Below are 53,182 nucleotides of genomic sequence, written 5' to 3' on the forward strand. Positions count from 1 at the left end.
CGACGACGGGGATGTTCGAAGCGGGGTTCATCTGAATCTCTTTCGTGGATACCCCCGGCTTCGGCCGGGGGGCCCAGCCGCAGCCCGAGGGCGAACCGGGCCTCCCAGCGGTCGCCCGTGACCTCCCACGGCCGCAGCACGGTTTCGGACTCTTCTGGAACGTGTTCGTCCCGAACGACGTCGCGGAAGATCCGCAGATCCTGCCGGTGGTTGCGCATCAGCATGAATGCGGAGTGCGGGCTGAAGCGGCCCTGGGCCCGGTCACGCTCGACGGTGAGCTTGAGCAGCCCCCAGCAGAGCATGGGGTTGTCCCAGGGGGTGAGGACGATGCCGCCGGGCCGGGTCTGCTCGATCCAGGCCCAGGGCACGCGGCGGACCGAACAGGTGGAGATGATCCGGTCGTACGGCTGACGGCGGGACCAGCCCAGGGAGCCGTCTCCGCAGATCAGGTCCACGTCCATGCCTGCCGCGTTCAGGGAGGCCCACGCCTGCTCGGAGACGTCGGAGTCGATCTCGACCGAGGCGACGTGTCCGGAGCCGAGGCGGTGAGCGAGGAGGGCCGCGTTCCAACCGGTGCCGGTGCCGATCTCCAGGACGTTCATTCCGGGCCTGACGTCAAGTTCGCGGAGCATGCGGACGACGATCGAGGGCGCCGAAGCCGAGGAGGACGGCCAGGCATCGGCCGGGGCGGCCGATGCCTGGCCGTCGTTGACCTGGGTGACGATGGGCACATCCGCGTACGCCGCCTCGAACCACCGCTGGTGGTTGGTCGAGAGGTCGCAGGGCTCGTAGCCGCCCCGGTCGTCCTCCAACCAGATCCGCTCAGGGAGGAAGCAATGGCGCGGAATCGCCTTGATCGCCTCCTTCCACTCCGGAGGAACGGGGCCGCCGAGCGCTTCGCCGACGGCCCGGAGCAGGCCGCGCACGGCGGCCTGCTCCGGTCGATGCACGGGGTCCGTCACTTGTCGCCCTCGTCCTTCTTGTGCTTCGGCTCGGGCGCCGGCCGAGCTCCGTCGGGGGACGGCTTGCTCGTGCCGGGGTCCTTCTTGCCGCCATGCTTGCCGCCGCTGGGCTTGTCGGTTCCCCAACCCATGGGTCCTCCTTGAGTGTTGGTTTTCGGGTCGTGATGCGGTTCCGTGGTTGCTATCGGTCCGTCGGCCGGGGCGTGGGCGGGCTTTCCGGCTTCGGCGGGGGCGGTTTCGGCTCGGGCCAGGACATGGCGGTGCTCCTTTCAGGACGAGCGGGATGAGGGTTGGTGATCCGCCCGCGCCACCGGCCCGGCGGCGCGGGCTGAAGTTCAGTGGGAACGGTTGATCAGCACCAGGGCCGCGACGACGACGTGCAGCCCGGCAGCGGCGGACACCCCGTAGGCAGCCCAGACCCGCACGGGATCAGGGATGGATGGCGGCGGCGCATCGTCGGAGTCGTAACCGTCCTCTGGCGGTTGCCAGTTCACCGGGAGATCGGCGCGGGCGTCGCGAGCTCGGCGTGGACGACCTTCCCGAACGGGAGGAGCGTGACGCCCCAGCGGCCGTGAGTGAGCCGGTGGACCATCGTCAGACCACGGCCCGACGTGGCGTCGGGCCCGGCCTGGATCATCACGGGCATCGAGCGGGAACCGTCACCGACGAGGATGCGGACGATCCGGTTGCTCGGGCGGCGCACGGCAACGACCATGCGGGTCTGACAGCCGGTCTTGATGGAGTTGGTTGCCAGCTCGCTGACGATCACGGCGGCGTCGTCCACCAAGTCGTCCAACCCCCACTCTCGCAGCTGCGCGCCGACGAACCGGCGCGCAGCGGCCACCGATTCCGGCAGGTAGGGCAACAGCAGCTCCGCTGCCGTCAACACCGACATCGAGTCGGTGTCGGGAGTCGCATGAGTCTCCATCGAAGCGTGCTGCATGGGAACTTCCAGGACGTCGGCCTTGAACACGACTAGCTCCTCTAAATGAGGTGTTGCCATGCACTCATGTACATGAGTTGCGAATAGAAGAGTGCCTGACTCCTGTACATGAGTCAACCCGTCGCGAGAAGAATCTCGCGACGGGTTGGAGAAGTTGATTGTCAGTCAGTCATGTGCGGGGAAGCGATAGTCGAGAACGAACTGATCGGCGGCCATGACGGTGTCGCACACCTCCACCACGCGGCCATCCGTAGTGATGGCATCACGAACGAGATGGATCACTGGCGCACCGGGGCTCAGGGTGAGCGCTTTGGCCTCGGGCTTGGTCGCGAGCCGGGCCTGCACGGACTCGGCGAACTCGGCGAGGGTGTGGCCGTGCTCTTCGATGCGGGCGTAGATGCCGCCGCCACCAGGGTTCTCGGCGAAGACTTCAGGGATGTCCTTGACCACATCCCACGGCAGGTATGACGTGGCCTCCTCGGTGGGCACCCCATCTCGGAAGTAGCGGCGCTTGCGGGCCAGTACCTGGGTGCCGGCGGGAAGACTCAAGCGATCGGCGATCTCAGGAGGTGCTGCTGTGGGGCCCACGAACAGCACGGTCACGGACGGGACGCCGCCAGAGGTCTCCGCCTCTGCGAGGTACGCGGCCTTGCCGGCTTTGCGATGGGTGCGGCGGAATCGGTCCGCAGACTTCCGCTGTACCGGCGGGCGGGAGCGGACGAATGAGCCTCGACCGTGGTGCGTCTCGATGAGCTGAGCCGTTCGGAGTTCGGCGATGGCCTTGCGAACTGTCCCGGATGCGACTCCGTACCGCTGCATGAGCTCGGCCTCGCTGGGCACGGTCGCACCGGGAGCGAGAGCACCCGACTTGATCTGTGCGGCGAGGTCAGCCGCGATCTGTAGGTACTTCGCTGTGGCCGACGAGGCCACCTCATCACTCGCCATAGTCCTTCAGGGCTCCTATCCTCCTGCACATGAGTAACAGCGCTGGGAAGTCCCAGTCAACGCCGCTCCACTCGGTGTCCGTCGCGGGGGTGGTGGTGCGCGAAGACGGCCGGGTGCTGGCGATTCGCCGGGCTGACAACGGGACTTGGGAACCTCCGGGCGGCGTGCTGGAACTGGACGAGGCCGTCGAGGACGGCGTGCGCCGCGAGGTCTACGAGGAGACCGGGATCAAGGTCGGCGTGGAGCGGCTGACCGGCGTCTACAAGAACGTGAGCCGAGGGATCGTCGCCCTCGTTTTCCGCTGCCGACCGGAGAGCGGGGCAGAGCGGCTCTCGGACGAGTCGGTTGAAGTCGACTGGCTCACACCGGCCGGGGTCTTCGACCGCATGGCCGAGGTCTATGCCGTGCGCGTCCTGGACGCGCTTCGGGACGACGCGGCACCAAGTATCCGAACCCACGACGGCCGACACCTGCTGTGACAATGTCGAATCGCCCGCTGAGCGGCTGAGTGCGCCCGGTCGAACGCCGACGGCCCGGCTCCCCACGGGGGGCGGGCCGGCCGTCGTGCGTGCCTGGCGGGGTCAGACCGAGGCGGTCTGTTGGGGTCCGGTCGGGCAGCTGCTCGGGGGCTTCTTCGACAGCCGCCTGATGGTGCCGTTGATCATGCTCAGCGTCGGCGAGCAGACGATGCCACTGGAGTGGGTCGCCCGGATCCTGCATCGCGCCGTCACCCACTACAGCGTCCGTGAGCTGAACGTCGCCGTCTCCTCCCTCGCCGACCCGGCCAGCCGCGAGCACCGCATCTACGACCTGATCGACGCCTAGGAGAAGCAGTACGGGGCCTTCGGTGCAACGGCCCGGACACACCACCGTGAAGCGGTGGATGGACGCCTGCTTTGACTGCTTCGCCCCGACGGTGGGCACCTACATCCTGCCCAGCTCGCTGCTCAAGCAGGACGGCCGCCTCTACGCCTGCGCCAGCTTCGACGTCCCCGAGTCCCTCGGCTTCGGGAACGTCTTCACCGAGCCGCTGCGCGCGATCATCGAGCGCGCCAACAACTCCGAGTACCTGCGGACGATCGCCAACGGAGGCGGCCTCAAGGGCCTGCACGGCAAGGTGTCGGCGGAGTTCACCCAGAACACCACCTGCGGCGGGTTCTGCGACTCCTGCGGTCTGCTGTCCGACCGCTGGCGCACCGAGCGCGGCCTGCTGCCGGTTGTCCCGCTGCCGATCATCCCCACCCAGGACCTGCTCCGGCGCCTCCCGGGGGCCGGGTAGCCGACGAAGGACACCCATCGCAATGACGACCTCTACAACCGCAGCGCACATCCTCCGTCACGCTCTGGCACAAGCGGCGGTCACCGACGCCGATACGATCCCGAACAACGCACACCTGCAGCACGATCTCGGGATCGACAGCCTCGCCCTCCACGAGCTCGTCGTCACCCTGGAGACGCGCCTGAAAGTGGTCATCCCGGACGAGGAGGTCGGCCGCCTGCACACCATCGGCGACCTGAACGACCTGCTCGCCCGACACGGCCACCCCACCGGAGAAGGCACCACCGCGTGAGCATGCAGCAGATCACCCCCAAGCAGCGGGGCTACCTGATCGTCAACTCTCACCCCACCGGCAGCCAAGCCACTGTCCACCGGCTGTGGGAGTCCATCACCCCCGCCGCCCCCAACGGGCGGGCCCCGGTCGCCCTGGTGCTGGGCTCCAGCGCGGGGTACGGCCTGGCGACCCTGCTGGCCGGGCTGCGCCGCCACGGCATCTGCGGCGTCGGCGTCGCCTACGAGACGCCGGCCAGCGAGCGGCGCACCGCCACCGCAGGCTGGTACCGCACCGCCGCAACCGCCGACCTGGTCGAGCAGACAGGCGGAGACTTCACCTTCGTCAATGCCGACGCCTACGCGGACGCCACCCGCGCCGAGGTGCTCAAGCTCCTGGCCGACCGGTACGGCCCCATCGACTACCTCATCTACTCCCTCGCCTCGCCCCGGCGTACCGACCCGACCACCGGCGAGGTCCACCACTCGGTGATCAAGCCGATCGGCCGCCCCTACACCTCACCCTCCCTCGTCTTCGAGGACGGCGTCCCGCAGATCGGCAGCATCGACCTCACCCCCGCCGACGAGGCCGAGCAAGCCGCAACCCTGAAGGTCATGGGCGGTGAGGACTGGCGGCTGTGGGTGCAGGCTCTGGCCGACAACGACCTCCTGGGCACCGACTTCACCACTGTCGCGTTGTCCTACGTCGGCTCCGAGATCACCGCACCGGTCTACCGGCAGGGCACCATCGGCGCCGCCAAGGAGCACCTGGAGGCGACCGCCGAGCAGCTGCAGACCACCGTGCTGGCCGACCGGGGCCGAGCGTTCACCGTCGTCGCCGGTGCCGCCGTCACCCAGGCCTCCACCGCCATCCCCTCCATCGCGCTCTACACCTCACTGCTGCGCAACGTGCTCGGCGAGGACGGCTGGCGTACCACCGCCGACCAGGCCGTGGACCTGTGGGAGCAGCTGAGCGGCGCGAAGCCGCTCGTGCTGGACGGGCAGGGCCGCATCCGCCTGGACGGCTGGGAACTCGAGTCCGCAGTGCAGCAGCGGGTGCGGGAACTGTGGGCCGACCCTGCGGGGGCGCTCGCCGCCGACCCGGCCGGTGCCGACTGGTTCTACAGCCAGTTCCGTCAGCTGTACGGCTGGGACGTCCCCGGCGTCGACTACACCACCGAGGCTGAGACGTCGGTCCCCTGGCCCGCCCAACAGCGATAGCAAGGAACACCGGTGGCCTTGGTCCGCTCGGGATCGTGAGCGGACCAAGGCCACCAGCATGGCGAGCTCATTGTGATGGGGGCCTTCTACGCACCTTGGAGGGTGACGGTCTCAGGTGTCCGTGGGGCCGGCGTGTCGGTGGGAGCCTCTTCGACCTCGCGTACGCGCAGGGCGAGCGGGATGCGCAGGGCGGCGATCCAGGTCAGCGTGGCGAGGAGCATGTGCAGGCCGACCATCAGCTCGGGGGCGTCCGTGAAGTACTGGATGTAGCCCAGTACGCCCTGGAGCAGCAGGACGGCGAGCAGCTCCTTGGCCCGGGCCTTGGCCGGCTGCGGAGCCTTCACGGCGGCGAAGACGAAGAGCACCGCGATCGCCAGGCCGACCGAGACCATCGCGAAGTCGGCGTGGAACTGGGCCAGACGGTCGTAGTCGATCGGGATGCGCGGGACGATCTTGTTGTCCTGGGGGGTGCCGGGGTGGTGGCCGGCGCCGGTGACCAGGGTGCCCGCCGCGACCAGCAGGCCGATCACGGTGACCAGGACGTACGAGAGCTGGTGGATGGGGCGGGCCACCGCGAGCTTCGCCGGGCCGTCGCCCTCCTTGGACCGCTCCCACATCAGCAGGGCGACCCAGACCAGGGCCACCGCGGCGATCATGTGCAGCGCGACGGTGTACGGGTTGAGGCCGGTCAGCACGGTGATGCCGCCGAGCACGGCGTTGCTCATCACCAGCCAGAACTGCGCCCAGCCGAGCTTGGTCATGCTGTGGCGCCACGGCCGGTGGCAGCGGGCGGCCAGGATCGCCCAGCCGACGGCGGCGCTCAGCACGTAGGTGAGCATCCGGTTGGTGAACTCGACGATGCCGTGGAAGCCCATCTCGGGGGTGGGCGTGAGGCTGTCGCCGGTGCAGCGGGGCCAGGTGGTACAGCCGAGGCCGGAGGCGGTGAGCCGGACGGCGCCGCCGGTGACGACGATGACCACGCTCATCACCAGCGCGGCGAACGCGGCGCGCCGGACCATCGCGGCGGAGGGCTGCCAGCGGTCGGCGAGCAGGGAGAAGGGGTTCAGCACGCGGTCAATCGTAGGCGGCCTTACAGGCGATCTTGGGGCGGGGCGCGAGTGTGGCGGCCAGGGCGCAAAGCGGACTGTTCGGGCAAGGCGGTCAGGCCTCATCGGCCGAATCGGCCCGAAAGGCCCGAATGTTCGTCGGCTGATCGAAGTGGCGCCTCCGGTGATTGAACCCGATCACCGGGGGGCGCCGTTCCGTCTGAAAGGTGACGAAGTTCATTCAAGTTTGCCGAATCCGCGTTCTACGAGGTGGCGGCTGTGATGGGCTGGTCAAGCGCATCCGGGAACGGGCCGACAGACGAAATCCGGTCGTGCGGCGGGGTGTGGCGAGGTGCGGGCGTGCCGGTAGAGTCCCCCGGACAGTCGTAGCGGGCCACCGCGAACCACTTCAACCCGCCTGCTGCGCAAGACCGTTCGGAGGGGAACAGCGTAATGGCGCGACAGCAGCGGCACATTCGGATCGGTGCGACGGCACTCGCCGGCACGGCGGCGGCCGGTTTTCTCCTGCCCCTGGCGCTGGCCACCAATGCCTCGGCCCACGTGCCGACATGGTCGGTGACCTGCGACAAGGTCGTGATCGATCTGATCAACTACAGCGACAAGGAAGGCGTGAACAACACCGTCAGCCTCACCGTCGACGGCGAGAAGGTCCTGGACGCCAAGGCCTTCCCCAAGGAGTTCCACGGCACCTTTCCGGTGAAGGACCACGACGCTCCGATCAAGGCGCAGCTGGTCGTCCACACCACGGAGACCCCGGCCGAGCACGGCTGGAACATCGACGAGACCAAGACCATCGCGCCGTGCCACACGCCGACTCCGACCCCGACCCCGACCCCCACCAAGACCCCCACCCCCACGCCGACGCCCACCCAGACGTCGACCCCGACCCCGACCCCGACCCCGAGCACCACCCCCTCGGCCACCCCGACCCCGTCGGTCACCCCCACCCCGAGCAAGACCCCGGCGGCCCCGGCGCCCGCCACCAGCGCCCCGGCGCTCGCCCAGACCGGTAGCAGCGATGCCACCCCGATGATCGCGGCGGTCGGCGGCGGCGTGCTGCTGGTCGGCGGCGCGCTCGTGCTGCACGCCCGCAAGCGCCGCGGCGGCAGCCAGGGCTGACGAACCGTCGGCTGAACGCACCGACGCCCCCGGCCTCAAGCGGCCGGGGGCGTCGCGCTGTTCGTGCGAGGGGGCTACTCCCAGCGGAAGAACTTGGCGGCCGCGGCCAGGCCGAGGACGGACCAGCCGGCCAGGATGCCGAGGTCCGACCAGGGCACCCCGGCGCCGTGCTGGAGCACCGACCGCAGGCCGTCGGAGAGCGCCGAGATCGGCAGCAGCTCCAGCGCCGACCGCACGGCCGAGGGGAACTTGCCGAGCGGCACGATCACCCCGCCCGCGAGCAGCAGCAGGATGAACACCAGGTTGGCGCCGGCCAGCGTGGCCTCGGCCTTCAGGGTGCCGGCCATCAGCAGGCCGAGCCCGGAGAAGGCGGCGGTGCCGAGGACCAGCAGCGCGGCGACGGCCAGCGGGTTGCCCTGCGGGGACCAGCCGAGTGCCAGCGCGATCACCGACAGCAGGGCGACCTGCAGCGCCTCGGTGACCAGCACGCAACCGGTCTTGGCGGTCAGCAGCGCCCAGCGGGGCAGCGGGCTGGCGCCGAGCCGCTTGAGCACGCCGTAGCGGCGCTCGAAGCCGGTGGCGATGGCCTGCCCGGTGAAGGCGGTGGACATCACGGCCAGCGCGAGCAGGCCGGGCGCCAGGAAGTCGACCCGCTTGCCGGGGCCCTCCACCGCGACGATGTCGACGGCCGAGAAGAGCACCAGCAGCACGGTCGGGATGACCACGGTGAGCAGCAGCTGCTCGCCGTTGCGCAGCAGCATCCTGGTCTCGAAGGCGGTCTGGGCGAGCAGCATCCGGCCGACCGGGGCCGCGCCCGGCTTGGGGGCGTAGTCGGTGGTACTCACGAGCGGAGCTCCCGTCCGGTCAGGTCGAGGAAGACGTCTTCGAGGCTGCGGCGCTGCACGGACAGCCGCTCGGGCAGGATGCCGGAGGCAGCGCACCAGCCGGTGACGGTGGCCACCAGCTGCGGGTCCACCGGCGCCTCGACGCGGTAGCTGCCGGGGGTGGTCTCGACGGCGGTGGCGCCCGCGGGCAGCTCCTTGAGCAGCGGGCCGAGGTCGAGCCCGGGTGGGCCGTCGAAGCGCAGGGCGTTCTCGGCGCCGCCGCGGCACAGCTCCTCGGTGGTGCCGTCGGCGATCACCTTGCCGCGGTCGACGACGGCGACGCGGTCGGCGAGCTGCTCGGCCTCGTCCATGTGGTGGGTGGTGACCACCACGGTGACGCCGTCCCGGCGCAGGTCGCGGACCAGCTCCCAGGTGGCACGGCGGGCCTGCGGGTCGAGGCCGGCGGTGGGCTCGTCCAGGAAGACCAGCTCGGGGCGGCCGACCACGGCCATCGCCAGGGCGAGCCGCTGCTGCTGGCCGCCGGAGAGCCGGCGGTAGGTGGTGCGGCCGCAGGAGCCGAGGCCGAGGCGCTCGACCAGGGCGTCCACGTCCAGCGGGTGGGCGTGCAGCTTGGCGGTGTGGCGCAGCATCTCGACGGCGCGCGCGCCCGCGTACACGCCGCCGGACTGCAGCATGACGCCGATCCGGGGGCGCAGCTGCGCGCTCTGGGTGACCGGGTCGAGGCCGAGGACGCGGACGGTGCCGGCGTCGGGGCGGCGGTAGCCCTCGCAGGTCTCGATGGTGGTGGTCTTGCCGGCGCCGTTGGGGCCGAGGACGGCGGTGATCGCGCCGGTCGCGATGGTGAGGTCGAGACCGTCCACGGCCGACTTGTCGCCGTAGCGCTTGACCAGCCCGGCGATCTGGACCGCGGGTTCGGAGTGCATACCGGCGAGTGTAAGAGGACTGAACGGACCCGCCGGACGGCGGCCCGGATGATCGTTCACGCAGGTCAGGTAAGCCTTGCCTGCGTGACAGATGACACCAGTGAGGCCTGGATCACGGCTTGTCCAGACGGAAGTAATTACGCAACACTGGTGTTGTGAAAAACATGCGCGAGCACGCCCCGCAGCGGGAGGCCGAGTCGGCCCCCGACTGCGACGTGCCCGTGACGGCGGCCGAGGTGCTGCTGGAGGGCCACCGCGCCACCCGTGACCGGGTCGCCCGCTCGATCCTGGACCACGGCCCCTCCTCCGCCGCCGACCTGGCGAACCGGCTCGGCCTCACCGCCGCCGCCGTCCGCCGCCACCTCGACGGACTGGCCGCCGCCGGGCTGGTCGAGTCCCGCGAGCAGCGGGTCTACGGCAGCCGGGGCCGCGGCCGTCCGGCCAAGGTCTTCGCCCTCACCGACGGCGGCCGGGACGCTTTCTACCAGGCCTACGACCAGCTCGCGGCCGACGCGCTGCGCTGGATCTCGGACGCGGTGGGCGGCGGCAAGGCGGGCGAGGAGGCGGTCGCCGCCTTCGCTCGCGCCCGGTTCGGCAGGCAGGGCGAGAAGTACCAGGAGACCCTGGCCCGGGCCGAGGCGCAGGAGCGCCCGGAGGCCCTGGCCCAGGCGCTGAGCGCGGACGGGTACGCTGCCACGGTGCGGCGTGTCCCGTCGGCCGCGGCCAAGGCCCCGGCGGGCGCCCAGCTCTGCCAGCACCACTGCCCGGTCGCGCACATCGCCGAGCAGTTCCCGCAGCTCTGCGAGGCGGAGACCGAGGTCTTCTCCCGGCTCCTGGGCACCCATGTGCAACGGCTGGCCACCATCGCCCACGGCGACGGGGTCTGCACCACCTATGTGCCGGCACCCGGTGCCGCATCGTCGCCTGCCCAGCCCCCGGCGGGCCGCGGCTCCGATGCAGTGCCGACTGCCGGTACGTCCACCGAAGATTCAGCGTCCGCGCGTTAGGAAGCTCGCATGACTGACACCGTTTCGCACCCCGAGCTCGAGGGCCTGGGCAATTACGAGTACGGCTGGGCCGACCCGGACACCGCCGGTGCCGAGGCCAAGCGCGGGCTCAGCGAGGACGTCGTCCGCGACATCTCGGCCAAGAAGAACGAGTCCGAGTGGATGCTGAACCTGCGTCTCAAGGGCCTGAAGCTGTTCGGCAAGAAGCCCATGCCGACCTGGGGTTCCGACCTCTCCGGCATCGACTTCGACAACATCAAGTACTTCGTCCGGTCCACCGAGAAGCAGGCCGAGTCCTGGGAAGACCTGCCGGCGGACATCAAGGCCACCTACGACAAGCTCGGCATCCCGGAGGCGGAGAAGCAGCGCCTGGTCGCCGGTGTCGCCGCCCAGTACGAGTCCGAGGTCGTCTACCACCAGATCCGCGAGGACCTGGAGGAGCAGGGCGTCATCTTCCTGGACACCGACACCGCGCTGCGCGAGCACCCGGAGCTGTTCAAGGAGTACTTCGGCACCGTCATCCCGGCCGGCGACAACAAGTTCGCCGCGCTGAACACGGCCGTGTGGTCCGGCGGCTCGTTCATCTACGTGCCGAAGGGCGTGCACGTCGACATCCCGCTGCAGGCCTACTTCCGGATCAACACCGAGAACATGGGCCAGTTCGAGCGGACGCTGATCATCGTCGACGAGGACGCCTACGTCCACTACGTCGAGGGCTGCACCGCGCCGATCTACTCCTCCGACTCGCTGCACTCGGCGGTCGTGGAGATCATCGTCAAGAAGGGCGGCCGCTGCCGCTACACGACCATCCAGAACTGGTCGAACAACGTCTACAACCTGGTCACCAAGCGCGCCGTGGCGTACGAGGGCGCGACCATGGAGTGGATCGACGGCAACATCGGTTCCAAGGTCACCATGAAGTACCCGGCCGTCTACCTGATGGGCGAGCACGCCAAGGGCGAGACCCTGTCGATCGCCTTCGCGGGCGAGGGCCAGCACCAGGACGCCGGCGCCAAGATGGTGCACATGGCGCCGAACACCTCCTCGCACATCGTCTCCAAGTCGGTGGCGCGCGGCGGCGGCCGGACCTCCTACCGCGGTCTGATCGAGATCGGCGAGGGCTCGCACGGCGCCAAGTCCAACGTGCTGTGCGACGCGCTGCTGGTCGACACGATCTCCCGCTCGGACACCTACCCGTACGTGGACGTCCGCGAGGACGACGTGTCCATGGGCCACGAGGCGACCGTCTCCAAGGTCAGCGAGGACCAGCTGTTCTACCTGATGAGCCGCGGTCTGACCGAGACCGAGGCGATGGCGATGATCGTCCGCGGCTTCGTCGAGCCGATCGCGCGTGAGCTGCCGATGGAGTACGCGCTGGAGCTCAACCGGCTGATCGAGCTGCAGATGGAGGGCGCGGTCGGCTGACGACCAGCCGCCGACCGCCCACCACTTTTCGAGGAAGAGAGCACTACGACAGCCATGGCTGACGTTCAGAACACCACCGGCTCCACCACCGCCGGTTCGATCGAGGTCGGCACCGCCGGTGCGGGCGCGCAGCTCGCCGGCCCCGGCACCGGCCGGACCGCGGTCCAGCAGCCGATCGACGCGCGCGTCGCGGTCAAGCCCTCCTACGACGTGAACGACTTCCCGGTGCCGCACGGCCGCGAGGAGGACTGGCGGTTCACCCCGCTGCACCGCCTCGGCGGGCTGCACGACGGGACCGCCGCTGCTGCCGAGCGCGGTGAGGACAAGGTCGAGTTCACGCTGCCGGACGGCGTCACCGCCGAGACCGTCGGCCGGGACGACGCCCGTCTGGGCAAGGCCGGCAAGCCGGTCGACCGGGTCGCCGCGCAGGCCTTCAGCGCCTTCGAGCAGGCGCTCGTGGTCACCGTCCCCAAGGACGCGGTGCTGACCGAGCCGGTCAGGATCGACGTGCGCGCCGAGGGCGGGGTCCGCTTCGCCCACGTGGTGATCGACGTCAAGCCGTTCGCCGAGGCCGTCGTGGTGCTCAACCACGCGGGCACCGGCACCCGGGCCGCCAACGTCGAGCTGCTGGTCGGCGACGGTGCCAAGCTCACCTTCGTCTCCGTCCAGGACTGGGACCGGGACGCCGTGCACGCCGCACAGCACAACGCGCTGGTCGGCCGGGACGCCTCGTTCAAGTCCGTGGTCGTCACCTTCGGCGGCGATCTGGTCCGTCTGCACCCGCGGGTCAACTACGCCGGCCCCGGCGGCGAGGCCGAGCTGTTCGGCCTGTACTTCGCCGACGCCGGCCAGCACCTGGAGCACCGCCTGATCATCGACCACGACAAGCCGCACTGCCGGTCGAACGTGGCGTACAAGGGCGCGCTGCAGGGCCAGGACGCCCACGCGGTCTGGGTCGGCGACGTGCTGATCCGCGCCGCCGCGCTCGGCACCGACACCTACGAGCTCAACCGCAACCTGGTGCTCACCGACGGCGCCCGGGTCGACTCGATCCCGAACCTGGAGATCGAGACCGGCGAGATCGTCGGCGCCGGCCACGCCTCCGCGACCGGTCGCTTCGACGACGAGCAGCTGTTCTACCTGATGGCCCGCGGCATCCCGGCCGACGAGGCCCGCCGCCTGGTGGTCCGCGGCTTCTTCGCCGAGCTGCTGCAGCAGATCGGCGTGGCCGAGGTGCAGGAGCAGCTCATGGAGAAGATCGAGGCCGAGCTGGAAGCGGCGGTCTGACCACGATGACCTTCCTCCGTGCCTGCGCGCTGAGCGACCTCCAGGAGGACGTTCCCAAGCGCGTGGACCTCAACGGCGTGCCGGTCTCCGTCGTCCGCACCGACGAGGGGGTGTTCGCGATCAACGACATCTGCTCGCACGCGAACGTCTCGCTCTCCGAGGGTGAGGTCGAGGACTGCATGATCGAGTGCTGGCTGCACGGCTCCAGCTTCGACCTGCGCACCGGCAAGCCCTCCGGCCTGCCCGCCACCAAGCCGGTCGCTGTCTACCCCGTAAAGATCGAAGGGGACGATGTGCTCGTCTCCGTCAACCAGGAGTCCTGAGTACACATGGCAACCCTTGAAATCCGCGACCTGCACGTCTCCGTCGAGGCCGAGGCCGGCCCGCGCGAGATCCTGAAGGGCGTCGACCTGACCGTGAAGCAGGGCGAGACCCACGCCATCATGGGTCCGAACGGCTCCGGCAAGTCCACCCTGGCCTACTCGCTGGCCGGCCACCCCAAGTACACCGTCACCGGCGGCTCGGTGCTGCTGGACGGCGAGGACGTCCTGGAGATGTCCGTCGACGAGCGCGCCAAGGCCGGTGTGTTCCTGGCCATGCAGTACCCGGTCGAGGTCCCGGGTGTCTCGGTCAGCAACTTCCTGCGCACCGCCGCCACCGCCGTCCGCGGCGAGGCCCCGAAGCTGCGGCTGTGGGTGAAGGAGGTCAAGGAGGCGATGGCCGCCCTCCAGATGGACCCGGCCTTCGCCGAGCGCAACGTCAACGAGGGCTTCTCCGGCGGTGAGAAGAAGCGCCACGAGATCCTCCAGCTGGAGCTGCTCAAGCCGAAGATCGCGATCCTCGACGAGACCGACTCCGGCCTGGACGTCGACGCGCTGCGGATCGTCTCCGAGGGCATCAACCGGGTCCGCTCGACCGGCGAGGTCGGCACCCTGCTGGTGACCCACTACACCCGCATCCTGCGGTACATCAAGCCCGACTACGTCCACGTCTTCGCGGGCGGCCGCATCGTCGAGTCCGGCGGTGCCGAGCTGGCCGACAAGCTGGAGAACGAGGGCTACGAGGCGTATGTGAAGGGCGGCGCTTCCGAGTGACCCATACCCCGCTGTCCGGTCTGCTCGACACCGACGCGATCCGCAAGGACTTCCCGGTCCTGCAGCGCGTGCTGCACGAGGGGAAGCCGTTGGTCTACCTGGACAACGCGGCCACCTCGCAGAAGCCGCGCCAGGTGCTGGAGGCCCTGACCGCCTACTACGAGCGGCACAACGCCAACGTCCACCGCGGCGTGCACGTGCTCGCCGAGGAGGCCACGGCGATGTACGAGGGCGCCCGCGACAAGGTCGCGGCGTTCATCAACGCGCCGAGCCGCAACGAGGTGATCTTCACCAAGAACGCCTCGGAGTCGCTCAACCTCGTGGCCAACATGCTCGGTTGGGCCGACGAGCCGTACCGGGTGGACGCCGACTCCGAGATCGTGATCACGGAGATGGAGCACCACTCCAACATCGTCCCGTGGCAGCTGCTGTCGCAGCGCACCGGTGCGAAGCTCAAGTGGTTCGGGCTGACCGACGAGGGCCGGCTCGACCTGTCGAACATCGACGAGCTGATCACCGAGAAGACCAAGGTGGTCTCCTTCACCCTGGTCTCCAACCTGCTGGGCACGGTCAACCCGGTCGAGACGATCGTCCGCAAGGCCCAGTCGGTCGGCGCGCTGGTCGTCATCGACGCCTCGCAGGCCGCGCCGCACATGGTGCTGGACGTGCAGGCGCTGGAGGCCGACTTCGTCGCCTTCACCGGCCACAAGATGCTGGCCCCGACCGGCATCGGCGTGCTGTGGGGCCGCCAGGAGCTGCTGGAGGACCTCCCGCCGTTCCTCGGCGGCGGCGAGATGATCGAGACCGTCACCATGGGCTCGTCCACCTACGCCCCGGCGCCGCACAAGTTCGAGGCCGGTACCCCGCCGATCGCCCAGGCGGTCGGGCTGGGCGCGGCGATCGACTACCTCCAGGGCATCGGCATGGAGAAGATCGCGGCGCACGAGCACGCGATCACCGAGTACGCGGTGGAGCGCCTGCTGGAGGTGCCGGACCTGCGGATCATCGGCCCGCGCACGGCCGTGGACCGCGGCGCCGCGATCTCCTTCACCCTCGGCGACATCCACCCGCACGACGTGGGCCAGGTGCTGGACGAGCAGGGCATCGCCGTGCGCGTCGGGCACCACTGCGCGCGGCCGGTCTGCCTGCGGTACGGAATTCCGGCGACCACGCGGGCGTCGTTCTACCTGTACTCGACGCCGGGCGAGGTCGACGCGCTGATCGACGGCCTGCACCACGTCCGGAACTTCTTCGGCTGACGGGACCCGCAGGACATGAAGCTCGACTCGATGTACCAGGACATCATCCTGGACCACTACCGCAATCCCCACGGCAAGGGGCTGCGGGACGGCGACGCCGAAGTGCACCACGTCAACCCGACGTGCGGCGACGAGATCACCCTGCGGGTGAAGCTCGACGGCGCGACGGTCGCCGACGTCTCGTACGAGTCCCAGGGCTGTTCGATCAGCCAGGCCAGCGCCTCGGTGCTGAACGACCTGGTGGTCGGCAAGACCGTCGGTGAGGCACAGGCGGTCCAGGAGGCCTTCCTGGAGCTGATGCAGAGCAAGGGCCAGGGCGAGGGCGACGAGGAGGTACTGGAGGACGCGGTCGCGTTCGCCGGCGTCTCCAAGTACCCGGCCCGGGTCAAGTGCGCCCTGCTCAGCTGGATGGCCTGGAAGGACGCCACCGCCCAGGCCCTCGCCCACCCCGCCAACGACTGACCCCGCGAAGGAGGACAGACCATGAGTGACGAGAACACCACCACCGACGCCCAGGCCTCCACTGCGGAGGAGCAGCCGAACGGCGTCATCGTCGGCACCACCGCTGGCACCGTGTCGGTCGAGGACCTGACCGAGGCCCTGATGGACGTCGTCGACCCCGAACTGGGCATCGACGTCGTCAACCTGGGCCTGATCTACGGCATCCACATCGACGAGTCCGACGTGGCCACCATCGACATGACGCTCACCTCGGCGGCCTGCCCGCTGACCGACGTCATCGAGGACCAGGCCAAGACCGCCACCGACGGTCTGGTGAAGGACCTGCGGATCAACTGGGTCTGGATGCCGCCGTGGGGCCCGGACAAGATCACCGACGACGGCCGCGAGCAGCTCCGCGCGCTCGGCTTCAACGTCTGAGATCAGTCGATCGTCAACCCGCTGCCGCGCGATTCCTTCCTTCCGGGGAAGGGGTCGCGCGGCAGTGGTACATCTGCGGAATCGGCCTTCCCATGGCGCGCTTCAGGGGATCAATCTGGACCTGGTGGAGATCGGGGACGGCTGCATTCCAGATCTGGTCATCGTGGATGCCGTGAAACGCCGCTGCCCGGGACTCCTAACGAGTCCCGGGCAGCGGCGTTCTGGTACCGGTCAGGCCCGCTTCGGGGAGCGGGCGACGGCGAGGGCCAGGGCCGTGCAGAGGATGGCCGCCAGGGCGGCGAAGCCGCTGACGGCGGGGAGGAGGCCGTAGGCCTGGACCAGGGCGCCCACGCCGATGATGGGGAGGGAGCTGCCGAGGTAGACGATGATCCAGAGGGCGCTCAGTTCGGAGCCCCGGCGTTCCGGGTTCATCGCGGCGACCGCCGCGGTGAAGAGCGAGCGGAAGGCCACGCCCTGGCAGATGCCGCCGAGGACGCTGCCGATGAAGAGCAGCGCCGGGGTGCCGGTGTACCCGGCGGCGACGACCAGCGCGAGGCCGGTGGCCAGGCCGGTCATGCCGAGGGCGATGACGAGACGGTCGGCGGTCGGCGGGACGATCAGCTGGGCGGCGGCGGAGGAGCCGAGCAGCAGGGCGGCCACGATCGCGCCGGTCAGGTGCGAGGAGGTGTGCAGCAGCTTGGCGGAGAAGGCCGGGGCGAGGGCCAGGTAGACGCCGAAGACCCCGTAGGAGATGAACCCGGCGCCTGCGGCGAGCAGGAACTCGCGGCGGCCGGTGACCGGCAGGGCGAGCCGCTGCGGGCGCAGGTGGGCCGGGGTGGTGATGCGGGGTGGGGAGGCCGGCGGACGGTTGCGCCCGGGCATCCGGGGGTGGACCACGGCCAGTGGCGCGCAGAGCGCCAGGAGTGCGATGGCGTGCAGCAGGAAGGGCGTCAGCAGCGGGTCGGAGCCGCCGGACAGCAGGGCGCCGACGATCGGGCCGAGTGCGACGCCACCCGCCGAGCAGGCCAGGGTGAGCTTGGCGGCGAGCGTCGGGTGGTCCGGCAGCAGGTCGCCCAGGGCGGCTCCGGCGGCGCCGGTGGACAGGCCGACGGCGATGCCCTGGATCGCCCGGCCGAGGGCGAGCTGCCAGAAGCTGCCGGAGGTGGCGAACACGACATCGCCTGCGGCGGCCAGCGCGACGGCGGGCAGGATCAGGGCCCGTCGGCCGAGGTGGTCGGACCAGTGGCCGACGATGGCCAGCACCGGGACCAGCGCGAACACGTAGATCGTGAACAGGATCGTGGTGTCGAGCGGTCCGAGCCCGAGGCGCTGCTGGAGGAGCGGGTAGATCGGCGTCGCCAGGTTGGCACCGATCAGCATGAACAGCAGGGCGGCGGCCACCAGGCCGACGCGGACTCCGCGCATCGCGTTCCAGCGGCTGATCGCGGCGAGCTGGAGCTGGGCGCGCGGCGCGAGCTCCAGGGGGAGCAGGGCCTCCGACAGTCGGCGTCCGTCGAGCTGCGCGGTGGGCAGCACGGAGCCGGCGGGGGAGAGGTCCGCCATGTGAGGGGTCTCCTGTGGCAGGGCACCACCGGGTCGGCGGGATGTGCCGGCGCGCCCGTCCGGAGGCGCTGTGGTGGTGGCCGCGGTGCGGGGCTCCCTGGTGGAGCGGATGAGCTGAGGATTCGGGCTTCGTTGCCCGGTGGACCGCGCGGGGTGTGCGTGGGTACCAGTTCGAAGGATAAAGGGTAGGCGCAAACTGGCGGCGCGCGCCCCTGTGCGCGCCCCTTGAGGCCGGGCATCGGCGGTGCCCGACCTATACGCTGAGGTGGTAGACGGGTACGCGGAGCTGTTTGGGCTGACCGCTGGCTGAGGGAGAGCGCACAACGATGGCCGGACGACGTCGGAAGAACGCGGGAGCGTCTGCGGGAGAGGGTGCGGCCGAGGCCGTCCTGCCGGCCGACATGGAGCTGCAGGACCTCTACGGGGCGTTCGCCGCGCACGGTCTGGACGACGAGGACCTGGACGACGCCGCCGTCCTGGTGCCGCCGGTGAAGCTGCCGGGCGAACAGGAGCTGGCCCAGCAGGCGAAGGCCGTGCCGATGTTCGGCTACGCGCTGGCGCTGGCCCGCTGGGCGGCTCCGCACCGGGTGGTGGACGAGCTCGGCGACCTGGTCGAGGAGGACCAGGCGTCCGCGGCGCGGCTGCTGGGGCTGGCCCCGGCCGAGGGCGAGGTGCCCGAGGAGGCCGAGGTCGAGGCGCTGCGGGCCTGGTCGCTGGCCTGCGACCTGGACCTGGTGGAGCTGGGGACGACCGCGGCCGGGGAGCACGTCGCGGTGCCGGGGCCGGATCTGGAGCCCGTCGAGCAGGGGGACCCGGAGACCGTCCTGGAGCTGTGGCTGACCGCCGCCGGGATCGTCCGGGAGCTGGCGGTGGAGGCGGACTCGCTGCCGGAGGAGGAGGGCGAGGCTGCGGAAGTCACGGCGGAGGAGGACGAGGACGGCCTGAACGAGGTCGAGCAGGCCCGGGAGGAGGCCGCCGAGCTGCTCGACGAGGCGCTGCAGGTGCTGTACGAGACCACCGCCTTCGCCGAGCCGGGCAACGAGACGGTGCCGCTGGGCGTGCTGGCCGCGCTGCTGGTGGTACCGGAGGGCGAGGAGCCGAGCGAGGAACTGCTCGGCGACATCACCGACGTGATGGTGGCCCTGGATCCGATGCTGGGGGACCTTGCCGAGCTGGGCCTGCTGGACTACCGTCCGATCGACCCGGAGCTGTTCGACGAGGAGGAGGGTGAGGAGCCCGCCGTCGTCGGTGAGGCGCCGCTGGACGAGGAGGAGTCGGCCCGCTTCGGGCTGGTCCGGCTCACTCCGCTCGGCCAGTACGGCATCCGGCAGTGGCTGCTGGAGGACGGCTACGACGCGCCGCTGGTCGGCGAGCTGGCCCAGGGGGACGCCGCCGAGCTGCTGCGCGGGGTGTGCGAGTCGGCCAACGTGCTGCCGGAGGAGGAGCTGCGGGTCTGGGTGGCCGGCCGGGAGCCGGTGCCGGCGGCGCGCGAGCTGCTGGCGGCGGCGCGCGGCGACGACGGGTACGGCCCGCTGCGCCGGATGCTGTGCTTCTCGGCGCTCAACCTGCTGGGGGCGGACGCCGAGCCCGCCGTCCGGGAGGTGCTGGACGACCCGGAGCTGGGCGGTGCGGCCAGGGCCTGGCTGTCCGCGCAGGGCGCGGCGGACGTGCCGGTGCCGGACCGGGCGATGGCGCTGTGGACGGTGGTCGACGCCTTCGCCGCCCAGCTGCTGGACAACGGCGGCGACGCCGAGCTGATGCGCGAGCTGGTTACCGACCTGCCGGTGAACGGCGATCCGGCGGAGTGGTTCGGCGAGCTGTGGCGGGTCGACCACCCGTACACGGCGGACGTCCTGGAGGCGATCGGCGAGCTGCACCCGGACCGGGCGCTGGCCAAGGAGGCGCGCAAGGCGGCCTTCAAGGCGCGGTCCAGGAACTAGTCACGGCAGGTTCAGTGAGTCACGGCAGGTCCAGCGAGCCGTCCTCGGTGAAGGGGAAGAACGGGTTGTGGGCCAGTTCCCACAGGTGCCCGTCCGGGTCCTCGAAGTAGCCGGAGTAGCCGCCCCAGCCGGTCGGGACCGGCGGCTTGACCACCACGGCGCCGGCCTCGACCGCCGTCCGCAGCGCGGCGTCCACCAGCGCGGGGGACTCCAGGTTCACCGCGAGGGTGACGCCGCGGAAGGAGGGCTCGCCGGTCGCGGGGACACCCGCGTCGGCGGCCAGCTCCTCGGTGGGGAAGAGGCCGAGCACCGAGTCGGCGGTGCGGAACCAGACGATCTCCGGACTGGAGGCGGCGGAGCGCTTCCAGCCGAGGCTCTCGTAGAAGCGGGCGCTGCGGTCGAGGTCGGAGACCCCGAGGGTGACGATGCTGATCCGGGCGGGGAAGCCGTGCTGCTCCGGCGTGCTCTGTACGGTCATGCGGCCAGCGTAGGGATGGCGGCTGACAACCGGGCCGCCTGACACGGCCACCGCCCGCGGACGGCAGCCGAGCTGATGACCCGGCAGCTCCGGGCACGTAAGGTGGCGTCAGCGGTGCGGGCGCGAGGACTCGGGGGTGCGGCACAGGATGGTGCGGGAGAGCGGCGGAAGGCCCCAGGAGCGTAATGACGGAGGGCCAGGCCCGACCCGGCTGGGCGGGCAGGATCGTTTCGCCGACCAGGAGGAGTTCTCCCGCCGGACCCTGGCCGCGCTCGACTTCCCGGTGTACGGCGTGACCGCCGGGCCGGCCCGCCGCAGCGAGGCGCTGGCCGCCTTCGAGACCTGCGGTGGCGAGCTGTGCTGGGTCGAGGTGCAGTGCGGCGACTGGACGTCCGCGGCCGGACCGTACGTGACCGTGCGCACCTACCGGCCGGGGGCCGAGCACGCCGAGCTGCTGCCCGAGTTGGAGGACGTGGTCGAGGACGAACGGGACCGCGTCTACGAGCAGTTGGGCATCGACGAGGGCGACGGGCCGGGCCGGGTACGAGCGCTGCGCGAGTGGATCACCGTGGACGGCGAGCCCTGCGCGGTGGAGGTGCACGAGGACCGGCCGGTGGCGCCGGGCGGAGTGGATCCGGCCGGGCCGGTCTGGGCCGGGCGGCTTCGGGTCGGCGGGCTGACCGTGACCGTGTGCGGGCGCGGGGTCGCCCCCGGCGGTGTGGAGCTCGGCGGGATAGGGGACTTCGAGCGCTATCTGAGCGGGCGCACCGACCTGCTGCGCGACCTCGCCTCCCGGCGGGCCCGGTACGTACCGGTCGAGGAACGCGAACTGCCGCCCGTGACAGGGCTGGAGGCGCACCGGGAGCTGATCGCGCAGAGCATCGCGGAGACCGCCGCGATCGAGGCGCAGGTCCGGGTCGGGCGCACACCGAGGCTGCCGCGGGCGCTGCGCGGGGACGCCTGCGCGGTGCGCTGGGAGACGGCGGTGCGCCAGCAGATGCGGCTCGCCACCGAGACCCGGGAAGAGGCCGCGGCGGCGGTGACCTCGATGGTGAACCATCTCAACCGGCTTGCCCAGCAGACGCATTGGCTGATCGGCACGTCGGCGGGGGAGGCGGCCGTGGAGGAGGTCGTCCGGTACACGGTGTTCGCCAGCGAGGTGGCCAGCCTGCCGGCGCAGCGGGCCTGGGAGCAGCTGTGGCGGGATCGGCCGGGCGGCGGTGGGGCCGCGGTCTGGGAGGAGCACCGGCTGGCCGAGCAGCTGTGGCTGGCGGCCTGGGAGCAGTGGCGGGCGGGGCGTGGATGACTCGGTCCCGGGAGGGCGCTGCTCATGGGTGCGTCGCCGTTCGGCAGACGTCGGTGAGTGACCAGCCGTCAGTTCTGAACGGGGTGCTGCCCGTGGACTACTCGTCCGCGGGCAGCCGCAGTTGCAGCATCGCCAGCAGCCGCTGCTGAGGCTGGGCGAGGTCGATGCCGGTCAACTGCTCGGCGCGGCGGACCCGGTAGCGCAGGGTGTTGGGGTGGATGTGCAGGGCGTCGGCGGCGACCCGGACCTCGCCGAGCGCGTCCAGCCAGGCGAGCACCGACTCGGCGAGCCGGGTGCCGTGCCGGCGGTCGTACTCGGTGAGCGCGGTCAGCCGCGGGTCGCGCAGGCCGGTGCGGTCCTGGAGCAGCGCCAGCATCTCGCTGACCAGCACCTCGGCCTGGACGTCGATCAGCGCCGCGACGTCGAGGTCCACCCCGCCGCGGCCCATCGCGTCCAGGATCCGGTCCGCCTGGGCGCGGGAGTCGGGCACCTGGGCCAGGCCGTCGACGGTGGAACCGATCGCCGCGCGCAGCGGCACCCCGAGGTGCTCCCGGGCCGCCGTGACCACCTCGGCCGCCCAGCCGCGCACGGTGGCCATCGGCAGGCCGGGCGGGAGCTCGGGCAGCAGCACGTAGACCCGGGTCTCGATCGGGGCGAGCAGCGCGGTGCGGTGCCGGGCGGCGGTGTGCACCGAGATCAGGCCGGTGACGTCGGAGCGGTGCAGCGCCTCGGCGGCGTGGGCGCCGTACGCCAGTACGGTGGCCGGGCGGCGCACGTCCAGGCCCAGGTGGGTGGCCAGTGACTGGGGGCCGGTGGAGCCCTCCAGCAGCCCGGTCAGCAGGGTCTGGGTGAGCCGGACGTCGGCGGACAACTCGCGGCGACGGCGCACCAGTTGGGCGGCGGCCACCCGGGCGGCGCCGACCAGGGCCTGTTCGGCCAGCGGGGCCAGGGGCTGGGCGCCCTCCTGTACCCAGATGGTGCCGAGCGGCTGCGCCCCGGCCCGGATGCCGACCGCGAGGCGGCGGCGCAGGCCGAGCTCGGGGTGCGGCTCGACCGCGATCGGGGTGTCCGAGGTGCGCAGGTGCTGGAAGATGCCCCACTCGCGGAGCTTGGAGAGGTACGGCTCCGGGCCCTGCCAGCCGAGGATGGACAGCCGGCGCAGGTCGTCGACCTCGTCGGAGTCGGAGGAGCGGGAGTAGGCGAGCACCCGGCTGGAGGTGTCCTCGATCGAGACGATGCCGTTGGTGAGCACGGCGACGGTCTGGGCGAGGGAGAAGAGGTCGCCCGCGTTGGGCTCGGGGGCGCCGGGCGCGTCCGGGGCGTCCGGGCCGGCGATGATCGCGCGGGCGAGCGAGTCCAGGTGCTCCCAGCGGGTCTCCCGGCGCACCGACAGCAGGGCGACGCCCGCGTCGGTGGCGGCCTCGCGCAGGGCGTCGGCCTGGCCGGGGCCGTCCAGCTTGACCGCGACGGCGGCGGCGCCGGCCCGGCCGGCGGCGCGCAGGGCGGGGAGGGCGGCGCGGCCGCGGGCGCCGATGGCGAGGACGAGTTCGCCGGGGGCGGCGGTGGGCGGGTCCTCCGGGTCGAGGATCGCGACGTCGCGGACCGGGACGTCCAACCCCTGCGGGGCGGCCTGGAGTTCTACCAGCGGCTCGCCCAGGGACATCAGCAGCTGGCGGAGCGGGAGACCGGGGGTGGTCACGCCGGGCCCTCCTTCATCCGCTCGGACAACGCCGTGTGGTTGATTTTAGCCGGGCGGACAGAGTTGTGGTTCGTCAATCCTAAATAGTTGACTCTGACTATTCAACGCTGGATAGTCGGTACTGACCAAGTGATGAGGAACGTTCTCATGGCGAAGCGACGCAAGGTGTCGAACCCGTTGGCCCTCGCGGTCCTGGCCGAGCTCGGAGCCGAGCCGATGCACCCGTACGAGATGGGGCGCCGGCTCAAGGAGCACGGCAAGGACCGAAACATCAAGTACAACCGCAGCTCGCTGTACATGGTCGTGGAGCAGCTGCGGAAGGCCGGGTTCGTCGCCGAGCAGGAGACCGTCCGCGACACCCAGCGGCCGGAGCGCACCGTCTACGCCCTCACGCCCGAGGGCCAGACGGAGCTCATGGACTGGATGCGCGAGTGGATCGCCGAACCGCAGGAGGAGTACCCGGCCTTCGGCGTGGCGCTGTGCCTGCTCGTGGTGCTCCCGACCGCGGAGTCGGCCGACCTGCTCGGCCGGCGGCTGGAGGCACTGGACGCCCGGATCGACGCCTCGCGCGCCATGCTGCGCAAGGCCGTCGAGACGGACGTCCACCCGATGTTCGTCGTCGAGGAGGAGTACGCCCTCGCGCTGCTGCAGGCCGAGCGGCGCTTCACCGAGAGCCTCATCGGACAGCTCGGGGAGCCGGACTTCAACCGGACCCTGCAGGAATTCATGAGGAGCCTGGAATGAGCACGACCAGCAACACCGGTACCACCCGCACAACCAAGAAGGCCCTGATCGTCGGCGGCGGCATCGCCGGCCCGGTGATGGCGCTGGCGCTGCGCAAGGCCGGCATCGAGGCGGAGGTCTTCGAGGCTTACCGGACCTCCGCCGAGGGCATCGGCGGAACCTTCATGATCGCACCCAACGGGCTCGGCGCGCTGGCCCTCATCGGGCTGGAGGCGGACGTCGACCGGATCGGGCAGCCCGTCGGCCCGATGGTAATCGAGGACGGCAAGGGCGGCGTGCTGGCCGAGTTCACCGGCCTCGCCGACCTGCCGCGCGGACGGTTGATGCGGCGTGCCGAACTGTACGAGGTGCTGCAGCGGCGGCTCGGCGAGACCGGCATCGCGATCCACTACGGCAAGCGGCTGGTCGGCGCCGAGGAGGGCGCCGACGGCATCACCGCCCGGTTCGCCGACGGCAGCAGCGCCACCGGCGACCTGCTGATCGGCGCCGACGGCACCGGCTCCACCGTCCGCACCCTGATCGACCCGGCCGCGCCCGCCGCCCAGTACACCGGCCTGCTCGGCATCGGCGGCTACAGCTCCTACCGGCTGCCCGGCCGGGCCGGCCGCGGCGAGTCGGTGCACTTCGCCAACGGCGCCCGCGCCTTCTTCGGCTACTGGGGCCTGGCCGACGGCAGCGGGACCGCCTGGTTCAGCAACATCCCGCAACCCGAGCCGCTGACCCCGGAGAAGGTCCGCGCCGTCGGCATGGCGGAGTGGCTGCGCCGCTGCCGGGAGCTGCACGCCGAGGACCTGCCCGCCCGCGAGGTCCTGCGGATGGCGGACGTGGAGACCATGGAGACCTTCCCCCGGCTGGAGATCATGCCGTCCGTCCCGCGCTGGTACCGCGGCCGGATGGTGCTGGTCGGCGACTCGGTGCACGCGCCGTCCAACAGCTCCGGGCAGGGCGTCTCACTGGCCGTCGAGAGCGCCGTCGAACTCGCCCGCTGCCTGCGCGACCTGCCCGACCACACCGCCGCCTTCGCCGCGTACGAGGCGATGCGCAGGCCCCGGGTCGAGAAGATCGCCGCCGACGCGGCCCGCACCAACAGCCAGAAGACCTCCGGGGCGGTCGGGCGGATGGTGTTCAAGCTGGTCGCGCCGATCGCGATGCGGACCTTCATGAGCCCGGAGAAGATGCTCCGGCCCGTCCACGGCTACCGGATCGACTGGGACCGGCGGGTGACCCCGGTCCCGGGGACGGGCCGTCACGGGCGGGCCGCCTGACGGGCGGTCGTGACCGCGAGGCCGTGGGGCCCGTGGGGCCGGTTGTGACCGTCGCGTGACCGCTTTCGTCGGCCCGGACAACGCCGTACGGGGGAATTTAGCCGCCCGGCCAATCATGTGGCCGGGCGGGCAGGAATAGCGTTCGTGCTGTGGCCGGCGTGCGACCCGCGCCGGCAATCCCCCGCACTGAACGAAGGAGAGCGTGCGCTTCATGGACGCTGTGACCCAGGTCCCCGCGCCGGTGAACGAGCCGGTCCACAGCTACGCCCCCGGCAGCCCGGAACGGGCCCGTCTGGAGGCCAAGCTGAAGGAGCTGGGCGGCCAGGAGCCGGTCCAGCTGACCATGACGATCAACGGTGAGCGCCGGATGGGCGGCGGCACCGAGATCCACGTCGTCCAGCCGCACAACCACGCGGCGAGGCTCGGCACCCTGCGCAACGCCACCCAGGCCGACGCGCAGGACGCCATCGACGCTGCCCTGGCCGCGGCCCCGGCCTGGCAGGCGCTCTCCTTCGACTCCCGCGCCGCGATCTTCCTCAAGGCCGCCGACCTGCTGGCCGGCCCCTGGCGCGAGACCCTGGCCGCCGCCACCATGCTCGGCCAGTCCAAGACCGCCCAGCAGGCCGAGATCGACACGCCCTGCGAGCTGGTCGACTTCCTGCGCTTCAACGTGCACTTCGCCCGCCAGATCATGGCCGAGCAGCCGATCTCCTCGGACGGCGTGTGGAACCGCAGCGACCACCGCCCGTTGGAGGGCTTCGTCTACGCGATCACCCCGTTCAACTTCACCGCGATCGCCGGCAACCTGCCGACCGCGCCCGCGCTGATGGGCAACGTGGTGCTGTGGAAGCCGTCCCCGACCCAGCAGTTCTCCGCGCACCTGCTGATGCAGCTGCTGGAGGAGGCCGGCCTGCCCAAGGGCGTCATCAACATGGTGACCGGTGACGGCCTGGACGTCTCCGCCGTGGCGCTCAAGCACCCGGCGCTGGCCGGCATCCACTTCACCGGCTCCACCGCCACCTTCCAGCACCTGTGGCGTTCCGTGGGCGAGAACATCGCCGGCTACCGCACCTACCCGCGGATCGTCGGCGAGACCGGCGGCAAGGACTTCCTGGTCGCCCACCCGTCCGCCGACCCGAAGGTCCTGAAGACCGCGATGACCCGCGGCGCCTTCGAGTTCCAGGGCCAGAAGTGCTCGGCGCTGTCGCGGGCCTACGTTCCGGCCTCGCTGTGGGCGGGCCTGAAGGACGAGTTCGCCGCCGAGGTCGACGGCCTCACCATGGGTGACGTCTCCGACCTGTCCAACTTCATGTCAGCGGTCATCGACGAGCGCGCCTTCGCCAAGAACAAGGCCGCCATCGACCGCGCCCAGGCCGACCCGCAGGTGGAGGTCCTCGCCGGCGGCAGCTACGACGACTCGGTCGGCTACTTCGTCCGCCCGACCGTGCTCGTGTGCCAGGACCCGGCCTCGGAGTACTTCCGCGACGAGTACTTCGGCCCGATCCTCGCCGTGTACGTCTACGAGGACGAGAAGTACGACGAGATGCTGGCGCAGATGGAGTCGGTGTCGGCGTACGGCCTGACCGGCTCGATCATCTCCCAGGACCGCGCGGCGGCCCAGGACGCGATGCACAAGCTGCGCTTCGCGGCCGGCAACTTCTACATCAACGACAAGCCGACCGGCGCCGTCGTCGGCCAGCAGCCGTTCGGCGGCGGCCGGGCCTCCGGCACCAACGACAAGGCCGGCGCCAAGCAGAACCTGGCGCGCTGGACCTCGACCCGCTCGGTCAAGGAGACCTTCGTCCCGCCGACCGACTACCGCTACCCGCACATGGGCTGACCGGCCTTGATGCCGACCGGTCCGCTGTAGAGGCCATCGGTCACCCGCGATGCCCGGTCCCGCAGCCGGGCGTCGCCCGCCGGGGCGGCGGCTCACCCCCGTACCGCCGCCCCGGCCCTTTCTGCCACCCTTGGAAACACCAGCTCCAGGAGTCACGATGCTCCGTTCCGCCCTTCTCGCGGCCTCCCGGTCCCCGCAGGTCCGCACCGTGGTCGAGAAGTTCCCCCCGACCCACGCGATAGTCGAGCGTTTCGTCGCGGGCGAGGCCCTCGACGACGCCGTCACCGCCTGCGACGACCTGGTCGCCACCGGCCGCAAGGTCACCCTTGACCACCTCGGTGAGGACACCCAGGACGCCGCCCAGGCCGCCGGCACCGCCGAGGCCTACGAGCACCTGCTCAAGGCCCTCAAGGAGACCGGCCTCGCGGCCGGCGCCGAGGTGTCGGTCAAGCTGTCGGCCGTCGGCCAGTTCCTGCCGGTGGACGGCGAGAAGATCGCGCTGGAGAACGCCCGCCGCATCTGCGAGGCCGCCGCCGACGCCGGCACCACGGTGACCCTCGACATGGAGGACCACACCACCACCGACTCCACCCTCACCATCGCGCGTGAGCTGCGGGCGGACTTCCCCTGGCTGGGCATCGTCCTCCAGGCCTACCTGCGCCGCACCGAGGCCGACTGCCGCGAGTTCTCCGGTGCGGGTTCGCGCGTGCGTCTGTGCAAGGGCGCCTACAAGGAGCCCGAGTCGGTCGCCTTCCAGGGCAAGCACGAGGTCGACCTCGCGTACGTCCGCGCGCTGAAGATCCTGATGGCGGGCGAGGGCTACCCGATGATCGCCTCGCACGACCCCAACATGATCAAGATCGCCGGTCAGCTGGCCGAGTGGAACAACCGCACCCGGGACTCCTTCGAGTACCAGATGCTGTTCGGCATCCGCCCCGAGGAGCAGCTGCGCCTCGCCGGCGAGGGCAACACCATGCGCGTGTACCTCCCGTACGGCCAGGAGTGGTACGGCTACTTCATGCGCCGCCTCGCCGAGCGCCCGGCCAACCTCACCTTCTTCCTGCGCGCCATGGCCACCCGCAACTAGCGCGCTCCGCATGCTGGAACGGCTCGTACTCCCTGTGTGGGAGGGGGTACGAGCCGTTTCGTGCTTCCTAGAGGAAGGGCTTCGTGTCGAGGTCGAAGTCGAACGGGGCAGGGAGGGCGAGCGGTTCGCCGAAGGCGGCGAGGTGAACCTCGGTGTACTCCTCGTGGTGCGGCTTGCCGAAGAGGCTGACCTGTGACTTCTCCCGGTCGATGAGGAGGTAGAGCGGGATCCCGGCCCGGGCGTAGCAGTGCCGCTTGGTGACGCGGTCCTGGTCGGGCTTGGCGGAGGTCACTTCCGCCACCATGGCGACGCCGTCCGGCTCCATCCAGGACGGAGCACCTCGGAAGAGGCGGAGCTCCTCGGGGGCGAACGTGGCGTCCGGGATGACGTGGTTCTTTGGGCAGAGACCGCCGCTCACCAGGCGGAGGCCCTTGCCGCCGGACACGCTCATGTCGGTTTTGGATCGCCGGATCACCTGCTTGATCAGGTGACTGATGTGGTCCTCGTGATCGCCGTCCGGCGGTGGTGCCACGATGATCTCTCCCTCGATGAGCTCGGCCCGGAAGCCTTCGGGGGAGTGCAGGCTCAGGAAGCTCTCCAGCAGGATGTCGGCCTGCGATGGGGAGCCCGTGATCGGTTGCTCATGCGCCACAGCACTCATGATGCCCCTCCTTCAGGTGGACGTCACGCTATTCGCCGCCGGGCCGGGCTGTGCAGTACGCGGCGGACTTCCACTCGATGGTGTGAGTTCGAGGCCCGGCATAGGATCCCAGTGATGGTCAACTTAGCTTCTGCTGAGAGGAGTTGGTGATGCTGAAGGCGTTCGAGGGGCTGTCCACCGCGGTGGTGGCGGATGCGTGCGTGCGGGTCGGGGCGGGGTTGCGGGCGGCGCCGGTGGGGGTCGGTGGGGTGGTGCCGGGGGCCCGGGTGGCGGGGCGGGTGCTGCCGGTGCGGCACTACGGGAGCGTGGACGTGTTCCTGGAGGCGTACGGGGCGGCGCGGGACGGGGACGTGCTGGTGATCGACAACGGCGGGCGGACGGACGAGGCCTGCATCGGGGATCTCGCCGTGCTGGAGGCGCGGGCCGCCGGGGTGGCCGGGATCGTGGTGTGGGGGCTGCACCGGGACACCCGGGAGCTGTTGGAGATCGGGCTGCCGGTGTTCAGCTACGGGGCGCTGCCGCTGGGTCCGATGCGGCTGGACGAGCGGGAACGGGAGGCGCTGGTGTCGGCGCGGGTGGGGCCGCACCTGGTGGGCGCCGACGACGTCGTGTTCGCGGATGCGGACGGCGTGCTGTTCGTGCCGGCCGACCGGGTGGGGGCGGTGCTGGAGACGGCCGCCGGGATCGCCGGTACCGAGCGTGCGCAGGCCGAGCGGATCCGCTCGGGTGACACGCTGCGCGAGCAGACCAGGTTCGAGGAGTACCTGGCGCTCCGCGCAGCCCGTCCGGCGTACAGCTTCCGGAAGCACCTGCGCACGGTCGGCGGGGCGATCGAGGAGTAAGTCCCTTACAGCGGGCGGTACATGACGTGCAGCCCGACGTAGCCGTCGACCGGGTGGCGGAAGGCCTCGGGGACGGTGCCGACGATCTCGAAGCCGAGGGACCGGTAGAGCTTCACGGCGTGGTGGTTGTTGGCGACCACCGCGTTGAACTGCATGGCGCGGTAGCCGGCCCGGCGGGCCCAGTCGAGGGAGTACTCGACCAGGGCCCGGCCGATGCCCCGACCGTGGTGGGCCGGGTCGACCATGTAGCTGGCGCTGGCCACGTGCGAGCCGTTGCCGGGGCGGTTGCGGTTCATGGTGGCGGTACCGACGACGCGTCCGTCCTCGTCCACCGCGACCACGGTGTGGTCGGGGGCGGAGTGCATCCACCATTCCCGGCCCAACTCCGAGGACATGTCCAGGGGGTAGGGGAAGGTCTCGCCGGCGGCGACGATGGCGTGGAAGAAGGGCCAGATGGCCGGCCAGTCCTCGGGGGTGGCTTCGCGAATGAGCATTCGGACAGGATGATCGGGAAAGGGATGGTCCGGCCAGTGGTTTTCCGCACGGCGCTCGTCGGTCAGCCGCCGAGGACGGCGTCCTCGACCAGGGCGGCGGCGTTGGCCTGTCCCTTGGCGTTGGGGTGGACCAGGGCGTACTTGAGGGGGAGGACGCTGGTCAGCACGCCGTCCAGCCAGTGGTCGGCGTCGCAGACGCTGTGGCCGGCGGTGGCGGGGTAGAGGTCGACGAAGGTGTCGCCGTGGGCGGCGGCGTCCTGGGCGATGACCGCGTTGAGCGGCCGGAGGACGGCGTCGCGGGCCCAGGCGAGGTCGCCGGTGGTGAAGGTGGAGAACTGCAGCAGGTCGCCGTACCGGCAGAGGTTGGTGTCCTCGGGCATCAGGTGCGGGTAGCCGACGGTGAGGACCTTGGCGAACGGGGCCTTGGCGTGCAACGCGGTGAGCATCCGGCCGTAGTCGGCGCGCAGGCGGTTGAACCGGTCGGACAGCTCGGCGTCGTACTTGTCCTTGCACGGCGTGCCCCGGCCGAAGGTGGTGGCGCCGAGTTCGATGCAGCTCTTGAGGATCTCGCCGAAGTCGAGGTCGTTGCCGCCCGTGCCGACGGTGATCAGGTCGGTGGCCGGGCCGACCGCGTCGATCTGCGGGGGGATGGGCGGGTAGGGAGCGTCGGGGTCGGTGCCGAGCGGCGGGAGCGGGCGGCCGATCGGGCTCTGCGCGGTCGCGTACACGTTCTTGCTGGTGGCGCCGCTGCAGCTGACGTTGCGCAGGCTGACCAGGGAGCCGAGGTCGCGGCGGATGAGCTCGGGGTAGGACCCGGGGGTGCGGGCGCAGCCGTCGCGGGGCTCGGTCAGCTCGCCGGTGGCCTCGATCATGCCCGCGGTGTAGGAGTCGCCGAGGGCGGCCCACTGCAGCGCACCGGCGCGGGTGGCGGGCCTGGTGGCGGCCTGGGCGGTGGTGGGGGTGATCAGGCCGACGGCGAGTGCGGCGGCGGTGCCGGCAACGGCGAGGCGGGACAGGGGGCGTGGCACGGTCTCTCCTCAACGAGTGCAGGGGAGAGTGCGGTTCACCCCCCTAAGGGGAGATCGAGTCGGCTGGTGGATGACTTGAGGCCTCAGGAGGGTGAATTCGCGGGCGTACCCGTGACGTTGCGGGCTAGAGCAGTGCGGCGGAGGGCTCGATCATCGCCCGGGCGGTCTTGCCGTCGACGAACTCGCCGAGCGCCGTCATCTCCCACTCGCCGGAGGGGCGGCGGACCAGCTTGCACATCACCACGCCGGTGTACGGCTCGGAGTGGGTGAGGTCGAAGCGGACCAGTTCCTCCTCGCTCCGGACGTCCACCAGACGGCAGTAGGCGTTGCGCACCTCGGTGAACTTCTGGCCGGAGAAGGAGTTGACCACGAAGACCAGCGCGTGGGCCTCGGCCGGGAGGCCCTCCAGGTGGACGGTGATCGCCTCGTCGTCGCCGCCGTCACCGCCGACCAGGTTGTCGCCGGAGTGGGTGATCGCGCCGTTGAAGATGTTCAGCTTCATGAACCAGGCCGTCTCCAGCCGCTTGTGCCGGGCGTCGAAGGCCAGGCAGGAGGCGTCCAGGTCGATGTCGCGGCCGCGGGCGGCGGACTCCCAGCCGAGCGCCATCCGGACCGAGGAGAGGAACGGGCGACCGTTCTTCACCAGGGAGACGGAGCTGCCCTTGACCAGGCTGACCCGGCCCTTGTCCAGGGTGACCTTGGGGCGGTCGGCCGGGGCCGGCGGGGCGGCGGGCGGCGCGGGCGGGGTCGGGGGGACCGGCGGGGTGGCGAGGGCGATCCGCGGGTCGACCGGAGGAACGGGGCTCACGGGTGGAGCCGGCGGCGCGGGCGGGACGGGCGGCAGCGGCGGGGCGGCCGGGGAGGTGATCTGGACGGTCGGCGCGCTCGGCGAGGCCGCGGCTGCGGCCGGGGCCGGGGCCGGCGCCGGGGCCGGGGGCTGGGGCGTCGGGGCGGGGGAGTCGTCGACGCTGACGCCGAAGTCGGTGGCGATGCCCGCCAGGCCGTCGGCGTAGCCCTGGCCGACCGCACGCACCTTCCAGGACCCGTTGCGCCGGTAGACCTCGACCACGATGAGCGCGGTCTCCAGGCCCAGCCGGGGCGGGGTGAAGGTGACCAGGACGGCACCGGTGTCGGCGTCCCGGACGGTGGCGGTGGGTTCGATCCCGGCGAAGGTGGAGGACTGGTCGGCCGGGCTGGCGGTGACCACGACCTTGCTGATGTCGGCCGGGACGGCCGCGGTGTCGACGGTGATCGCGTCCGGCGCTCCGGCGGCGGCGGGGCGGAGGCTGACGCCCGGGCCGTGCGGGGCGTTGAAGAAGACGAAGTCGGCGTCCGAGCGGACCTTGCCGGCGTCGGTCAGCAGCAGGCCGGAGACGTCCAGCGCCTTGGGCGCGGTGACCTCGACGGTCACCCGCGCGGCGGTCAGGGGTGCGTTGCCGCCTTGGGTCAGGACGGTGGACAAGGACTCCTCCTCGGGTGCGGAACGACGGCCTGGGCCGGGGCCGCTAGGGCGCCGGGCCGGGTGCTGCTCACAGTAACGAACGAGGCTGCGGGGTTGCGCCCGGCGGGAGCGCTGAGCTGTCCGATCGTCGGAGATTAGGATCAGCCGAGGGAGGGTCAGCGGGTCGGCGAAGCGCCGGGTCAGCGGGGCGCGTGCGCCAACGGCTGGACGGGCAGCGGCAGCAGCGGGCCGAAACCGCCGAGCGCGGCGACCGCCCGGGGGTGGTCGATGCCGAAGGCGGCGGCGTTCCAGCTTTCCAGCGGGGCCGACTTGCGCACCGCGCCGACCGGTTCGGCCGGGCGGGTGCCGCGCACGACGAAGCTGTAGCGGCCGGGCTTGACGTCCGTCCCGGGCGGGGTGGTGAAGCGGTAGACCAGGGTGCCGCGCTCCTGCTGGACGGTCACCACGGCGCCCGGCAGGTTAGTCCAGGCAGCGCCGCTGCCGGGAGCCAACTCGCCCGGGGCGAGCCGGAATTCGGCCTGCAGCGCGGTGACCGGCTCGGCCACGGTGAGGTCGAGCGCGTGCCGGAGGCCGTCACGCCCGAGCGGGGTGGCGTGACCGGTGCCGGTCAGGGACTGGTCGGCCTCCGCGTCGGTGGGCTCGGTCGCGCCAGTCGCATCGGAGGAGTTGGCGGAGCCGGTGGACTCGGTCGGGTCGGTGGCGCCGGTGGCGCCGGGGGCGGCATCGGCGTCCCCCGTGGTCTCCCCGGCGGCGCCGTTGTCGCCCGGGATCGCGGCGGCGGGCGGCGAGGCCGGCTGGGCCGGTGCGGGTTGGGCTGGTGCGGGTTGGGTCGGGGCGACCGGCCGGAGCCCGGGCGGGTGCGGTGACTGGGTTACGCCCGGCTGCCCGGTGTTGGACGCGTCGGTGTCGGGCTGAACGCCCGAGGGCGTGAGGGGTTGGGCCGAGGGCGAGGGGCCGGCCGCGGCGCCCGCCTGCGGGACCGCGGCGGGGGCGTTGGCGGAGGAGCCGGGCTCCTGTCCGGCCGAGGCCTGCCCGCCGGTCGACGGCGTGACCGGTGCCGACGTGCCCGCCGGGAGCCCGGCCGGCGGCGGGGTGGCGGCGTTCGCCGGGGCGGACGGGTGCGTGGAGGGGTGCCCGGTGGGCCTGGAGCCGTGCGGGCGGCCGGAGGGTGGGGGAGCGGCCGGGGTGTGTTCGGCGGCCGCCTCGGCCTGGTCGGTGGTGCTCGGGGTGGGCGGCGGGGTGGTGCCGACCCGGGCGACGCCGGCCCGACGGCCGATGCCCTGCTGCTCGTTGAGCAGGAGGGTGGTGGCGATGCTGATGCCGACGACGGTGGACATCGCCATCGCGGCGCCGGAGAAGCGCAGGGTGGGCAGCCGGAACCGGCCGCCGAAGGGGCGCGGCCGACCGTGCCGACCGTGCCGTTCGGGCTCGTGCCGCACGTCCCGCACGTCCCGCGCGGTGTCCTCGCGCGCAGCCACCGGACCCCTCCCTCTCCGAAGTCGCCGTCGCGTCGGCAGTATTCTCCCACGCGCTGCCGCCGGGCCCGGATCCGGCCGATTCGCACCGGTTCCGCCGCGGGCCCGCGCCGGGAGGGGGAGAGCGTACCAGTGGGCGGCCGCAGCGCGGACAAAATCCATCCATTCTCCGGACATCCCTTCGACAGGCGGAAGTTGACGGTCCGTCTGGCCGTCGAGGTAAGGGGCGTCCGGTCCGGACGGGGGTTATTGCAACCCCCTTGCAACCCTTGCCCGCCCGGCCGCGGGTGACGCAGTCTGATGGCATCCCGCGCCGTTCCCGGAGAGACCGTCATGCCGCCCGACCCGCTGTCCGCAGCCTCCAGTGCTCCCCTCGCCGCCACCCCCACGGGCGGCGATGGGGGCGGCTCCACCGCCGCTCCGGCGGCGGTGGAGGAGGTGCTGATGCTGCGGATCTCGCTGGGCGAGGAAGTGGTCGGCGAGGTGCGCACCCGGTTCCGCTTCGACGCCTTGCGCCCGTACGAGGTGTTGCTGACCTTCCATCTGGGGCGGCCGGACGAGGCGGACTGGGTGTTCTCCCGCGATCTGCTGCGCGACGGCCTGCGCTCGCTGAGCGGCCAGGGCGACGTCAAGCTGTGGCCGGCCTACTGCCCCTGCCACGGCTCGACCTTGCACGTGGCGCTCGAATCCCCGCACGGCAGCGCCCTGCTGGAGGCCTCCAAGCCCCGGGTCCAGGCCTGGCTGGAGCGCACCTACGCGCTGGTCTCCGTCGAGGAGGAGCGCGACTGCGGCCCGACCGACGACCAGCTGGCCGCGCTGCTCGCGGGCGGCTGACCACCGGCCGTCCCGTCCCTCGCGGGGCGCGGGTCCGGTACGGGCGCAGCGGCGCCCGGCAGCCGTACCGTGCCCGCCGCGAGCCCAGCCCGCAGCCGCCGGACCGCCGGGGCGGTGGAGGCGGGCAGCAGGTCGTACGGGTCCTCCGGCCCGTCCACGGTGACCAGCACCGAGTCGGCGAAGCGGTACGGTCGGTGGGCCAGCAGCCCGCCCAGGTAGCGGCGTAGCCGGGAGAGCTCGGCCCGGACCGTCACCGTCCGCCCCGCGTCGCCGAACAGCGCCTCGGCGAGCTGTGCCGCGGAGCTGCCCTCGCGCGAGGTGGCCAGTAGGAGCAGCAGTTCGGCGTGGCGCGGGCTGAGCGGGTGCGACCAGCTGTCGGCCGCGCCCCGTACGTACAGCTCGGGGCGGTCCGGGCGGCGCAGGTCGAGCCGGAGCCGGGCGCCCTCGGCCTGTTCGGCGCTCACCGTGCCGGAGCCGTCCGCCTCGGGCGAGCGGACCGGGCGCACCAGCCAGCCGTCCGCGAGCGGTTCCAGCACGCACTCGCCCAGGCCGGGCACCCAGTGCACGGCCGCCGCGGTCCAGCCCTCGCTGGGCACGCGCAGCCGGGTGGGCGGCGGCAGTCCGGCCGCGGCGGCGGTCCAGCCGGCCGCGTCCACCACCAGGGCCGGGCCGCCGACCCGGGCGAGCAGCGGGGCGGCCAGGGTGCGCAGCTGGTGCAGCGCCTCCAGTCGGTGGGCGCGCAGCTCGGTCTCGGCGAGCCGGGCGGCGGTGGTGGTGAGCTGGAGCAGGAACGGGCGGACGTTGTGGGCCGGTCCGCTGAGGTTGATCGCGCCGACCAGCCGTCCGGTGGCCGGGTCGTGCACGGGTGCGGCCACGCAGGTCCAGGTGTGGTGGCTGCGCAGGTAGTGCTCGGCGGAGTGGACGTGCATCGGGCGCTGGGCGCGCAGCGCGACGGCGATGCCGTTGGTGCCGACGCTCTCCTCGATCCAGCGGGCGCCGGTGACGAAGCCGATCCGGTCGGCGCTGCGGCGCAGCCCGCGCTCGCCGTCCTGCCAGAGCACATGGCCCTCGGCGTCGGCGATCGCCAGGATCAGCGGGGCCGGGTCGGCCGGACCGAGCAGGGTCTCGCGCAGCACTGGCATGACGGTGTCCAGCCCGCTGGTCCGGCGGCGCTGCTCCAGTTCGGCGGGGCCGAGCAGGACGGTGGCGGCGCCGGCGTCGGGGTCGAGGCCGAGGCGGCGCAGCCGGGCCCAGGAGTCGCCGATCTCAGGGCGGGGTTCGATCCGACCCGGCCCGCCGGCACCGCCGGACGAACCGGACCCGCCGGTCTCGGGGAGGGCGAGTTCGCGGGCGGCGGCGTCGGCGAGGGTGCGTTCGTGGACCTTGGCCAGCTCCGCCGCGGTCGGCGAGGTGCGGCGCTCTGGTCGTCGGGACTGCCGTCCGGTCTGCCGCACTCGCGTTGCTCCTCGCCGCCGTTCGAGGACGCGCCGGGGTCGACGCGCTGACGAAAGCGTACGGGTGCGGTGGGCCGGTGGGGACGGGGTCTGCCAAGTCGGCATACCGGCCGGTACGGAACCCCCGGGGTGACTCAGCGTCCCCCGCCCGGTTCGTGCTGGGCGGCTTCGACGGTGTGGTGCAGGTCGGCGGTGGCCTCCAGGGTGGCGCCGGTGGTCAGCGCCAGGCAGGCGGCCAGGGCCAGGGCGACGGCCCGCAGCCGTGTGCCCGGGGTGGCGGCGGGGCGGGGCTGGAGCAGCGCGGCGACCCGGCGCGGGACCGGGCCGGAGTGGGCGGCGGCGACCAGTCGGGGGCGGGCCGGCCAGGGCGAACGGCTCGCGGCGAGGGCGGCCCGGCCGACCGCGCGGGCGGTCACGGCGCGGTCGCCGACCCGGGCCGCTGCCACCTCGTCGGCCCAGCGCTCCAGGTGGTACCCGAGCGGCGCGCGCAGTGGGCGGAGGGCCGGGTGGAGGGCGGCGGCGTGCTCGGCGAGGGCGAGGAAGACGTGGTGGCGGGCGGCCAGGTGGGCGCGCTCATGGGCGAGCAGGGCGGAGCGTTCGGGCCCGCTGAGGGCGCGCAGCATGCCGGAGGTGACCACGATCCGGCCGGGCTCGCCCGGTCGGCCGGGGCGGCGCAGCCGGCCGGGCAGGGCGAAGGCGTCGGCGCGCTCGTCGTCCAGCACGGTGAGCGGGTGGTCCTGGGGCGGCGACAGCAGGGCGGTGAGCGGGTTCTCGCCGGGCCGCAACCATCCTGCGGCGCGCGCCCGGCGTACGGAGGCGCGCCAGGGGCGCATGTCCGGATGCTGGTCGGCTGCGGTCAGCGTCGGCAGGGCGGCCCGGGCGGTCCGCAGGTCCTGTCGGCAGCGGCGGGCGGTGCGCACCGCCAGCGCGGTGAGCGCGGTGAGCGCGAGGCCCGCCACGGCGGCGGCGAGTGGGGCGTCCGGCGCCGCGGAGGTCAGCCAGGGCAGCGAGAGGTGGCCGAGGGCGGCGACCGGGGGCAGGTGGAGCAGTCCGGCGGTGGCGAGCAGGCCGAGCGAGCACAGGGTGCCCCCGGCCAGGACGACGGCGGTGCCGGCCAGCAGCCAGGCGGCGGCCCGGGGCGCCAGCGACTCGGCGAGGCGGCGGGCCAGCGGGGCGGCCAGGAAGGGGAGCAGCAGCGGGGCCCAGACGGCGAGCATCACGGGGTGCCGGCCTCCGGTCCCCCCGACGGTCCGGGCCCGCCGTCGCCGAGCAGTCCGCGCAGCAGCTGCTCGTCCTCGGCGGAGAGGTCGGAGACGAAGCGGGCGAGCACGGTGGAGCGGTCGGCCTCGCGGCCCAGCTCGGTGTGCATCCGGCGGGCGGCCAGGCCCGCGGTGTCCTGGACGGTCGGGGTGTAGGCGTAGGCGCGGCCGGCCCGGGTGCGCTCGACCGTCCCCTTGTCGTGCAGCCGGGCCAGGATCGTCGCGATGGTGGTGCGGGCGAGGTGCCGGCCGAGCGCCGTCTGGACGTCCTGCGGCGTCATCGGCTGCCGGGCCGACCAGAGGGCGGCCAGCACCTCGGACTCCAGCTCCCCGGCGGGCCGGCGGGCGGACGGTACGTCGGACATGGCGGCGCTTCCTCCAGGATTCGTCTACAGTCGTGTAGACCGTCTACGTCACTGTAGACGGTCGGGGCGGGTTCCGCTGTGAACCGCCCCCAACGTACGGGAGGTCCGCCAGCCTTGCTTCAGTTCCCCGTCGATGCGGCTCACCTGAGCGCTGCCCACCTCGGTGCGGCTCACCTGGCGGTGAACCCGCTGGACGCGTCCTCGCTGCTCGCCGCCTTCGGCGCGCTCGGCATCGCCGTCGCGCTGTTCGCCGAGACCGGCCTGCTGGTCGGCTTCTTCCTGCCCGGCGACTCGCTGCTGTTCACCGCGGGCCTGCTCTGCGTGCCCGGCGCCACCAAGGGCCCGCAGCTGCACCTGTGGCAGGTGCTGCCCGCAGCCCTGGTCGGGGCGCTGCTCGGGGCCCAGGTCGGCTACCTGATCGGCCGGCGCGGCGGCCGGGCGCGGCTGCGCCGCACCAAGCGCAGGAGCCTGCTGGAGGGGGTCGAGCGGGCCGAGGAGCTGCTGGGCAAGTACGGGCACGGCAAGGCGATCGTGCTGGCCCGGTTCATCCCCGTGGTCCGAACGGTGCTGAACCCGCTCTGCGGCGTGCTGGAGGTGCCGGTCCGCTCGTTCACCTTCTGGCAGGTGGCCGGCGGTGCGCTCTGGACGGTCGGCGTGGTGCTGGCCGGGTACGGGCTCGGATCCTCGATTCCCAGCATCGACCGATATCTGCTGCCGATCATCGGTCTGGTAGTAGTTGTCTCCGTGCTCCCCATTGTTCTCGAACTGTTCCGCGCCCGTAAGGCGCGCCGTCACGGAGGTGACGTGTGATGTCTTCTCGGGCTCTGGCCGTCTACGACGGCAGCGGCATCGACGGCAGCCTGTACACCCGGGTCAACGGGTGGGTGCAGTCGGCGCCGCACTGGCTGAACGACGTGATCAAGGTCTGGTCGGCGATCGGCCTCGGACTGTTCGCGCTCTTCATGCTCCACGCCTGGTGGCGGGCGCGCGGCGCCGACTCCGCGGTGATGGCTAAGGTGCTGGCCTCGCCGGTGATCGTGGTCGTCGCGTACGGCGTCAACTCCGTCCTCAAGGGCCAGGTCGAGGAGCTCCGGCCCTGCGACCAGATCCGCGGCAGCGTCTCGCTGGAGACCTGCCCGAGCGCGACCAGTGCTGACTGGTCCTTCCCGAGCAACCACTCGGTGATCGCCTTCGCCGCCGCGATCGCGCTCTGGTTCGTCAGCTGGCGGCTCGGGGTCGTCGCCACGGTCTTCGCGGCGCTGATGGCCGCCTCCCGGGTCTGGGTCGGCGTGCACTACCCGCACGACGTGGCGGTCGGCGCGCTGGTCGGCATCCTGGTCGCGCTGGTGCTGGCGCCGCTGGCCGGGCGCTGCGGGCCGCTGGTGGACCGGATGCGCTCGGGCGCGCTGCGTCCGCTGCTGGGCCCCGGTGCGATGCCGGTGGTGACCCGCGGGTACGCGTCGCACCGGGCGCGGTAGGACCGATCGGTATTCCGCTCCGCCCCTTGTCCGGTTTCGGATGGCGGGTGGAGCATGTGAGCCGGGCGTGGGGCCCCTTCCAGGGGGCGCCCGCCCGGCTCAGTCGTGCTCGGGGCGCGAAGGCACCGGGCGTGCCAGCGGAGGGAGTGACGAATGCCGTACCGACTCGACATCACGCAGGGAGACTGGCCGGGCGACCTGCTGCACAAGGGCGTCGAAGGACTGCTCGCCGAGGCCATGGTGCTCACCCTCGCCACCGCCGGCCACGAGCACGGGCCGCACGCCAACCTGGCCTTCTTCGCGTACGACGACGACCTCGTCCTGTACTTCGTCAGCGAGCGCTCCACCCGGCACAGCCACCACCTCGCCGAGGAGGCCAGGGCCGCCGCCACCGTCTTCCTGCCGCCGCCGGCCTTCGGCGAGCAGCTGCGCGGACTCCAGCTGACCGGGAGCGCGAGCGAGGCCCGGGGGCGGCAGGCGGAGGCGGCACTGGCGGCCTACCAGGGGCGGTACCCGTCCTTCGCGCAGGACGAGGGGGTCCGGCGGCAGTACCTCACCGGGGGCGGGGCGGCGGCGCTGTACCGGTTCCAGGTGGAGGAGCTGACGGCGGTGGACGAGCCGAACTTCGGGCGGCGCAACTACCTGCGGGCGCGGGTGCTGCGGGGATAGGTCACTGCCCGGGGCGGGCGGCGTCGCGGGGCACCTCGCTGATGACGGGTCCTCGTTCCCGCCGTGCTTCCCCCGCTCCTCGGTGCGACGGGGTGGAAGGCTACGCCGGGATTGTGACGGCCTTCGGGGCGGGTGTCAGGTGGTCGCGCATAGGTAGGCGCCGACGGCGACGGTGGCGAGGGCGGTCAGCAGGACCGCCCGGCTTCGGAACGCGTCCTTCGCCTTGTCGTCGTCGAACATGCCGAAGAAGCCCGACATGACGAACAGGTAGGCGACCCCGGCCGTGATCGTCATCGTGAGGTTGCCGAGGGCGAGTCGGAACAGGCCCAGCCACGCCGCGGAGAGCGCCGCCGCGGTGACGGCGAACGGCCACCCGGTGAGCGCGAGGAACCGCTCTCGGGCGCGCCTCCCACGCTCGGCGAGCGGGCGGCGGGTCGGGCCGGGTGCGCGGGGCGGTCGTGGCTTGCGGGCCGCCCAGAGCACGACGGCGGCGATCAGCGCGTCACAGCCGAGGAAGGTCAGGAGCGCTGCGGGGGAGTCGGCCTCCCCCGGGAGCTTGGGTGCGACCCGACCGGCCGGGTCCACCCGGACGGTGATGACGTCCCCGGGCTTGAACCGCTCCGAGTCCGGCTGGAGGTTCCCGCCGGGAATGCCGTCGGTCGTGCCCTGTGGGTCGAGGGTGTACGACCGAGTCACCGAGCCGCGGGATGACTTATCGACCTTCTCCGTCAGGACCACGGCGGTCACGTTCCGCCCCGAACTCAGGACCAGGTTGTGCCAGGCGACCCCCCCGGCCATGAAGGCGATGAAAGCGATGACGGCCACCAGCATCGCCCAGCCGCCCTCGTCTTTCGCGGACGTGGTGTCGCTCTCGGTCTTGTGCAGCATGCCGAATCCGACAGCCATCACTAGGGGGTAAAGGAGCCCGAGGCCGAAGGCGAGGGGCTCGTTGATGTACACGGCCACGGCGATGAGCCCGAGGACCAAGCCGATCGACACGGCGATGAGGGCGAGCGCGCGACGGAGACGGTGTTCACCGCGCATGTCCTCGTCGGACAGGGTGATCGTCAACCGAAGGCCTTCCGGATGTTGTCCCACTGCTCGGGCGGCACGTCGTCCAGCGCCTCGTCCCGGGGCGGGTAGAAGGATATGCCGCTGATCGCGGCGGCCACCGTCGGCAGCCATTCTTCCCAGTAGCCGACCTGCTCGGTAGTGAAGACGGCCGCGACCACGTGGGGGCTCCACGGGTGCGGAATCAGGAACTCCACCTGTCGCACGATGGTGGCGGTCGACTCCGGCACTCCGTAGAACGCTCCGGGCACCGGTACGTAGAGGTCGCGGACGGCCACCGCCGTGCGCCCGAGCGGCAGTTCGAGCACGCCGACATCGGCCTCCGGCCAGGCGGCGCCGAGTTGTTCGGCGACCCGCTGGGGGTAGCTGCCCGGGGGACCGAGCTCCTCAGGCCGGACGAAGAGGGTGAACATGCCGAGGACCGGTTCGCCGTCCGACGCTCGCGCCACGCAGGCGGAGAGGTGGACGGCACCCTCGCGCAACTGGGCCTGGAGCGCGGCCTCGGCGGCGACGACGAGGCTGAGCTTCTGCTCGGGAGCGGCGTCGGCGAAGACAGCGTCCAGGCCGTCGGCCATCCGCTCCATCCGATCGCCGAGGTCCTCGGTCAGGTCGACGGAGGTGAACCCGTCCGGAAGGGAGAGCCAGAGCGAGGGCGTGTCAGTGGCCATTGCCCGTTGCCCATCCGTACAGCCCGAAGGCGTTGCCCACCGCGAGGACGCCGCCGACGACCTTGGCCGGCGTACTGCCGCCCCAGGCCATGCCGGCGCCGCCCATGACGTTGGCGGCGCCGGTGGTGTTGTTCACCGCGCTGTTGAGGTCGTCGCTCGGGTTGTCGTGCGCCAGGGCGATGGCGGTCGGTGTGGTCAGGGCGAGCGAGGTGGCGGCCTGGACCCCGTCGGAGAGGTTCTGGGCCTTCTCCAGGGGAACCCCGAACTTGAGGGCCGGCTTCTCGACCGTGACCCGGAAGAGCGGGTTCTGCGGGTCGAGGTACTTGACCTTGCTGACCCCGCTGGCCACTTCGCGGGCCCCTGCCTTGGCGCCCGCGGAGGCACCCGTCTTGAAGCCCACCTTCATGGCGGTGAGCCCGCCCTTGCCCGCTGCTCCCAGCAGCGGGACGGCGCCGAGGATGTCCCCGGACAGGGTCAGGTAGTTGCCGACCTTGTCCCAGGACGGCGGCCAAAGCCCTTTCGCCCCGTACTGCGCGGCGTGCGCTCCCGCTGCGGCGAGGCTCAGGGCGACGGCGGCCAGGGCGAGCGGCGGGAAGAAGATCGCCGCGACGCCGGCGATGCTCGCCGCCACCGTCAGCAGGTCCGCACCGTGGTTCTTGAACCAGTTGCCGACCTTGTCCAGCCAGCCCGGCTCCGGCGGGGCCTTGCTGTCGGCGGCCTTGCGGATGGCGTCCGCCGCCTTGTGGGCGTCGCCGCTGTGGGTGGTCTGCAGGGTGGCGCCCTGGCTCTGGAGGTGCTGCAGCTCCTCCGTGGCGCTGCGCACGGTGGCGGCCGCCTCGTCGAGGTGCTTCTTCGCCGTGTTGTAGCGCGTCGTGGCGGCGGCGAGCGAGGCGTCGTCGGGGAAGTTCTGACCGGCCAGCTTGAGGTCGGGGTTGGCGGCGGCGGTCGTGTGCGCCTGGTCGGCCTCGGACTTGTGCTGCCGGGCGGCGACCGCCTGGCGTTCCAACTCGGCGGCCTTGGGCTGGTGTTCGGTGAGCGCCTTGTACCAGGTGTCGAGTGCGCCGTAGGCGGCGGTGAGCGAGTCGGAGGCGTCCTGGAGGTAGCCGGGGAGTTCTCCGAACTTCTCGGCGAATTTGTCGGCGGCCGTGCCGGTCCACTGCCCCTGGTGATTGGAGAGCTGCGACAGGGTGGTGTGGATGCTCCCCAGGTGCCCCGCGACCCGGCGCAGAGTCGCGCTCAGGTTGGCCACCGCGGTCTGGTCGCCCGGCGCGGGGTTGAATCCGAGGCCGGACCAGTCCGGCTGCTGGTCGGCCATCAGCTCACCTGGGGGGTGAGGGCTTTGACGATGCTCTGCTCTGTGCCGTCGTACTCCCGCTGGACCTTCTCCAGCCCCTCGACGAGCACCTTGACGGATTCGCGGACCTTGCCGAGCCCGAACTCCCACTTCTCCTGAAAGTGCTTGCCGGCGTCCTCCAGGAAGTTGTACCCGAGCCCGCTGCGGCTCGCCCCCTTCAACGCCTGTAGGCCCTGGTCGAGTTCGTCACCGCAGCCCTTGAGGTCCTGGCAGAGCTTGGCGAGGAACTCCGGGCTGACGGTGAAGTCGGCCATGGAACACCCCCGTGTTGCTGATCGCTGTAACGGCGAGAGACTAACGGGGGGTTCGTGTGCGGCTGTTCGGCCTTGACGGGACCCGTACGGGGTCCTGACGGGTTCCGTATGCGGTGAGGTGACGGTGGGCGGCTCCGGCTGAGCCAGAGCCGCCCGCGAACGACGAATCCTTAATCGGGCGGGATCGGGACTTCTTCGGCGTCGAGGAAGAGGTAGGCGTGGACCTTCGCGAGGTAGTCGTACATTTCCTCGTCGGTCTCGAAGTCGATCCAGGTGTTCAAGCAGAACTCGCCGCGCGTCATGCTCCGCTCGGTGAGCAACCGCTCGAAGCTCTCCCGCTGGGCGTCGTACGAACGGAAGCTGCGAATCGTGCGCCGGGTTTTGCGCAGGTAGTACGGGTCGGCCGTTTCGACGTTGAGGTACACCTGCATGAAGCCGGCCAGGTCGTGCCCTCGGGGTTCCTCAGCCGGGCGGGAACGGGAGTCCCTCGCGGTCGAGGGAGAGGAGGGTGTAACCCTGCTACGCGAGGTTCGCGTTCTCGCCATGCCATCCCCTGTATCTCCGTACGGCGGGGATGAAGGATACGCCCGTACCCTCTGTGGCGCGTCCCGCCGGAGTAGGAAGTCGGACCCGCCGACTTCCTGGTCATCGTCGTCGGCGTCGGACGGCGGCGCAGGCGGCGCGGGTCAGGAGGACAGTGCCGGTGCAGACGATCACGAGGAAGAGGAGGTTCGCCGCGCCGGGGTGATCCCGGCGGAGGGGGTGGACGGCGAGTTCGGCGAGGCCGGCGCTCGTGGGGACGGCGAGGGCGGCGCCGAGGAGGGCGAGGGCGGTGGGCCGGTGTACTCGGGGCGGGTGGTCCACTCGATGCCGCCGCGCAGAGGGCGGAGGTAGTAGCGGCCGCCGATGACGTCCATGAGGATGCCGGTGCCTCCGGTTCTGCGGTCGTGGAGCACGTCGCCGGGGCGGGGCGTGCTGGGGGTCGGCGTGTGTGATGCACCTGCACGACCAGACGGCGGGCTGGTTCAAGTCCAGTTACAGCAGCGAGCAGGGCGGCAACTGCGTGGAGGCGCTGCGGCTGACCCCGGGGATCGCAATCCGCGACTCGAAGGACAAGAGCGGCCCGAACCTCCGGTTCACCGCTGAGGCGTGGCAGAGCCTCGTCGCGGGCATCAAGGCCGGCGAGCTGGGTTAGTCCGGAGCGTGGGCGGCTCCGGTTCGGCCGGAGCCGCCCACTGCCTCAACGCACTTCCTCGTTGTCCAGGGCGTCCAGGGTGGCCGGGTCGAGGGCGGTCGCGGGCTCCGGGGAGAGGTGCTCGTGCCAGAGCTTGATCTGTATCCGGCGGAGGCCGAAGTCGAAGGCCCAGCTGTCGTCGTAGAGGACCTCTCCGCCTCGCTCGTACAGGAGGATGAGGGGCTCGAACGGGTCCGGAAGGTCCGGAAGTCGCACTCCCGGTGTGTCCCGCAGGGTCGCCCACCGGACGGCCGCGCGGCAGACGAACTCGGCTGAAACGCCGTCGACGTTCTCCTCGATGTACTTCTCAAGTTGCTCGGCCGTCGCGGGGGCCACCAGGACTTCCGGGGCCAGGGCCGCTGCGATGTCGAAGTAGGGCCATCGCGGTGGACCGCCCAGCACCTCGGCCCAGAGCGAGGCCCGGCGAAGGTACTCGACCATCAGCCGGGACCGGGAAGTCGAATGCGCGTTGCGGCCTTCCAAGTTGGTCCACTTGATGTTGATCAAGCGTTCCATCACTGTATCGGTGAGATTCATACTCGTTCCGAGGGCGAATGCGGCAGGCCGCCCTTGCGGGGAGGCCTGTCAGCCGTTGTCGGTCTGGGACTTGCTGCGGCCTGCCAGTGCGCGGAGTTCGGCCCAGGTCTTCTCGTCGAGGGCGTCGAGGGCGTCGTCGTCCGGCGGCAGGTGCATGCGCCAGTTGCCGCGCGGCACCATGGGGCATGCCGAAGTCGATGAAGCCGTTGGCGAACGAGAAGGCGGCACCGCCGCGCTCGCAGAGCCGGATCAACCGGATCAAGGGGTCGGGCAGTGGGCGAAGGTTCACCCCCCGGGGGTATCGCGCAGGGTCGCCCACTGGACGGCGGCCACTGCGCATTCGACGGCATACCGCGAGTTGGAAGCGTCGTCGGCGAAATCCTCGACATCCGCGACCAGCGCCGGGTCGGCCCGTACGGCTGGTGCCGCAATGGCCGCGAGATCGAAGAACAGCCACTCGTCGGTGTCCCCGTACGCGTCGAACCAGAGCGCGGCTCGACGGAAGTACTCCTCCATGAGTGCTGCGCGGGAGAAGCCGTTCTCGAAGGCCTAGCCGGGCGACTTCCAGCTGATGGCCTTGGGGTGGTTCGGAGGGGGCGGCTCCGCCGTGACCGGGAGCCGCCCATGAAGGGCTTAGGCCTCAATCGGGTGGGATCGGGACTTCCTCTGAGCCGAGGAGGAGGTACGCGTGAACCTTCTCCAGATACGCATACATCTCCTCGTCTGTCTCGAACTCGACCCAGGTGAGTTCGCAGTATTCACCTCGGGTGAGATCCCGCTCCGCGAAAAGTTGCGTGAACCATTTCTGCAGATCCTCGCCCCATACGGGGTTCGACCTGCTGATGGTTCTCTTCAAGCGCTCCATGTAGGAGTAGGCCATCTCGACGTTGAGATACTGCCGCATGAATCCGGCGAGTTCAGGCTCCATGATGTCCTTACGGGTGCTTTCCCGGTGCTGGGTTGGCGTATGAGGTGACCAGATGCCACTTTCCATCTGCATCGGCTTCGTAGAAGGTGGCGATTTCCCCGCCCTCGAAGTCGACCGGTAGGTAGCGGCTCGGATCTTGCGGATCCTTGTAGAAGCCGGTGAAGCGTTTGTGCCCCTCGGGGCCGAGGATATCTTCGATGGGGACCGGACTGTTGAGCGGGCGCCCGTTCTCCCTGATGTACTTCCGCATGTACTTGTCGACCGCGACCAGATCCGCCGGATCGTCGTACCGCGTCGCGTACGGGCCGCACTTGTGCACGCCACCGTGCTCGCCGTCCACCGTTGTGCCGGTCAGCGGGTCGATGTGGTCCTTCGACTTGACGTGGCCGGCGTTGTTCGAGGCCTGGGTGTAGATCTTGGGGGAGCCGTCGGGGTTGGTCATCGTGGTGCCCAGGCGGGTCTGGAGGGCGGCGTCGTTCGCTTTGACGTGGCGGCCGGGGGCATGGCCCTCGCCGCTGAGATCGGCGATGCGCTTGGCGGTGTCGACGCCCTTCCCGCTGGGGCCGGCTGCGGCGCCGACTGCGCCGAGGACGATGTCGAGGGGCATGACCGGGCCGGTCTGGAAAGTAGCGTCGTATCCCCAGGTGAGGCCGGCACCGGTGACCATGCGGCCGGGAATGGTGTCTGCGGCGCTGGCGACCTTTCCGGCGGCGGCGAGGGCGACGGAGGCGTTGTCGGAGACCTCGGCGGCCGTGGAGACGACGCGCCCGCCTGCGCCGAGGCCGCCGCCGGCGCCGCCCATGATGCCGCCGGTCTCGGCGGAGTCGAGGGCTTCCTTGGCGCTGTAGCCACCGTCGTCGAAGAGTTCGACACGGATGGGTTGGGCGACGGCGAGGTCGACGGTGATGGCCTCGACGGCGCCGAAGGCGGCGCCGACCAGGACGGTGGTGGCGATGGTGGCGATGGTCTCGGAGACGGCGATGCCGAGGCTGCCAGCGGTGGCGACGATGCTGGCGGCGGCGCCGGTGGCAATGCCCTCGGAGATGCCGGCAGTGAAGAAGGCGAGGGCGGTGCCGGCGACGAGGGTGGCGCCGACGATCGCAGCCTCCTCCTCCAGCTTCTTGATCGCCTTGTCGACCTCGTGGGCGAAGTCCCGCAGCGCCTTGGCGAGGGCGCGGCAGGCGTCGGCGGTCTCGGGCAGCCAGCCCTTGCCCTTGCCAGCGCTGTCCTTGCCGCCGTAGTACTGGCCCCAGAACTTGCCGAAGGCGTCGATGGCCGGGCCGTGGTTGTTAACGACGATGGCGGCAGCGGCCTGGTTGGTGGGCACGGTGACGTTGTCGATGGCGGTGGCCATCGCGTCCCAGGCGTCCGCGACCTTGCGCAGCTTGTCCGGGTCGGCGTCGGGCCACCACATGCCGGTGAGCTTCTGGACGGCCTTCGCGGCCGTGGACTCACCCATCCGCCGCCCCCGTTCGGGAGTGGGCGCCGGTCATGCCGACATGTCCTTCTTGACCGTGTTGTCGGTGCCGGTGTGGTTGTCGGCGTGGGCGTGCAGCCCCTCGTTGATGCTGTTGATGCCCTTGACCAGGACGTCGAGCCCGGAGAGCACGTGGTCGTGCGGGGTGTTGTAGGCCGCCGCGAACTCGTTGCCCTGCTTGTCGCTGCCCCAGGGGGCCCCGTCCTCGGCGAGGCTCTTCTTGAGCTTGTCGAGTGCATCCTTGAGCGCCTTGCTCTGGGTCTCGAAGGTCGGCGCGGCGTCCTTCAGGTCCCCCGGCCGGAGCTTGAACTCCGGGCCGCCGGCCTTCGCGGCGTCATCTGCCATGGCGTCATCCCCCGTACTTTTGTCGCGTCATTAGCAGCGAGGGGTGAGATGCCTGGTCAGAGGGTCAGGGTTGTGGACGGTTCGTGTGACGATGGTCACTTTGCGGATTCTGGGGGAGTCCTTGACGGACTGTTGGGAGGCGGTGGTCCGGGCTTGTGCCGAGGCCGGGCGAACCACAGCACGAGAATGTCGATGAGCGCCGAAAGCCCGATGGCGGACCACAGAGCGGCGGTGGAGTCGGCCTCGCCAGGGAGCTTGGGTGCGACCCGGCCTGCCGGGTCCATTCGGACGGTGACCGTGTCCCCGGGCTTGAAGCGGTGGGAAGGCTGTTCCAGCGGCCCGCCCGGTATGAAGCCCGTGCCCCCGGAGGTGAGGGTGTACGTCCATGTTGTCGAGCCGTGGGACGACTTCTCGACGTCCTCGGACACGACCACGGCGTTCACGCTCCGGCCCGAGCCGAGGATCAGGTTCTGCCAGGCGACGATCCCCGCCAGGTAGGCGAAGAGGCCGATGATGGTCACGAGCGCTCCCAGGCCGCTGGAGTCCTTCGCCAACCGGGGATTGCCGTCGGAATCGTCGAGCATGACGAGTCCGCCGATCATCACCACCGGGTAGAGGAACCCCAGGCAGACGGCGAGGACCGTGCCGACGTACACGTCCGCGGCGGTGATGCCGATGAGCATGCCGGTGGAGACGGCACAGAGAGCGAGCGCGCGACAGAGGCGACGGCGGCCGGCGCGCCTCCGTTCCCCGGACCGGGCGACCGTCATCCGAAGGCCTTCCGGATGTTGTCCCACTGCTCGGGCGGCAGGTCGTCCAGTGCTTCGTTGCGGGGCGGGTAGAAGGAGATGCCGCTGATTGCCGCGCCGATCACCGGTAGCCAGTCCTCCCAGTGGTCGACGTCCTGGGTGGTGAAGACGGCCGCGAGCACATGGGGGCTCCACGGGTGGGGGATCAGCACTTCGAGCTGACGGACGGTGATGGCGCCCGAGCCCGGCAGGCCGTAGACGGCTCCTGAGACGGGGACGGTCAGGTCGCGGGCGACGACGGTGGTACGGCCGGGGGTGAAGTCGAGGACGGCGACGTCGGCGTCCGGCCAGGCGGTGGTGAGTTGTTCGGCGACGCGCTGGGGGTACGTGCCCCGGGGCTCCAAGTCCTCCTGACGGAGGAAGAGGCTGAGAATGCCCTGGGCGATGGTGCCGTCCTCGGTCGGGACCAGACAGTTGGAGATGTGGACCGCGCCCTCGCGTAGCTGTGCCTGGAGGGCGGTCTCGGCGGCGATGGTGATGCTGAGCTTCCGCTCCGGGCTCACGTCCGTGAGCGCGTCGAGCCCGTCCACGATGCGGGCCATCCGGTCGCCCGGGTCCTCCGCCAGATCGATGGCGGTGAATCCATCGGGCAGGGACAGCCAGAACGACGGGGTTTCGGTGTCGGCGGTCACTGGCCCGCTCCCCACACGGCGGTCGCGACCGCGCTGCCCGCGCCGAGTAGGCCGGGCACGATCCGGCTCTTGCCGCTGCCGCCGATGACGCCACCAGCGCCGTTGATCACGTTGCCGCCGCCGGTGGTGTAGTTCACCGCCGCGGTCAGCCCCGGACCGGCGTTGTCCTGGGTGAGGCTGTACGCGGTGGGCGCGGTGAGCGCTGCGGTGCCGGCGGCTTGTACACCGTCGGAGATGTTCATGGCGGTGGCCTTCGAGAGTCCGAGTTTGACGGCGGGCTTCTCGATCGCGGTGGTGAAGATCGGGCTGGCCGGGTCGATCGCCCTGGCGGCGGTGCGGACTTCGGCGGCCCCGACGCCCACCGAGGCCCTGACGCCGGTGCCCGCGGCTCGGGCGGTCTTGAACGCGGTGAACCCGCCCTTGAGGACGGCCCCGCCGGGAAGCGCGCCGAGGAGGTCTCCGGCCACGGTCAGGTCGTTGCCGAGGTTCGCCATGCTGGTGGGCAGCAGCCCGCTGATGCCGTACTGCCGCGCGTGGGCGCCCGCAGCCGCGACGCTCAGCAGGATCGCCGGCAGCGCGAAGGCGGGGAAGAAGATCGCGGCGATTCCGCAGGCCGCGGAGGCCACCGTCAGCAGGTCCGCGCCGTGGTTCTTCAGCCAGTTGCCGACCTTGCTGAGCCAGCCCGGCTCCGGCGGGGCCTTGCTGTCGGCGGCCTTGCGGATGGCGGTGGCGGTCTTGCGGGCGTCGGACTTGTGGCCCTCGGCGAGTTCGTGGGCCTGGCTCTGCAGGCCGGTGAGGGTCGAGGTGGCGCTGTTGACCAGCTTGGTGGCCTGGTCGAGGTGGTTCTTGGCGGTGTTGTAGCGCTGTTCGGCGGCGGCGAGGGAGGCGTCGTCGGGGAAGCTCTTGCCGGCCAGCGCGAGGTCGGGGGCGGCGGCCGCGGTGCGGTGGGCCTGTTCGGCCTGCTCCTTGCTCTGCTTGGCGGCGATCGCGGCGCGGGCCAACTCGGCGGCCTTGGGCTGGTGTTCGTTCAGCGTCTGGTACCAGGTGTCGAGGGCCTGGTAGGCGGCGGTGATCGAGTCGGCGGCGTCCTGCAGGTAGCCGGGGAGCTTGCCGAACTGGGCGGCGAAGGCCTTGGCGGCGTCGCCGGTCCACTGGCCCTGGTTGTCGGAGATCTGGGAGAGCGTGGTGTGGACGCCGGTCAGGTGCTGGGAGACCCGGCGCAGGCTGCCGCTGAGGCCGGCCACGGCGGCGGGGTCGCCGGGGGTGGGGTTGAAGCCGAGGCCGGACCAGTCGGGCTTGGGATCGGTCACGACTGCCCCGCCGCCGGGGTGAGGGCCTTGGTGATGCTCTTCTCGGTGCCGTCGTAGGACTGCGCGACCTTGTCCAGACCGTCGTCGAGGACCTTGACGCACTCGCGGACCTTCTTGAGGCCGTACTCCCACTTCTCCTGGAAGTGCTTGCCGGCGTCCTCCAGGAAGTCGAAGCCGAGCCCGTCGCGGCTCGCCTCCTTGAGTGCTTTCAGCCCCTGGTCGAGTTCGTCGCCGCAGCCCTTGAGATCCTTGGCGAGCTTGGCCAGGAACTCGGGACTGACCGTGAAATCGGCCATTTTCTCCCCCGATGCGTCAGTTGTCGGACCGGCCGAGCATAACCCCGGTCGGTGTGTGGGTGATCCGTGGTGCCGGTTTCCACCCGTACGTGCACGGGATCCTTACCGGAGGAGGCGCGCGGTGAACGAAGCGGTAGTGGTGGGGCCTTGGGTTCGTCATAGGGGACACGGTAGCGAACGGGCCGGAGCGGGAGGTCGGTGCACCCGACGTCCCACCCCGGCCCTACGGTGGATCAATTGACGGACCGTCAGTGGCTGCCCTTGAGGTTGAGCACGACCACCCCGACGATCACCAGCGCGAGCCCCAGCCACTGCAGCCTGCCCAGCGACTCGCCGAAGGCGACCACGCCTATCCCGGCGACCGCCGCCGTCCCGGCGCCCGACCAGACCGCGTACGCGACCGAGACCGGGATGTGCTTGAGGGCGCGGCCGAGCAGGAAGAAGGAGAGCGCGTAGCCGATCCCGACCCCGATGCTGGGCCAGAGGCGGGTGAACCCCTCGGTGAGTTTGAGGCAGCTGGTGGCGCAGACCTCGCTGGCGATGGCGAGGGCGAGCAGGAGGTAGGACATGTCGCTGTCAAACCGCCGGCGCGGCGCAGAGCTTCCCGAGCAGCGCGAGATCAACCTGTTCCAGGCTGGTCAGCAGGGTGATGCGGTCGCCGGCCGGCATCGGGACGGCGGTGGACGGCACGGCGAGCACGACGCAGCCGGCGGCCGTGGCGGAGGCGACGCCGGTCGGGGTGTCCTCGACGGCGACGCAGGCGGCCGGGTCCAGGCCGAGCCGCTGGGCGGCGGCCAGGTACGGGTCGGGCGCGGGCTTGGTGCGGGCGGTGTCCTCAGCGGCCAGGGTGACCTCGAACCAGTCGCGGCCGATCGCCGAGAGCACGAGCTCGACCACCCGGCGCGGGGAGGCGGAGACCAGCGCGGTGGGCACCCGGGCCTCGCGCAGCGCGGCCAGCAGGGCGAGCGCACCGGGGCGCGGCACCGTCTCGGCGGCGACCTTGACGGCGAAGGACTCGCCCAGCCGGGCGGCGAGTTCGGCCTCGCTGAGGGTGGTGCCGCTGACCTCGTGCAGGTGGGCGGCGGTGTGCTCGACGGCCTGGCCGAGCACCTCGGGGGCGTCCTGGTCGGTGAGCGGGCGGTTCAGCTCCTCGGCGAGCTCGGCGGCGGCCTGCCACCAGAGTTGCTCGGTGTCGACCAAGGTTCCGTCCATGTCAAAGAGGACGGCGGAGGGGAGTTCGGATGCGGAATCAGGCATGGCGGTACCTTCGGTGGTTCTTCAGGCGGTGCAGGGGCGGTAGGGGACCCTCGGCGGCGGGACTCCGCAGGGGATTCTCCCGCAGCGGGAGCTCAGGCGGTGCGGCGGTCCACCAGCACCGGGCGCTCCGGCAGCGTGAGGTCGGCGCGCGAGCCGGCCGGCAGGGCGGCGGCGGCCTCGGTGGGCAGGTCGGCCTTGACCTCGGTGCCGTCGTCCAGGCGGACGGTGAGCCGGGTGACGGCGCCCAGGAAGGACGCGGTGATCACCAGTGCCGGGCCGTTCTCGGACGGGGTGAGGGTGACGTTCTCCGGGCGGACCAGCACCTGCAGGTCGCCGTCGGCCGGGATCCCGCCGTCCACCGCGTGGCGGCGGCCGAGCACCTCGACGCCGTCCGAGGTGCGGGTGCACGGGATGCGGCTCATGGTGCCGACGAACTCGGCGACGAAGGCGGTGGCCGGTCGGCCGTACAGCTCCGACGGGGTGGCGCACTGCTCCAGCTTGCCGGCGCGCAGCACCGCGACCCGGTCGGCCATCGACAGGGC

63 protein-coding genes (1 of these 63 cut by a window edge) are annotated in these 53,182 nt (G+C 71.5%); 26 read left to right on the top strand and 37 right to left on the bottom strand.

From position 1 onward, the window contains the following. The 4 genes from ACWC9T_RS23130 to ACWC9T_RS23145 form a co-directional block, all read right to left on the bottom strand. On the bottom strand, positions 1 to 962 hold a 962-nt coding region (locus ACWC9T_RS23130), incomplete at its 3' end, for a methyltransferase domain-containing protein (RefSeq protein WP_449822942.1). Then, entirely contained in the window at positions 959 to 1,093 is a 135-nt protein-coding gene (locus ACWC9T_RS23135; RefSeq protein WP_449822943.1) for a hypothetical protein, read from the bottom strand. The genes ACWC9T_RS23130 and ACWC9T_RS23135, both read right to left, overlap by 4 nt. A gap of 359 nt (positions 1,094 to 1,452) precedes the next feature. Then, a complete protein-coding gene (locus tag ACWC9T_RS23140; protein WP_449822944.1) occupies positions 1,453 to 1,935 on the bottom strand; it encodes an ATP-binding protein in 483 nt (160 codons plus the stop codon). A gap of 135 nt (positions 1,936 to 2,070) precedes the next feature. After that, entirely contained in the window at positions 2,071 to 2,850 is a 780-nt protein-coding gene (locus tag ACWC9T_RS23145) for a GntR family transcriptional regulator (protein WP_449822945.1), read from the bottom strand. A gap of 17 nt (positions 2,851 to 2,867) precedes the next feature. Here ACWC9T_RS23145 and ACWC9T_RS23150 point away from each other — a divergent pair, with 17 nt between their 5' ends. The 5 genes from ACWC9T_RS23150 to ACWC9T_RS23170 all read left to right on the top strand — a co-directional run bounded on the left by ACWC9T_RS23150 (position 2,868) and on the right by ACWC9T_RS23170 (position 5,620). Further along, positions 2,868 to 3,329: an NUDIX hydrolase gene (locus tag ACWC9T_RS23150; RefSeq protein WP_449822997.1), complete on the top strand. Its 462-nt coding sequence runs from the start codon at positions 2,868 to 2,870 to the stop codon at positions 3,327 to 3,329. 169 nt (positions 3,330 to 3,498) lie between these two features. Then, entirely contained in the window at positions 3,499 to 3,675 is a 177-nt protein-coding gene (locus ACWC9T_RS23155) for a hypothetical protein (RefSeq protein ID WP_449822946.1), read from the top strand. 58 nt (positions 3,676 to 3,733) lie between these two features. Next, the gene (locus ACWC9T_RS23160; RefSeq protein WP_449822947.1) at positions 3,734 to 4,129 is read left to right on the top strand and encodes an SPASM domain-containing protein; all 396 of its coding nucleotides are present in this window, start codon (positions 3,734 to 3,736) and stop codon (positions 4,127 to 4,129) included. Between the two features lie 22 nt (positions 4,130 to 4,151). Then, positions 4,152 to 4,421: an acyl carrier protein gene (locus ACWC9T_RS23165; protein ID WP_449822948.1), complete on the top strand. Its 270-nt coding sequence runs from the start codon at positions 4,152 to 4,154 to the stop codon at positions 4,419 to 4,421. Positions 4,422 to 4,423: 2 nt separating this feature from the next. Beyond that, on the top strand, positions 4,424 to 5,620 hold the full coding sequence (locus tag ACWC9T_RS23170) for an enoyl-[acyl-carrier-protein] reductase FabV (RefSeq protein ID WP_449822998.1): 1,197 nt from the start codon (positions 4,424 to 4,426) through the stop codon (positions 5,618 to 5,620). An 86-nt stretch (positions 5,621 to 5,706) separates the two neighbouring features. On the opposite strand, the gene ACWC9T_RS23175 is transcribed toward ACWC9T_RS23170, so the two are convergent. Continuing rightward, positions 5,707 to 6,699, bottom strand: coding sequence for a COX15/CtaA family protein (locus tag ACWC9T_RS23175; protein WP_449822999.1), 993 nt, complete (start codon positions 6,697 to 6,699; stop codon positions 5,707 to 5,709). A 420-nt stretch (positions 6,700 to 7,119) separates the two neighbouring features. Between ACWC9T_RS23175 and ACWC9T_RS23180 the strand changes: the two genes are divergently transcribed. Next, complete coding sequence (locus ACWC9T_RS23180) at positions 7,120 to 7,806, top strand: LAETG motif-containing sortase-dependent surface protein (protein WP_449822949.1); 687 nt, start codon at positions 7,120 to 7,122, stop codon at positions 7,804 to 7,806. Between the two features lie 74 nt (positions 7,807 to 7,880). On the opposite strand, the gene ACWC9T_RS23185 is transcribed toward ACWC9T_RS23180, so the two are convergent. Then, positions 7,881 to 8,600, bottom strand: coding sequence for an ABC transporter permease (locus ACWC9T_RS23185; RefSeq protein WP_449823000.1), 720 nt, complete (start codon positions 8,598 to 8,600; stop codon positions 7,881 to 7,883). A 47-nt stretch (positions 8,601 to 8,647) separates the two neighbouring features. Next, positions 8,648 to 9,574 carry an ABC transporter ATP-binding protein gene (locus ACWC9T_RS23190; protein ID WP_449822950.1) on the bottom strand — a complete coding sequence of 309 codons (927 nt, stop codon included), beginning with the start codon at positions 9,572 to 9,574 and terminating at the stop codon, positions 8,648 to 8,650. Between the two features lie 164 nt (positions 9,575 to 9,738). On the opposite strand from ACWC9T_RS23190, the gene ACWC9T_RS23195 reads away from it, so the two are divergent. The 8 genes from ACWC9T_RS23195 to ACWC9T_RS23230 are packed head-to-tail and all read left to right on the top strand — an operon-like array spanning position 9,739 to position 16,525. Continuing rightward, the gene (locus ACWC9T_RS23195) at positions 9,739 to 10,581 is read left to right on the top strand and encodes a helix-turn-helix transcriptional regulator (RefSeq protein WP_449823001.1); all 843 of its coding nucleotides are present in this window, start codon (positions 9,739 to 9,741) and stop codon (positions 10,579 to 10,581) included. A 9-nt stretch (positions 10,582 to 10,590) separates the two neighbouring features. Beyond that, entirely contained in the window at positions 10,591 to 12,006 is a 1,416-nt protein-coding gene (gene sufB, locus ACWC9T_RS23200; RefSeq protein ID WP_449822951.1) for a Fe-S cluster assembly protein SufB, read from the top strand. A 54-nt stretch (positions 12,007 to 12,060) separates the two neighbouring features. Continuing rightward, positions 12,061 to 13,293, top strand: coding sequence for a Fe-S cluster assembly protein SufD (sufD, locus tag ACWC9T_RS23205; protein WP_449822952.1), 1,233 nt, complete (start codon positions 12,061 to 12,063; stop codon positions 13,291 to 13,293). Between the two features lie 5 nt (positions 13,294 to 13,298). Further along, on the top strand, positions 13,299 to 13,616 hold the full coding sequence (locus ACWC9T_RS23210; protein WP_153463212.1) for a bifunctional 3-phenylpropionate/cinnamic acid dioxygenase ferredoxin subunit: 318 nt from the start codon (positions 13,299 to 13,301) through the stop codon (positions 13,614 to 13,616). A 6-nt stretch (positions 13,617 to 13,622) separates the two neighbouring features. After that, a complete protein-coding gene (sufC, locus tag ACWC9T_RS23215; protein WP_449822953.1) occupies positions 13,623 to 14,387 on the top strand; it encodes a Fe-S cluster assembly ATPase SufC in 765 nt (254 codons plus the stop codon). Continuing rightward, positions 14,384 to 15,646 (top strand): cysteine desulfurase, encoded by a 1,263-nt coding sequence (locus ACWC9T_RS23220; protein WP_449822954.1) that lies wholly within the window; start codon positions 14,384 to 14,386, stop codon positions 15,644 to 15,646. The genes sufC and ACWC9T_RS23220 overlap by 4 nt, the downstream gene beginning before the upstream one ends. A gap of 15 nt (positions 15,647 to 15,661) precedes the next feature. Further along, entirely contained in the window at positions 15,662 to 16,108 is a 447-nt protein-coding gene (gene sufU / locus ACWC9T_RS23225) for a Fe-S cluster assembly sulfur transfer protein SufU (RefSeq protein ID WP_380610990.1), read from the top strand. 21 nt (positions 16,109 to 16,129) lie between these two features. Beyond that, on the top strand, positions 16,130 to 16,525 hold the full coding sequence (locus ACWC9T_RS23230; protein ID WP_396249227.1) for a metal-sulfur cluster assembly factor: 396 nt from the start codon (positions 16,130 to 16,132) through the stop codon (positions 16,523 to 16,525). Positions 16,526 to 16,756: 231 nt separating this feature from the next. On the opposite strand, the gene ACWC9T_RS23235 is transcribed toward ACWC9T_RS23230, so the two are convergent. Then, positions 16,757 to 18,088: an MFS transporter gene (locus tag ACWC9T_RS23235; RefSeq protein WP_449822955.1), complete on the bottom strand. Its 1,332-nt coding sequence runs from the start codon at positions 18,086 to 18,088 to the stop codon at positions 16,757 to 16,759. Positions 18,089 to 18,414: 326 nt separating this feature from the next. Between ACWC9T_RS23235 and ACWC9T_RS23240 the strand changes: the two genes are divergently transcribed. Further along, complete coding sequence (locus ACWC9T_RS23240) at positions 18,415 to 20,028, top strand: hypothetical protein (RefSeq protein WP_449822956.1); 1,614 nt, start codon at positions 18,415 to 18,417, stop codon at positions 20,026 to 20,028. A 19-nt stretch (positions 20,029 to 20,047) separates the two neighbouring features. Here ACWC9T_RS23240 and ACWC9T_RS23245 read toward each other — a convergent pair whose 3' ends face one another. Beyond that, on the bottom strand, positions 20,048 to 20,506 hold the full coding sequence (locus ACWC9T_RS23245; RefSeq protein WP_449822957.1) for a VOC family protein: 459 nt from the start codon (positions 20,504 to 20,506) through the stop codon (positions 20,048 to 20,050). Positions 20,507 to 20,642: 136 nt separating this feature from the next. Here ACWC9T_RS23245 and ACWC9T_RS23250 point away from each other — a divergent pair, with 136 nt between their 5' ends. After that, a complete protein-coding gene (locus ACWC9T_RS23250) occupies positions 20,643 to 21,812 on the top strand; it encodes a hypothetical protein (protein WP_449822958.1) in 1,170 nt (389 codons plus the stop codon). A 97-nt stretch (positions 21,813 to 21,909) separates the two neighbouring features. On the opposite strand, the gene ACWC9T_RS23255 is transcribed toward ACWC9T_RS23250, so the two are convergent. Continuing rightward, entirely contained in the window at positions 21,910 to 23,511 is a 1,602-nt protein-coding gene (locus tag ACWC9T_RS23255; protein WP_449822959.1) for a PucR family transcriptional regulator, read from the bottom strand. Between the two features lie 147 nt (positions 23,512 to 23,658). On the opposite strand from ACWC9T_RS23255, the gene ACWC9T_RS23260 reads away from it, so the two are divergent. From ACWC9T_RS23260 to ACWC9T_RS23275, 4 genes are all read left to right on the top strand, one after another. Further along, positions 23,659 to 24,255 carry a PadR family transcriptional regulator gene (locus tag ACWC9T_RS23260; protein ID WP_449822960.1) on the top strand — a complete coding sequence of 199 codons (597 nt, stop codon included), beginning with the start codon at positions 23,659 to 23,661 and terminating at the stop codon, positions 24,253 to 24,255. Then, positions 24,252 to 25,520 (top strand): FAD-dependent oxidoreductase, encoded by a 1,269-nt coding sequence (locus tag ACWC9T_RS23265; protein WP_449822961.1) that lies wholly within the window; start codon positions 24,252 to 24,254, stop codon positions 25,518 to 25,520. Before ACWC9T_RS23260 ends, ACWC9T_RS23265 begins: the two co-directional genes overlap by 4 nt. Positions 25,521 to 25,731: 211 nt before the next feature. Then, entirely contained in the window at positions 25,732 to 27,360 is a 1,629-nt protein-coding gene (pruA, locus tag ACWC9T_RS23270; RefSeq protein WP_449822962.1) for an L-glutamate gamma-semialdehyde dehydrogenase, read from the top strand. A gap of 157 nt (positions 27,361 to 27,517) precedes the next feature. Then, positions 27,518 to 28,447: a proline dehydrogenase family protein gene (locus ACWC9T_RS23275; protein ID WP_449822963.1), complete on the top strand. Its 930-nt coding sequence runs from the start codon at positions 27,518 to 27,520 to the stop codon at positions 28,445 to 28,447. Between the two features lie 67 nt (positions 28,448 to 28,514). Here the strand turns inward: ACWC9T_RS23275 and ACWC9T_RS23280 are convergent, their stop codons facing one another. Next, a complete protein-coding gene (locus tag ACWC9T_RS23280) occupies positions 28,515 to 29,108 on the bottom strand; it encodes a Uma2 family endonuclease (RefSeq protein ID WP_449822964.1) in 594 nt (197 codons plus the stop codon). 149 nt (positions 29,109 to 29,257) lie between these two features. Here ACWC9T_RS23280 and ACWC9T_RS23285 point away from each other — a divergent pair, with 149 nt between their 5' ends. Further along, complete coding sequence (locus tag ACWC9T_RS23285) at positions 29,258 to 29,950, top strand: RraA family protein (RefSeq protein WP_449822965.1); 693 nt, start codon at positions 29,258 to 29,260, stop codon at positions 29,948 to 29,950. Between the two features lie 5 nt (positions 29,951 to 29,955). On the opposite strand, the gene ACWC9T_RS23290 is transcribed toward ACWC9T_RS23285, so the two are convergent. The 4 genes from ACWC9T_RS23290 to ACWC9T_RS23305 all read right to left on the bottom strand — a co-directional run bounded on the left by ACWC9T_RS23290 (position 29,956) and on the right by ACWC9T_RS23305 (position 34,412). Next, entirely contained in the window at positions 29,956 to 30,444 is a 489-nt protein-coding gene (locus tag ACWC9T_RS23290; protein WP_449822966.1) for an N-acetyltransferase family protein, read from the bottom strand. A 62-nt stretch (positions 30,445 to 30,506) separates the two neighbouring features. Then, positions 30,507 to 31,472: an SGNH/GDSL hydrolase family protein gene (locus tag ACWC9T_RS23295; protein ID WP_449822967.1), complete on the bottom strand. Its 966-nt coding sequence runs from the start codon at positions 31,470 to 31,472 to the stop codon at positions 30,507 to 30,509. Between the two features lie 124 nt (positions 31,473 to 31,596). Next, positions 31,597 to 32,922 carry a TerD family protein gene (locus ACWC9T_RS23300; protein ID WP_449823002.1) on the bottom strand — a complete coding sequence of 442 codons (1,326 nt, stop codon included), beginning with the start codon at positions 32,920 to 32,922 and terminating at the stop codon, positions 31,597 to 31,599. Positions 32,923 to 33,113: 191 nt separating this feature from the next. After that, positions 33,114 to 34,412, bottom strand: coding sequence for a hypothetical protein (locus tag ACWC9T_RS23305; RefSeq protein WP_449822968.1), 1,299 nt, complete (start codon positions 34,410 to 34,412; stop codon positions 33,114 to 33,116). A 330-nt stretch (positions 34,413 to 34,742) separates the two neighbouring features. Here ACWC9T_RS23305 and ACWC9T_RS23310 point away from each other — a divergent pair, with 330 nt between their 5' ends. Continuing rightward, the gene (locus tag ACWC9T_RS23310) at positions 34,743 to 35,243 is read left to right on the top strand and encodes an SsgA family sporulation/cell division regulator (RefSeq protein WP_449822969.1); all 501 of its coding nucleotides are present in this window, start codon (positions 34,743 to 34,745) and stop codon (positions 35,241 to 35,243) included. Here ACWC9T_RS23310 and ACWC9T_RS23315 read toward each other — a convergent pair. The 3 genes from ACWC9T_RS23315 to ACWC9T_RS23325 form a co-directional block, all read right to left on the bottom strand. Then, positions 35,162 to 36,697, bottom strand: coding sequence for a GAF domain-containing protein (locus tag ACWC9T_RS23315; protein WP_449822970.1), 1,536 nt, complete (start codon positions 36,695 to 36,697; stop codon positions 35,162 to 35,164). The genes ACWC9T_RS23310 and ACWC9T_RS23315 overlap by 82 nt on opposite strands. A 134-nt stretch (positions 36,698 to 36,831) precedes the next feature. Further along, positions 36,832 to 37,914: a M56 family metallopeptidase gene (locus ACWC9T_RS23320; protein WP_449823003.1), complete on the bottom strand. Its 1,083-nt coding sequence runs from the start codon at positions 37,912 to 37,914 to the stop codon at positions 36,832 to 36,834. Next, positions 37,914 to 38,321, bottom strand: a complete 408-nt coding sequence (locus tag ACWC9T_RS23325; protein WP_449822971.1) for a BlaI/MecI/CopY family transcriptional regulator — start codon at positions 38,319 to 38,321, stop codon at positions 37,914 to 37,916. Before ACWC9T_RS23325 ends, ACWC9T_RS23320 begins: the two co-directional genes overlap by 1 nt. Before the next feature lie 114 nt (positions 38,322 to 38,435). Here ACWC9T_RS23325 and ACWC9T_RS23330 point away from each other — a divergent pair, with 114 nt between their 5' ends. From ACWC9T_RS23330 to ACWC9T_RS23340, 3 genes are all read left to right on the top strand, one after another. Then, positions 38,436 to 39,131, top strand: coding sequence for a DedA family protein (locus ACWC9T_RS23330; RefSeq protein ID WP_449822972.1), 696 nt, complete (start codon positions 38,436 to 38,438; stop codon positions 39,129 to 39,131). Continuing rightward, entirely contained in the window at positions 39,131 to 39,799 is a 669-nt protein-coding gene (locus ACWC9T_RS23335; protein ID WP_449822973.1) for a phosphatase PAP2 family protein, read from the top strand. The genes ACWC9T_RS23330 and ACWC9T_RS23335 overlap by 1 nt, the downstream gene beginning before the upstream one ends. Positions 39,800 to 39,952: 153 nt before the next feature. After that, positions 39,953 to 40,468: a pyridoxamine 5'-phosphate oxidase family protein gene (locus ACWC9T_RS23340; protein ID WP_449822974.1), complete on the top strand. Its 516-nt coding sequence runs from the start codon at positions 39,953 to 39,955 to the stop codon at positions 40,466 to 40,468. A 135-nt stretch (positions 40,469 to 40,603) separates the two neighbouring features. Here the strand turns inward: ACWC9T_RS23340 and ACWC9T_RS23345 are convergent, their stop codons facing one another. The 6 genes from ACWC9T_RS23345 to ACWC9T_RS23370 form a co-directional block, all read right to left on the bottom strand. Further along, positions 40,604 to 41,539, bottom strand: a complete 936-nt coding sequence (locus tag ACWC9T_RS23345; protein ID WP_449822975.1) for a hypothetical protein — start codon at positions 41,537 to 41,539, stop codon at positions 40,604 to 40,606. Further along, complete coding sequence (locus tag ACWC9T_RS23350; protein WP_449822976.1) at positions 41,536 to 42,207, bottom strand: hypothetical protein; 672 nt, start codon at positions 42,205 to 42,207, stop codon at positions 41,536 to 41,538. Before ACWC9T_RS23350 ends, ACWC9T_RS23345 begins: the two co-directional genes overlap by 4 nt. Beyond that, positions 42,197 to 43,522, bottom strand: coding sequence for a putative T7SS-secreted protein (locus ACWC9T_RS23355; protein ID WP_449822977.1), 1,326 nt, complete (start codon positions 43,520 to 43,522; stop codon positions 42,197 to 42,199). Before ACWC9T_RS23355 ends, ACWC9T_RS23350 begins: the two co-directional genes overlap by 11 nt. Next, complete coding sequence (locus ACWC9T_RS23360; protein WP_449822978.1) at positions 43,522 to 43,815, bottom strand: hypothetical protein; 294 nt, start codon at positions 43,813 to 43,815, stop codon at positions 43,522 to 43,524. Before ACWC9T_RS23360 ends, ACWC9T_RS23355 begins: the two co-directional genes overlap by 1 nt. A 170-nt stretch (positions 43,816 to 43,985) precedes the next feature. Then, a complete protein-coding gene (locus tag ACWC9T_RS23365) occupies positions 43,986 to 44,246 on the bottom strand; it encodes a hypothetical protein (RefSeq protein ID WP_449822979.1) in 261 nt (86 codons plus the stop codon). Positions 44,247 to 44,460: 214 nt separating this feature from the next. Beyond that, positions 44,461 to 44,679 (bottom strand): hypothetical protein, encoded by a 219-nt coding sequence (locus ACWC9T_RS23370; protein ID WP_449822980.1) that lies wholly within the window; start codon positions 44,677 to 44,679, stop codon positions 44,461 to 44,463. Between the two features lie 130 nt (positions 44,680 to 44,809). Here ACWC9T_RS23370 and ACWC9T_RS23375 point away from each other — a divergent pair, with 130 nt between their 5' ends. Beyond that, positions 44,810 to 45,010 (top strand): DUF397 domain-containing protein, encoded by a 201-nt coding sequence (locus ACWC9T_RS23375; protein WP_449823004.1) that lies wholly within the window; start codon positions 44,810 to 44,812, stop codon positions 45,008 to 45,010. Positions 45,011 to 45,055: 45 nt separating this feature from the next. Here ACWC9T_RS23375 and ACWC9T_RS23380 read toward each other — a convergent pair whose 3' ends face one another. From ACWC9T_RS23380 to ACWC9T_RS23440, 13 genes are all read right to left on the bottom strand, one after another. Continuing rightward, complete coding sequence (locus tag ACWC9T_RS23380) at positions 45,056 to 45,565, bottom strand: hypothetical protein (RefSeq protein WP_449822981.1); 510 nt, start codon at positions 45,563 to 45,565, stop codon at positions 45,056 to 45,058. A gap of 69 nt (positions 45,566 to 45,634) precedes the next feature. Next, positions 45,635 to 45,766 carry a hypothetical protein gene (locus tag ACWC9T_RS23385; RefSeq protein WP_449822982.1) on the bottom strand — a complete coding sequence of 44 codons (132 nt, stop codon included), beginning with the start codon at positions 45,764 to 45,766 and terminating at the stop codon, positions 45,635 to 45,637. Between the two features lie 105 nt (positions 45,767 to 45,871). After that, complete coding sequence (locus tag ACWC9T_RS23390) at positions 45,872 to 46,102, bottom strand: hypothetical protein (protein WP_449822983.1); 231 nt, start codon at positions 46,100 to 46,102, stop codon at positions 45,872 to 45,874. A gap of 124 nt (positions 46,103 to 46,226) precedes the next feature. Then, positions 46,227 to 46,514: a hypothetical protein gene (locus ACWC9T_RS23395; RefSeq protein ID WP_449822984.1), complete on the bottom strand. Its 288-nt coding sequence runs from the start codon at positions 46,512 to 46,514 to the stop codon at positions 46,227 to 46,229. 7 nt (positions 46,515 to 46,521) lie between these two features. Further along, positions 46,522 to 47,973 carry a WXG100-like domain-containing protein gene (locus ACWC9T_RS23400; RefSeq protein ID WP_449822985.1) on the bottom strand — a complete coding sequence of 484 codons (1,452 nt, stop codon included), beginning with the start codon at positions 47,971 to 47,973 and terminating at the stop codon, positions 46,522 to 46,524. Positions 47,974 to 48,003: 30 nt separating this feature from the next. After that, on the bottom strand, positions 48,004 to 48,336 hold the full coding sequence (locus ACWC9T_RS23405; protein WP_449822986.1) for a WXG100 family type VII secretion target: 333 nt from the start codon (positions 48,334 to 48,336) through the stop codon (positions 48,004 to 48,006). Positions 48,337 to 48,431: 95 nt separating this feature from the next. Then, on the bottom strand, positions 48,432 to 49,019 hold the full coding sequence (locus ACWC9T_RS23410; RefSeq protein WP_449822987.1) for a hypothetical protein: 588 nt from the start codon (positions 49,017 to 49,019) through the stop codon (positions 48,432 to 48,434). 83 nt (positions 49,020 to 49,102) lie between these two features. Continuing rightward, the gene (locus tag ACWC9T_RS23415) at positions 49,103 to 49,777 is read right to left on the bottom strand and encodes a hypothetical protein (protein ID WP_449822988.1); all 675 of its coding nucleotides are present in this window, start codon (positions 49,775 to 49,777) and stop codon (positions 49,103 to 49,105) included. After that, on the bottom strand, positions 49,774 to 51,087 hold the full coding sequence (locus tag ACWC9T_RS23420) for a WXG100 family type VII secretion target (RefSeq protein WP_449822989.1): 1,314 nt from the start codon (positions 51,085 to 51,087) through the stop codon (positions 49,774 to 49,776). Before ACWC9T_RS23420 ends, ACWC9T_RS23415 begins: the two co-directional genes overlap by 4 nt. Next, positions 51,084 to 51,383 (bottom strand): WXG100 family type VII secretion target, encoded by a 300-nt coding sequence (locus ACWC9T_RS23425; RefSeq protein WP_380612222.1) that lies wholly within the window; start codon positions 51,381 to 51,383, stop codon positions 51,084 to 51,086. Before ACWC9T_RS23425 ends, ACWC9T_RS23420 begins: the two co-directional genes overlap by 4 nt. A 248-nt stretch (positions 51,384 to 51,631) precedes the next feature. Further along, on the bottom strand, positions 51,632 to 51,952 hold the full coding sequence (locus tag ACWC9T_RS23430) for a DMT family transporter (protein ID WP_449822990.1): 321 nt from the start codon (positions 51,950 to 51,952) through the stop codon (positions 51,632 to 51,634). Between the two features lie 7 nt (positions 51,953 to 51,959). After that, on the bottom strand, positions 51,960 to 52,640 hold the full coding sequence (locus ACWC9T_RS23435) for an HAD family hydrolase (RefSeq protein ID WP_449822991.1): 681 nt from the start codon (positions 52,638 to 52,640) through the stop codon (positions 51,960 to 51,962). Between the two features lie 92 nt (positions 52,641 to 52,732). Further along, positions 52,733 to 53,182, bottom strand: the final stretch of a protein-coding gene (locus tag ACWC9T_RS23440) for an ABC transporter ATP-binding protein (protein ID WP_355672620.1). 636 nt of this gene lie beyond the right edge of the window; the window shows 450 of its 1,086 coding nt (coding positions 637-1,086); its start codon lies off the right edge, out of view — the gene reads right to left on this strand; it ends in the stop codon at positions 52,733 to 52,735.

The sequence above is a fragment of the Kitasatospora sp. NPDC001159 genome (assembly GCF_053598235.1).

Coding starts and splice junctions, on each gene's coding strand:
- ACWC9T_RS23135 (WP_449822943.1), bottom strand. CDS start 1,093: ATGGGTTGGGGAACCGACAAGCCCAGCGGCGGCAAGCATGGCGGCAAG.
- ACWC9T_RS23145 (WP_449822945.1), bottom strand. CDS start 2,850: ATGGCGAGTGATGAGGTGGCCTCGTCGGCCACAGCGAAGTACCTACAG.
- ACWC9T_RS23155 (WP_449822946.1), top strand. CDS start 3,499: ATGGTGCCGTTGATCATGCTCAGCGTCGGCGAGCAGACGATGCCACTG.
- ACWC9T_RS23160 (WP_449822947.1), top strand. CDS start 3,734: ATGGACGCCTGCTTTGACTGCTTCGCCCCGACGGTGGGCACCTACATC.
- ACWC9T_RS23165 (WP_449822948.1), top strand. CDS start 4,152: ATGACGACCTCTACAACCGCAGCGCACATCCTCCGTCACGCTCTGGCA.
- ACWC9T_RS23170 (WP_449822998.1), top strand. CDS start 4,424: ATGCAGCAGATCACCCCCAAGCAGCGGGGCTACCTGATCGTCAACTCT.
- ACWC9T_RS23180 (WP_449822949.1), top strand. CDS start 7,120: ATGGCGCGACAGCAGCGGCACATTCGGATCGGTGCGACGGCACTCGCC.
- ACWC9T_RS23185 (WP_449823000.1), bottom strand. CDS start 8,600: ATGCTGCTCGCCCAGACCGCCTTCGAGACCAGGATGCTGCTGCGCAAC.
- ACWC9T_RS23190 (WP_449822950.1), bottom strand. CDS start 9,574: ATGCACTCCGAACCCGCGGTCCAGATCGCCGGGCTGGTCAAGCGCTAC.
- ACWC9T_RS23195 (WP_449823001.1), top strand. CDS start 9,739: ATGCGCGAGCACGCCCCGCAGCGGGAGGCCGAGTCGGCCCCCGACTGC.
- sufB (WP_449822951.1), top strand. CDS start 10,591: ATGACTGACACCGTTTCGCACCCCGAGCTCGAGGGCCTGGGCAATTAC.
- sufD (WP_449822952.1), top strand. CDS start 12,061: ATGGCTGACGTTCAGAACACCACCGGCTCCACCACCGCCGGTTCGATC.
- ACWC9T_RS23210 (WP_153463212.1), top strand. CDS start 13,299: ATGACCTTCCTCCGTGCCTGCGCGCTGAGCGACCTCCAGGAGGACGTT.
- sufC (WP_449822953.1), top strand. CDS start 13,623: ATGGCAACCCTTGAAATCCGCGACCTGCACGTCTCCGTCGAGGCCGAG.
- sufU (WP_380610990.1), top strand. CDS start 15,662: ATGAAGCTCGACTCGATGTACCAGGACATCATCCTGGACCACTACCGC.
- ACWC9T_RS23230 (WP_396249227.1), top strand. CDS start 16,130: ATGAGTGACGAGAACACCACCACCGACGCCCAGGCCTCCACTGCGGAG.
- ACWC9T_RS23235 (WP_449822955.1), bottom strand. CDS start 18,088: ATGGCGGACCTCTCCCCCGCCGGCTCCGTGCTGCCCACCGCGCAGCTC.
- ACWC9T_RS23240 (WP_449822956.1), top strand. CDS start 18,415: ATGGCCGGACGACGTCGGAAGAACGCGGGAGCGTCTGCGGGAGAGGGT.
- ACWC9T_RS23245 (WP_449822957.1), bottom strand. CDS start 20,506: ATGACCGTACAGAGCACGCCGGAGCAGCACGGCTTCCCCGCCCGGATC.
- ACWC9T_RS23260 (WP_449822960.1), top strand. CDS start 23,659: ATGGCGAAGCGACGCAAGGTGTCGAACCCGTTGGCCCTCGCGGTCCTG.
- ACWC9T_RS23265 (WP_449822961.1), top strand. CDS start 24,252: ATGAGCACGACCAGCAACACCGGTACCACCCGCACAACCAAGAAGGCC.
- pruA (WP_449822962.1), top strand. CDS start 25,732: ATGGACGCTGTGACCCAGGTCCCCGCGCCGGTGAACGAGCCGGTCCAC.
- ACWC9T_RS23275 (WP_449822963.1), top strand. CDS start 27,518: ATGCTCCGTTCCGCCCTTCTCGCGGCCTCCCGGTCCCCGCAGGTCCGC.
- ACWC9T_RS23280 (WP_449822964.1), bottom strand. CDS start 29,108: ATGAGTGCTGTGGCGCATGAGCAACCGATCACGGGCTCCCCATCGCAG.
- ACWC9T_RS23285 (WP_449822965.1), top strand. CDS start 29,258: ATGCTGAAGGCGTTCGAGGGGCTGTCCACCGCGGTGGTGGCGGATGCG.
- ACWC9T_RS23290 (WP_449822966.1), bottom strand. CDS start 30,444: ATGCTCATTCGCGAAGCCACCCCCGAGGACTGGCCGGCCATCTGGCCC.
- ACWC9T_RS23310 (WP_449822969.1), top strand. CDS start 34,743: ATGCCGCCCGACCCGCTGTCCGCAGCCTCCAGTGCTCCCCTCGCCGCC.
- ACWC9T_RS23320 (WP_449823003.1), bottom strand. CDS start 37,914: ATGCTCGCCGTCTGGGCCCCGCTGCTGCTCCCCTTCCTGGCCGCCCCG.
- ACWC9T_RS23325 (WP_449822971.1), bottom strand. CDS start 38,321: ATGTCCGACGTACCGTCCGCCCGCCGGCCCGCCGGGGAGCTGGAGTCC.
- ACWC9T_RS23335 (WP_449822973.1), top strand. CDS start 39,131: ATGTCTTCTCGGGCTCTGGCCGTCTACGACGGCAGCGGCATCGACGGC.
- ACWC9T_RS23340 (WP_449822974.1), top strand. CDS start 39,953: ATGCCGTACCGACTCGACATCACGCAGGGAGACTGGCCGGGCGACCTG.
- ACWC9T_RS23350 (WP_449822976.1), bottom strand. CDS start 42,207: ATGGCCACTGACACGCCCTCGCTCTGGCTCTCCCTTCCGGACGGGTTC.
- ACWC9T_RS23355 (WP_449822977.1), bottom strand. CDS start 43,522: ATGGCCGACCAGCAGCCGGACTGGTCCGGCCTCGGATTCAACCCCGCG.
- ACWC9T_RS23360 (WP_449822978.1), bottom strand. CDS start 43,815: ATGGCCGACTTCACCGTCAGCCCGGAGTTCCTCGCCAAGCTCTGCCAG.
- ACWC9T_RS23365 (WP_449822979.1), bottom strand. CDS start 44,246: ATGCAGGTGTACCTCAACGTCGAAACGGCCGACCCGTACTACCTGCGC.
- ACWC9T_RS23375 (WP_449823004.1), top strand. CDS start 44,810: ATGCACCTGCACGACCAGACGGCGGGCTGGTTCAAGTCCAGTTACAGC.
- ACWC9T_RS23380 (WP_449822981.1), bottom strand. CDS start 45,565: ATGGAACGCTTGATCAACATCAAGTGGACCAACTTGGAAGGCCGCAAC.
- ACWC9T_RS23385 (WP_449822982.1), bottom strand. CDS start 45,766: ATGGTGCCGCGCGGCAACTGGCGCATGCACCTGCCGCCGGACGACGAC.
- ACWC9T_RS23390 (WP_449822983.1), bottom strand. CDS start 46,102: ATGGAGGAGTACTTCCGTCGAGCCGCGCTCTGGTTCGACGCGTACGGG.
- ACWC9T_RS23395 (WP_449822984.1), bottom strand. CDS start 46,514: ATGGAGCCTGAACTCGCCGGATTCATGCGGCAGTATCTCAACGTCGAG.
- ACWC9T_RS23400 (WP_449822985.1), bottom strand. CDS start 47,973: ATGGGTGAGTCCACGGCCGCGAAGGCCGTCCAGAAGCTCACCGGCATG.
- ACWC9T_RS23405 (WP_449822986.1), bottom strand. CDS start 48,336: ATGGCAGATGACGCCGCGAAGGCCGGCGGCCCGGAGTTCAAGCTCCGG.
- ACWC9T_RS23410 (WP_449822987.1), bottom strand. CDS start 49,019: ATGCTCATCGGCATCACCGCCGCGGACGTGTACGTCGGCACGGTCCTC.
- ACWC9T_RS23425 (WP_380612222.1), bottom strand. CDS start 51,383: ATGGCCGATTTCACGGTCAGTCCCGAGTTCCTGGCCAAGCTCGCCAAG.
- ACWC9T_RS23430 (WP_449822990.1), bottom strand. CDS start 51,952: ATGTCCTACCTCCTGCTCGCCCTCGCCATCGCCAGCGAGGTCTGCGCC.
- ACWC9T_RS23435 (WP_449822991.1), bottom strand. CDS start 52,640: ATGCCTGATTCCGCATCCGAACTCCCCTCCGCCGTCCTCTTTGACATG.